This window comes from Clostridium moniliforme (assembly GCF_017873235.1).
Classification (GTDB): Bacteria; Bacillota; Clostridia; order Clostridiales; family Clostridiaceae; genus Clostridium; species Clostridium moniliforme.
In genome coordinates, this window is record NZ_JAGGJZ010000005.1 from 1 (window position 1) to 57,671 (window position 57,671).

Annotated in this window: 47 protein-coding genes and 3 tRNA genes (1 of these 50 running past the window's edge); 40 read left to right on the forward strand and 10 right to left on the reverse strand. The window is 26.7% G+C overall.

What is annotated here, in order from left to right; translation table 11 throughout:
• The first annotated feature begins 218 nt into the window (after positions 1-218).
• The 5 genes from J2Z53_RS08520 to J2Z53_RS08540 all read left to right on the forward strand — a co-directional run bounded on the left by J2Z53_RS08520 (position 219) and on the right by J2Z53_RS08540 (position 8,212).
• Positions 219-309 (forward strand) — tRNA-Ser (locus J2Z53_RS08520).
• Positions 310-336: 27 nt separating this feature from the next.
• Positions 337-427, forward strand: a tRNA-Ser gene (locus J2Z53_RS08525).
• Positions 428-543: 116 nt separating this feature from the next.
• Positions 544-3,996 (forward strand): helicase-exonuclease AddAB subunit AddB, encoded by a 3,453-nt coding sequence (addB, locus tag J2Z53_RS08530; protein ID WP_209797072.1) that lies wholly within the window; start codon positions 544-546, stop codon positions 3,994-3,996.
• Positions 3,996-7,712, forward strand: coding sequence for a helicase-exonuclease AddAB subunit AddA (gene addA / locus J2Z53_RS08535; protein WP_209797073.1), 3,717 nt, complete (start codon positions 3,996-3,998; stop codon positions 7,710-7,712). Before addB ends, addA begins: the two co-directional genes overlap by 1 nt.
• 83 nt (positions 7,713-7,795) lie before the next feature.
• Positions 7,796-8,212, forward strand: a complete 417-nt coding sequence (locus tag J2Z53_RS08540) for a GtrA family protein (protein ID WP_209797074.1) — start codon at positions 7,796-7,798, stop codon at positions 8,210-8,212.
• Between the two features lie 2 nt (positions 8,213-8,214).
• Here J2Z53_RS08540 and J2Z53_RS08545 read toward each other — a convergent pair whose 3' ends face one another.
• Together J2Z53_RS08545 and J2Z53_RS08550 are read right to left on the reverse strand one after the other, a co-directional pair.
• A complete protein-coding gene (locus J2Z53_RS08545; protein WP_209797075.1) occupies positions 8,215-9,558 on the reverse strand; it encodes a CCA tRNA nucleotidyltransferase in 1,344 nt (447 codons plus the stop codon).
• 74 nt (positions 9,559-9,632) lie between these two features.
• Positions 9,633-10,817 (reverse strand): L,D-transpeptidase, encoded by a 1,185-nt coding sequence (locus tag J2Z53_RS08550; protein WP_209797076.1) that lies wholly within the window; start codon positions 10,815-10,817, stop codon positions 9,633-9,635.
• A 153-nt stretch (positions 10,818-10,970) separates the two neighbouring features.
• Here J2Z53_RS08550 and J2Z53_RS08555 point away from each other — a divergent pair, with 153 nt between their 5' ends.
• From J2Z53_RS08555 to J2Z53_RS08565, 3 genes are all read left to right on the forward strand, one after another.
• Positions 10,971-11,777, forward strand: coding sequence for a DUF1189 domain-containing protein (locus J2Z53_RS08555; protein ID WP_209797077.1), 807 nt, complete (start codon positions 10,971-10,973; stop codon positions 11,775-11,777).
• 132 nt (positions 11,778-11,909) lie between these two features.
• Complete coding sequence (locus J2Z53_RS08560) at positions 11,910-13,109, forward strand: exonuclease SbcCD subunit D (protein WP_209797078.1); 1,200 nt, start codon at positions 11,910-11,912, stop codon at positions 13,107-13,109.
• A gap of 3 nt (positions 13,110-13,112) precedes the next feature.
• Positions 13,113-16,235, forward strand: a complete 3,123-nt coding sequence (locus J2Z53_RS08565; RefSeq protein WP_209797079.1) for an AAA family ATPase — start codon at positions 13,113-13,115, stop codon at positions 16,233-16,235.
• A gap of 48 nt (positions 16,236-16,283) precedes the next feature.
• Here the strand turns inward: J2Z53_RS08565 and rbr are convergent, their stop codons facing one another.
• Positions 16,284-16,901, reverse strand: coding sequence for a rubrerythrin (gene rbr, locus J2Z53_RS08570; protein ID WP_209797080.1), 618 nt, complete (start codon positions 16,899-16,901; stop codon positions 16,284-16,286).
• A 63-nt stretch (positions 16,902-16,964) separates the two neighbouring features.
• The gene (locus J2Z53_RS08575; protein ID WP_209797081.1) at positions 16,965-17,840 is read right to left on the reverse strand and encodes a DegV family protein; all 876 of its coding nucleotides are present in this window, start codon (positions 17,838-17,840) and stop codon (positions 16,965-16,967) included.
• A gap of 226 nt (positions 17,841-18,066) precedes the next feature.
• Between J2Z53_RS08575 and J2Z53_RS08580 the strand changes: the two genes are divergently transcribed.
• The 22 genes from J2Z53_RS08580 (at position 18,067) to J2Z53_RS08685 (ending at position 38,734) form a co-directional block, all read left to right on the forward strand.
• Entirely contained in the window at positions 18,067-18,921 is an 855-nt protein-coding gene (locus tag J2Z53_RS08580; RefSeq protein WP_234925816.1) for a sensor histidine kinase, read from the forward strand.
• A gap of 99 nt (positions 18,922-19,020) precedes the next feature.
• Positions 19,021-19,095, forward strand: a tRNA-Arg gene (locus tag J2Z53_RS08585).
• A gap of 204 nt (positions 19,096-19,299) precedes the next feature.
• Positions 19,300-20,115, forward strand: coding sequence for an ABC transporter permease (locus tag J2Z53_RS08590; RefSeq protein ID WP_209797083.1), 816 nt, complete (start codon positions 19,300-19,302; stop codon positions 20,113-20,115).
• 13 nt (positions 20,116-20,128) lie between these two features.
• On the forward strand, positions 20,129-21,334 hold the full coding sequence (locus J2Z53_RS08595) for an ABC transporter ATP-binding protein (RefSeq protein ID WP_209797084.1): 1,206 nt from the start codon (positions 20,129-20,131) through the stop codon (positions 21,332-21,334).
• Positions 21,327-23,471, forward strand: coding sequence for a CDP-glycerol glycerophosphotransferase family protein (locus tag J2Z53_RS08600; RefSeq protein WP_209797085.1), 2,145 nt, complete (start codon positions 21,327-21,329; stop codon positions 23,469-23,471). The genes J2Z53_RS08595 and J2Z53_RS08600 overlap by 8 nt, the downstream gene beginning before the upstream one ends.
• A gap of 2 nt (positions 23,472-23,473) precedes the next feature.
• Positions 23,474-24,196: an IspD/TarI family cytidylyltransferase gene (locus J2Z53_RS08605; RefSeq protein WP_209797086.1), complete on the forward strand. Its 723-nt coding sequence runs from the start codon at positions 23,474-23,476 to the stop codon at positions 24,194-24,196.
• Positions 24,186-25,205, forward strand: a complete 1,020-nt coding sequence (locus J2Z53_RS08610) for a ribitol-5-phosphate dehydrogenase (protein WP_209797087.1) — start codon at positions 24,186-24,188, stop codon at positions 25,203-25,205. The genes J2Z53_RS08605 and J2Z53_RS08610 overlap by 11 nt, the downstream gene beginning before the upstream one ends.
• A 66-nt stretch (positions 25,206-25,271) precedes the next feature.
• Entirely contained in the window at positions 25,272-26,423 is a 1,152-nt protein-coding gene (locus J2Z53_RS08615) for a CDP-glycerol glycerophosphotransferase family protein (protein ID WP_209797088.1), read from the forward strand.
• 8 nt (positions 26,424-26,431) lie between these two features.
• Positions 26,432-26,902 (forward strand): PssD/Cps14F family polysaccharide biosynthesis glycosyltransferase, encoded by a 471-nt coding sequence (pssD, locus tag J2Z53_RS08620; protein WP_209797089.1) that lies wholly within the window; start codon positions 26,432-26,434, stop codon positions 26,900-26,902.
• On the forward strand, positions 26,902-27,372 hold the full coding sequence (pssE, locus tag J2Z53_RS08625; protein ID WP_209797090.1) for a PssE/Cps14G family polysaccharide biosynthesis glycosyltransferase: 471 nt from the start codon (positions 26,902-26,904) through the stop codon (positions 27,370-27,372). The genes pssD and pssE overlap by 1 nt, the downstream gene beginning before the upstream one ends.
• 112 nt (positions 27,373-27,484) lie before the next feature.
• Entirely contained in the window at positions 27,485-28,735 is a 1,251-nt protein-coding gene (locus J2Z53_RS08630; RefSeq protein WP_209797091.1) for a CDP-glycerol glycerophosphotransferase family protein, read from the forward strand.
• A 35-nt stretch (positions 28,736-28,770) separates the two neighbouring features.
• Positions 28,771-29,895, forward strand: coding sequence for a Card1-like endonuclease domain-containing protein (locus J2Z53_RS08635; RefSeq protein WP_209797092.1), 1,125 nt, complete (start codon positions 28,771-28,773; stop codon positions 29,893-29,895).
• 196 nt (positions 29,896-30,091) lie between these two features.
• Positions 30,092-31,138, forward strand: a complete 1,047-nt coding sequence (locus J2Z53_RS08640; RefSeq protein ID WP_209797093.1) for an FAD:protein FMN transferase — start codon at positions 30,092-30,094, stop codon at positions 31,136-31,138.
• Positions 31,122-31,502 carry a NusG domain II-containing protein gene (locus J2Z53_RS08645; RefSeq protein WP_209797094.1) on the forward strand — a complete coding sequence of 127 codons (381 nt, stop codon included), beginning with the start codon at positions 31,122-31,124 and terminating at the stop codon, positions 31,500-31,502. Before J2Z53_RS08640 ends, J2Z53_RS08645 begins: the two co-directional genes overlap by 17 nt.
• An 18-nt stretch (positions 31,503-31,520) precedes the next feature.
• Positions 31,521-32,030 carry a Gx transporter family protein gene (locus J2Z53_RS08650; protein WP_209797095.1) on the forward strand — a complete coding sequence of 170 codons (510 nt, stop codon included), beginning with the start codon at positions 31,521-31,523 and terminating at the stop codon, positions 32,028-32,030.
• 30 nt (positions 32,031-32,060) lie between these two features.
• The gene (gene rsxC, locus J2Z53_RS08655) at positions 32,061-33,386 is read left to right on the forward strand and encodes an electron transport complex subunit RsxC (RefSeq protein ID WP_209797096.1); all 1,326 of its coding nucleotides are present in this window, start codon (positions 32,061-32,063) and stop codon (positions 33,384-33,386) included.
• A gap of 24 nt (positions 33,387-33,410) precedes the next feature.
• A complete protein-coding gene (locus J2Z53_RS08660) occupies positions 33,411-34,385 on the forward strand; it encodes an RnfABCDGE type electron transport complex subunit D (RefSeq protein ID WP_209797097.1) in 975 nt (324 codons plus the stop codon).
• Between the two features lies 1 nt (position 34,386).
• Complete coding sequence (locus J2Z53_RS08665; protein WP_209797098.1) at positions 34,387-34,971, forward strand: RnfABCDGE type electron transport complex subunit G; 585 nt, start codon at positions 34,387-34,389, stop codon at positions 34,969-34,971.
• Positions 34,971-35,630, forward strand: coding sequence for an electron transport complex subunit RsxE (gene rsxE, locus J2Z53_RS08670; protein WP_209797099.1), 660 nt, complete (start codon positions 34,971-34,973; stop codon positions 35,628-35,630). The genes J2Z53_RS08665 and rsxE overlap by 1 nt, the downstream gene beginning before the upstream one ends.
• 27 nt (positions 35,631-35,657) lie before the next feature.
• The gene (locus J2Z53_RS08675; RefSeq protein WP_209797100.1) at positions 35,658-36,236 is read left to right on the forward strand and encodes an electron transport complex protein RnfA; all 579 of its coding nucleotides are present in this window, start codon (positions 35,658-35,660) and stop codon (positions 36,234-36,236) included.
• A 17-nt stretch (positions 36,237-36,253) separates the two neighbouring features.
• A complete protein-coding gene (rnfB, locus tag J2Z53_RS08680) occupies positions 36,254-37,066 on the forward strand; it encodes an RnfABCDGE type electron transport complex subunit B (RefSeq protein ID WP_209797101.1) in 813 nt (270 codons plus the stop codon).
• A gap of 162 nt (positions 37,067-37,228) precedes the next feature.
• The gene (locus J2Z53_RS08685) at positions 37,229-38,734 is read left to right on the forward strand and encodes a 4Fe-4S dicluster domain-containing protein (protein WP_209797102.1); all 1,506 of its coding nucleotides are present in this window, start codon (positions 37,229-37,231) and stop codon (positions 38,732-38,734) included.
• Between the two features lie 30 nt (positions 38,735-38,764).
• On the opposite strand, the gene J2Z53_RS08690 is transcribed toward J2Z53_RS08685, so the two are convergent.
• Positions 38,765-39,652 (reverse strand): phosphatidylserine decarboxylase, encoded by an 888-nt coding sequence (locus tag J2Z53_RS08690; protein ID WP_209797103.1) that lies wholly within the window; start codon positions 39,650-39,652, stop codon positions 38,765-38,767.
• Positions 39,653-39,840: 188 nt separating this feature from the next.
• Here J2Z53_RS08690 and J2Z53_RS08695 point away from each other — a divergent pair, with 188 nt between their 5' ends.
• Entirely contained in the window at positions 39,841-40,632 is a 792-nt protein-coding gene (locus J2Z53_RS08695; RefSeq protein ID WP_209797104.1) for a Cof-type HAD-IIB family hydrolase, read from the forward strand.
• Between the two features lie 56 nt (positions 40,633-40,688).
• Here the strand turns inward: J2Z53_RS08695 and J2Z53_RS08700 are convergent, their stop codons facing one another.
• A complete protein-coding gene (locus J2Z53_RS08700; RefSeq protein WP_209797105.1) occupies positions 40,689-42,278 on the reverse strand; it encodes an ABC-F family ATP-binding cassette domain-containing protein in 1,590 nt (529 codons plus the stop codon).
• Between the two features lie 551 nt (positions 42,279-42,829).
• Here J2Z53_RS08700 and J2Z53_RS08705 point away from each other — a divergent pair.
• A complete protein-coding gene (locus tag J2Z53_RS08705) occupies positions 42,830-44,140 on the forward strand; it encodes a sodium-dependent transporter (RefSeq protein WP_209797106.1) in 1,311 nt (436 codons plus the stop codon).
• Between the two features lie 267 nt (positions 44,141-44,407).
• Entirely contained in the window at positions 44,408-45,013 is a 606-nt protein-coding gene (locus tag J2Z53_RS08710; RefSeq protein ID WP_209797107.1) for an ECF transporter S component, read from the forward strand.
• A gap of 180 nt (positions 45,014-45,193) precedes the next feature.
• Here J2Z53_RS08710 and J2Z53_RS08715 read toward each other — a convergent pair whose 3' ends face one another.
• Positions 45,194-45,733 (reverse strand): hypothetical protein, encoded by a 540-nt coding sequence (locus J2Z53_RS08715; RefSeq protein ID WP_209797108.1) that lies wholly within the window; start codon positions 45,731-45,733, stop codon positions 45,194-45,196.
• Between the two features lie 205 nt (positions 45,734-45,938).
• Between J2Z53_RS08715 and ybaK the strand changes: the two genes are divergently transcribed.
• The 3 genes from ybaK to J2Z53_RS08730 all read left to right on the forward strand — a co-directional run bounded on the left by ybaK (position 45,939) and on the right by J2Z53_RS08730 (position 49,128).
• Entirely contained in the window at positions 45,939-46,409 is a 471-nt protein-coding gene (gene ybaK / locus J2Z53_RS08720) for a Cys-tRNA(Pro) deacylase (RefSeq protein ID WP_209797109.1), read from the forward strand.
• Positions 46,410-46,470: 61 nt separating this feature from the next.
• Positions 46,471-47,550 carry an AI-2E family transporter gene (locus J2Z53_RS08725; RefSeq protein ID WP_209797110.1) on the forward strand — a complete coding sequence of 360 codons (1,080 nt, stop codon included), beginning with the start codon at positions 46,471-46,473 and terminating at the stop codon, positions 47,548-47,550.
• A 141-nt stretch (positions 47,551-47,691) separates the two neighbouring features.
• On the forward strand, positions 47,692-49,128 hold the full coding sequence (locus J2Z53_RS08730; RefSeq protein ID WP_209797111.1) for an NAD(P)/FAD-dependent oxidoreductase: 1,437 nt from the start codon (positions 47,692-47,694) through the stop codon (positions 49,126-49,128).
• Positions 49,129-49,245: 117 nt separating this feature from the next.
• Here the strand turns inward: J2Z53_RS08730 and trhA are convergent, their stop codons facing one another.
• On the reverse strand, positions 49,246-49,893 hold the full coding sequence (gene trhA, locus J2Z53_RS08735; RefSeq protein ID WP_209797112.1) for a PAQR family membrane homeostasis protein TrhA: 648 nt from the start codon (positions 49,891-49,893) through the stop codon (positions 49,246-49,248).
• Between the two features lie 217 nt (positions 49,894-50,110).
• Here trhA and J2Z53_RS08740 point away from each other — a divergent pair, with 217 nt between their 5' ends.
• The 4 genes from J2Z53_RS08740 to J2Z53_RS08755 all read left to right on the forward strand — a co-directional run bounded on the left by J2Z53_RS08740 (position 50,111) and on the right by J2Z53_RS08755 (position 55,622).
• Entirely contained in the window at positions 50,111-50,698 is a 588-nt protein-coding gene (locus tag J2Z53_RS08740) for a DUF1836 domain-containing protein (protein ID WP_209797113.1), read from the forward strand.
• A 1-nt stretch (position 50,699) separates the two neighbouring features.
• On the forward strand, positions 50,700-52,403 hold the full coding sequence (locus J2Z53_RS08745; RefSeq protein WP_209797226.1) for an ABC-ATPase domain-containing protein: 1,704 nt from the start codon (positions 50,700-50,702) through the stop codon (positions 52,401-52,403).
• Between the two features lie 73 nt (positions 52,404-52,476).
• Positions 52,477-54,468, forward strand: a complete 1,992-nt coding sequence (locus tag J2Z53_RS08750; RefSeq protein WP_209797114.1) for a molybdopterin-dependent oxidoreductase — start codon at positions 52,477-52,479, stop codon at positions 54,466-54,468.
• Positions 54,469-54,704: 236 nt separating this feature from the next.
• A complete protein-coding gene (locus tag J2Z53_RS08755) occupies positions 54,705-55,622 on the forward strand; it encodes a DUF2935 domain-containing protein (protein ID WP_209797115.1) in 918 nt (305 codons plus the stop codon).
• A gap of 97 nt (positions 55,623-55,719) precedes the next feature.
• Here the strand turns inward: J2Z53_RS08755 and J2Z53_RS08760 are convergent, their stop codons facing one another.
• Both J2Z53_RS08760 and glpK read right to left on the reverse strand, forming a co-directional pair.
• A complete protein-coding gene (locus J2Z53_RS08760) occupies positions 55,720-57,075 on the reverse strand; it encodes a YjiH family protein (protein ID WP_209797116.1) in 1,356 nt (451 codons plus the stop codon).
• A 475-nt stretch (positions 57,076-57,550) separates the two neighbouring features.
• Positions 57,551-57,671: the 3' portion of a glycerol kinase GlpK gene (gene glpK / locus J2Z53_RS08765; RefSeq protein WP_209797117.1), read on the reverse strand. The gene runs 1,379 nt beyond the window's last position; 121 of the gene's 1,500 nt are visible here — the last part of the coding sequence; its start codon lies beyond the right edge, outside the window; the stop codon is at positions 57,551-57,553.

Sequence of the window (57,671 nt, forward strand, 5' to 3'; positions counted from 1 at the left end):
GAGAGATGGTCGAGTTGGTTTAAGGCACCGGTCTTGAAAACCGGCGTACCTTTGCGGGTACCCAGGGTTCGAATCCCTGTCTCTCCGCCATATATTAAACCTGTTCTTATGAACAGGTTTTTTAATATTTATTTATAAATTTATAATAACTAAAAAAATTTAAAAAAGGTGTTGACAGCAAAATATGTTGTTGTTATAATAATAAATGTCTTTGATACGGAGAGATGGTCGAGTTGGTTTAAGGCACCGGTCTTGAAAACCGGCGTACCTTTGCGGGTACCCAGGGTTCGAATCCCTGTCTCTCCGCCATATATATTTTAAATATAGAGGGCACATGGAGAATTACTCAAGTGGCTGAAGAGGCGCCCCTGCTAAGGGCGTAGGTCGGGCAACTGGCGCCCGGGTTCAAATCCCGGATTCTCCGCCATAAGCATCTAACATTAGTTAGGTGCTTTTTTGTTATTTAAAAAAGTATAAGTGTTATAAAAACAATAGTATTTAGGATATAATTAAAATATATAATTTAAAAATTAGGAGTTAGTTATGGGAATTAGATTTATTTATGGGAGAGCAGGAAGTGGAAAAAGCAGATTTTGTTTGGAACAAATTAAAAAGAAATTAGATGATAAAAAACAAAATAAATTAATACTTATAGTTCCAGAACAATATACATTTCAAACAGAAAAAAAGCTTTTAGATATAGTAGGAGAAAAAGCATTACTAAGAACTGAAGTTTTAAGTTTTAAAACAATGGCTCATAGAGTTTTTGAAGAGTGTGGAGGTAGAGTTCACCAAAGTATGAAGGATGAAGGTAAGAGTATGCTTATTTATAAATTACTTCAAGAAAAAGGTGATACTTTAGAATATTTTAATAAAATTTCAAGAGAGCAAGGTTTTATTGAAATAGTATCTAAAACTCTAACTGAATTTAAAAAGTATAAAGTTTCTAAAGAGGAATTATTAGATGCTTTAGAAAAAATAGAAGATGAAGAATTAAAGGAAAAGCTTAATGATTTAGCAGATATTTATAGTGAATATAACAAAAGAATTGAAAGCAATGTTATAGATAGTGATGATGAACTTACAATACTCGCTAAAAAACTTAAAAACTGCTGTATTTATGATGATGCAGAAATTTGGATTGATGAATTTACAACCTTTACTCCTCAACAACTTGATGTAATTTGTGAATTAGCTTTTCATGCAAGTAAAATTAATATAACTCTTTGTATGGATGAATTAGGGCATGGAAAGGAATCAGAAGTTACAGATATTTTTAATGCACTAAAGAATACTGAATATAGAATAGTTAAACTTATGGAAGAAAATAATATTTCTTATTTAGAGCCTATAAATTTAAATAAGGAGTATCCATATAGATTTAAAGACAGTGAGGAACTAAAGCATATTGAGAAACATTTCTTTACTTATCCTTTTAAAATATATAAAGGACCTAATAAAGATGTAAGACTTTATAAGGCTAATAATAGTTATGATGAAATAGATATGATAGCTAAAGATATAGTAAGACTAGTTAGAGATAAAGGTTATAGGTATAAAGATATAGCAGTGGTTTGTAGAGATATAGATTCTTATGAAAAAATAACTTCTGTTATATTCAAGCAATATGATATTCCATATTTTTTAGATAAGAAAATAGAAGTTTTAAGTAATCCATTAGTAATATTAATAATGTCAGCTTTTGAAATACTTATACAAAATTGGTCTTATGAGAGTGTTTTTAAGTATTTAAAAAGTGGACTTGTAAAAATTGAAAGAGAATATGTTGATATTTTAGAAAATTATATATTAGCTAATGGATTAAAGGGATATAGATGGACAACAGAGGAAGTTAATGATGGATATTTTGAAAGTGAGGATGTTTATAGTAATGCTGATGAACTTATAATAAAGGAAATAATGGAGGATGTAAGAGCTCCAATTATGAGGTTCCACAAAAAGATAAAAGGAAATAAGTCAGTTAGAATTATATGCTCAGCTATATATGAATTATTAATTGATTTAGATGTATTTAATAGAATAGATGAATGGATTGAAGGCTTTAAAGAAGAAGGATTAGAGGATAAAGTTAAGGAATATGAGCAAGTTCCATCAATGGTTATGGAAATATTAGATCAGGCTGTTGATGTAATTGGAAATGATAAATTAGCTCCTAAGGAATTTTATAAAGTTTTAAATGCTGGATTTGAAATTAAAGAAATAGGAGTTATTCCAGTTGCTTTAGATCAGGTTAATATAGGAGATATTGCAAGGGTTAAAGGAAGAGAAGTTAAAGCTTTATATATTGTTGGAGTTAATGATGGAGTATTACCATCAGTAACTAAAGAAGAGGGGATATTATCAGATGCAGATAGGGATATATTAAAGGAAAGAGGAATAGAACTTGCTGCAACAACAAGGACTAGAGCCTTTGAGGAACAATATATGGTTTATACAGCCTTAACTATTCCAAGTAAATATTTAATGATTACTTACCCTATGGCAGATTTTGAAGGGAAATCCCTTAGACCATCAATTATAATACCTAGAATTAAAAGAGTTTTAAGTAACTTAAAAGAAGAAAGTGACATATTTAATTATCCACAAAAGTATGATAGCTTTAATAAAGTTACAACTCCTATACCAACCTTTAATGAACTTATATTAGCCCTTAGAAAACAGGCTGATAGGGAAGATATTGATGATTATTGGAGAGAAGTATTTAGTTGGTATATGAAGCATAAAGATTTTGAAGATAAAACTAATATAATTTTTAAGGGAATTAATTATTCAAATATTGGAGAAGAAATTTCTAGAGAAAAGATTAAAGAGCTTTATCAGAATGAAAATGGTAATTTAAGATTTAATGTTTCAAGGCTTGAAAAATATGCAGCTTGTCCATTTTCTTATTTTATTCAGTATGGACTTAAAGCTAAGGATAGAAAAATATATGAGTTTTCAGCACCGGATTTAGGTTCATTTATGCATGATATATTAGATAAGTTTACTAATAAAGTTAAAGATGAAAAAATATCATGGTCAGAACTTACAGGTGAAAAATGCAGGAATATTGTTTCAAATCTTATTGATGTAAAACTTAAAGAGGAAACTAATTCAATATTAAATAGCACAAAAAAATATAAATATTTTACTGATAGATTTAAAAGGGTAATTTCAAAATCTGTTTCTGTTATTTCAGAGCAAATGAAAAGAGGAGATTTTGAAGTATTTAGAAATGAGTTTGAGTTTGGGAATATGGATGGTGGAGAGCCTATAAAGCTTGATTTACCTACTGGAGAAAGAGTTTATTTAACAGGTAGAATTGATAGAATAGATACTCTTAATATGGATGGAAACACTTATCTTAGAGTTATTGATTACAAATCAGGTGCTAAGAAATTTGATTTAACAGAAGCTTATTATGGTATACAAATTCAGCTTTTAGTTTATTTAGATGCCTTTCTTAGAAATTCAGAGTACATTTTAAATACAGGGGCAGTACCTGGTGCAATTTTATATTTTAGAATAGATGATCCAATAATAAAGAGTACTAAAGAATTAGATGATGAAGAAATTCAAAAGCAAATACTAGATAAACTTAAAATGAATGGACTTCTTTTAAAGGATGCTAAAGTTGTTAGGGCTATGGACAATACTATGGAAACATATTCTCTTATAATTCCAGCAAGCTTTAAGAAAGATGGAGATTTTTCATCTAGAAGTTCAGTTGCAACAGAAGAGCAGTTTGAAATTTTAAGGGAATATGTAAATATGAAGATGGTAGAAATTTGTACTGATATGTTAAGTGGAAAAATTAAAATTGAACCTACTAAAAATAATCAAAGGGCATACTGCGAGTATTGCGATTATTCAGCTATATGTCAGTTTGATACTAGTATAAAGGATAATAGATATAAATTAGTAATTAAAAAAAGTGATGATGATATATGGAATAAGATTGAAAATAAAGTTAAAGGAGAGGAGGAAGAAAAGTAATGGGAGAAACTAAATGGACGAAGGAACAACTTGAAGCAATTAATACTAGAAATAGTAATCTTTTAGTGGCAGCAGCTGCTGGTTCAGGTAAAACAGCAGTTTTAGTTGAAAGAATAATAAAAATTGTAACTAATACAGAAAATCCAGTTGATATAGATAAACTTTTAGTTGTAACTTTTACAAGTGCAGCAGCGGCTGAGATGAGAGAGAGAATAGCAGCTGCAATTACAAAAGAACTTGAAAAAAATCCGAATTCTAAGGTACTTCAAAAACAATTAACACTTTTAAGTAGGGCAAATATAACAACAATGCACTCCTTTTGTTTGGATGTTATAAAAAATAATTTTCATACAATAGATTTGGACCCAGCCTTTAGAATTGGTGATGAAACTGAAGGAACTTTACTAAAAAGTGAGATTATAGATGAGCTTTTTGAAGATTTATATGAAAAGGATGATAAAGAATTTTTTGATTTAGTTGAAGCTTATTCTGGAAGTAGAGATGATGAAAAATTAAAAGATATTATATTAAGTCTTTATAGATTTTCAATGAGCGGACCTTGGCCAGAAAAATGGCTTAAAGAAAAGGCTGAAGAATTTAATATTAATTCATTAGATGAACTTAATAAAACAGTTTGGGTTAAGGTTTTAAAAGATGATATAAGTATGGAAGTAGATAGCTTTATTAATATGTATCATAAGGCTATAGATGTAATACAAGAAATAGAAGGAATTGAATCTTATTTAGATGTTTTTAATGATGAATTGTCTAGTCTTATTAATTTAAGGGAAGGATTAGATGAAGGCTTAGAAGAAATTTATGAAGGACTTTCAAAAATAAGTTTTGGAAGACTTAAATCTATAAGAAAAAACAATGTAAGTGATCCAGATTCACAAGATTTAGTTAAGGGAATAAGGGATCAGGTTAAAAAGAAAATAGTAAAGCTTAAAGATGATGTATTTGCGATGACACCAGAAGAATCATTAGATGGAATAAGAGGGGCATATCCTTTTATGAAAAAACTTTCTGAAATTACATTAGAGTTTTATAAAAGGTTTAGTGATAGAAAAAAAGAAAAGAATATGCTAGATTTTAATGATTTAGAGCATTTTTGTTTAAAAATTCTTATAAGTGAAGATGAAAATGGTGAGATAGTTCCATCAAAGGTAACAGAAAAGTTTAGAGAATTTTTTGATGAAGTATTAGTTGATGAATATCAGGATTCTAATAATGTTCAAGAGGCTATTATAAACCTTGTTTCTAGAAAGGATACAGAAAACCCTAATGTATTTATGGTTGGAGATGTTAAGCAAAGTATTTATAGATTTAGACAGGCAAAACCTGAATTATTTTTAGAAAAGTATAATACCTATTCAAAGGAAGAGGGAAAACCTAATAGAGTTATACAGCTTTATAAAAATTTTAGAAGTAGAGAAGAAGTTATAAATGGTGTTAATTTTATATTTAAGGAAGTTATGTCAAACAGTGTTGGAGAACTTGAATATACAGAGGATGAAGCTTTAAACTTAGGAGCAAATTTTAAAGAGTTAGATGAAGAAGGCTGTTATAAGGGTGGAAAAGTAGAACTTCATATATTAGATAAAAATGATTTAAAAGTAGATGAAGATTTAGAAGATGATGAGGATATAGATTCAATAAATTTAGAGGCAAGGGTTGTGGCAAAGAGAATAGTAACTCTTATGTCACAGGCAAATGAAAAGAATTTTAGAGTTTTAGATAAGGAAACAGGCGAGTATAGATCTCTTAAATATAAAGATATAGTAATACTTTTAAGGGCAACTAAAAATTGGTCAGAAATATTTTTAGATGAACTTGGTTTAGAGGGTATTCCTGTTTATGCAGATACAGGTTCTGGTTATTTTGAATCAATAGAAATAAGAACTATTATGTCTTTATTAAAAATAATAGATAATCCACTTCAAGATGTGCCTATGATAGCTGTATTAAGATCACCTTTTATGGGATTTACATCAGAGGAACTTGGAGATATTAGGATAGTAAATAAAGATAAATATTTTTATGAAAATATTATTTCAATTACTAAGGGTGAAACAAATGTTTCAGATAAACTTAAAAATAAATGTGAAAGAGTAGTTAGTAGTATTAACAAATGGAGAGATAAGTCAGTATATATGCCAATAGATGAATTTATTTGGTATTTATATATGGATACAGCTTACTATGGTTATGTTGGAGCTATGCCAAATGGAGTTTTAAGACAGGCAAATTTAAAAATACTTTTCCAAAGAGCAAGACAATATGAAAAAACAAGTTTTAAAGGACTATTTAATTTTATAAATTTTATAAATAAACTTAGAAAGTCATCAGGGGATATGGGAAGTGCAAAGATACTTGGAGAAAATGAAGATGTTGTTAGAATTATGAGTATCCATAAAAGTAAGGGATTAGAGTTCCCAGTTGTATTTTTAGCTGGAGCTGGAAAGCAATTTAATTTAATGGATTTAAATAATCAAATTCTTTATCATGATGATTTAGGATTTGGACCTGATTATGTAAATTTAAATAAGAGAATTAGTTATAGTACTTTACCTAAGGAAGCTATTAAGAAAAAGATAAGATTAGAAACTCTTTCAGAAGAAATGAGAATATTATATGTTGCCTTTACTAGAGCTAAAGAAAAACTTATTATTACAGGTTCTGTTCGAGATATAGATAAAACTGTGGAAAAGTGGGCTCAATCTGCAAGTATTGAAAAAGAAAAAATATCACCATCAGAAGTTTTAAAGGGAAAATCTTATTTAGATTGGATTGGAATGGCTTTATGTCAGCATAAAGACGGGGAAGTTTTAAGAAATAGAATAGGTGTTAATAATAATATTGCAAAAGAGAACTTATCCACATGGAATATAAATTTATGGGATAGAAATGATTTAATTGTGGAAAAAAATTTAGAGGCTGTGGATGAAATTTTAGATAATGAAGAATTGTTTATAAATTCTAAAGTAGAAACTGTGGATAAAGAAATTGAAAGAAGACTTGGATATAAATATAAATTTAAGGAATCTACAACTCTTAAAAGTAACTTTTCAGTATCTGATTTAAAGAAAGCTAATTATAATGAGGAAGAAGATTATAATGGTGAAAGTTTATTTAAAGAGGATATAGTAATTAAACCAAGATTCCTTCAAGAAGAAAAAGGATTATCAGGAGCAGAAAGAGGAACGGCAGTTCACTTTGTTATGCAAAAGATTGATTACGATAGAGTAAATTCTTTAAATGAAATAAAAGAACAACTTGAAGAAATGGTTCAAAATGAACTTTTAACTTCAGAAGAATTTAAGGCTGTTAATCCATTTAAGATATTTAATTTCTTTAAGAGTGATTTAGGAAAGAGAATACTTAAGGTATATAATGATGGTGGTATGGTTAGAAGAGAATTACCATTTTACACTAATATAAGTGCGAAGGAAGTAAATAAGGATTTAGACAATAGTTCAGTTAATGAAGAGGTTAGACTTCAAGGAGTAATAGACCTTTTCTTTGAAGAAAATGGCGAGATTATTCTTGTTGATTATAAAACAGATTATGTTGTAGATAATATAGAAGAAGAGATGAAGAAGAAATATAAGATACAACTTGATTATTATGAAGATGCATTAAAGAAAATTACAAATAAAAAGGTAGCTAGTAGATATTTATACTTATTTTATCCTGAAATTGAAATGAAAATTTAATATAATGATTTATAAAATACTGTTAAAAGTATGATATTATAAAAAGTATATGAAGGTTATGAAAGTTTTCAGGAGGAAAAGTAGTGAATAAAATATTTGAATTATATGATAAGTTTAAAGAACAAATATTATATATAGTTTTTGGTGTATTGACAACAGCAATAAATATTGTAAGCTTTTTTATTTGCACTAGAGCCTTTGGATTAGGAGTTATGACAAGTAATATAATAGCCTGGATTACATCCGTGCTATTTGCTTTTGTAACTAATAAAATATATGTTTTTAATAGTAGAAATTATAGTATTAAGTTTGTACTTAAAGAATTATTTGATTTTACTGTTTCAAGGGGAGCTACTGGTGCTTTAGATATGGGGCTTATGTACTTATTTATATCAGTAATTCATATGGAAGATATGATTAGTAAAATAATAATAAACATAATTGTTATTATTTTAAATTATGTATTAAGTAAATTGTATGTATTTAGAAAGAGAGATTAGTTTTAATCTCTCTTTTTTATATATTCTTTAGCTTCCATTAGTAAATATTCTTTATTATTTAACTTAGGATTTTCTAAGACTAACTTAAAAAGATGGTTTAAGGTATCACCTATAATTTTTCCGGGTTTTATTGATAAATTATTTATTAAATCACTTCCATCTATTGAAAGATCTTTAACTGATAGAGGCTCCTTTGAATTTATAATTTTATTTGCCTTATCTTTCATAATATTAAGCTTATTTAAAGGATCGATAGAATCCTTTAAAGATTTAATATCAGCCTCTTGAAGAGAAAGTAATAAATTAATATTTTCTAGGGAAACCCTGTTTATAAGTCTTTTAATTGCAGCATCACTTGGATTATCTAAAACATTCATATGTTCTTTAATAAGTAAAGAAACATTTTTTATAGTTTTATTATCAAAACGCAATCTTTTAAGTATTTTTTTTGTTATATCAGAGCTAACATTATTGTGACCAAAGAATCTTCCATTACCTTTTTCATCAAGGAAGAAACATTCTGGTTTTCCTATATCGTGAAATAACGCTGCTAACCTTAATGTTAAATCTTTAGGTGTATTTTCTAATACTGATAAACTATGATTAAATACGTCTTCGTGATGATATTTGTTTCTTTGATTAAAATCTATTGAAGGAGTAAGTTCAGGAATTATTATATCTAAAATTCCACATTCTTTTAATAAAAGAAAGCCCTTCTTAGGGTTATCTGATAATAATATTTTTGATAATTCATCTCTTATACGTTCTAAACTTATATTTTTAATTAGAGATTTATTTCTTATTATTGCATTTAGGGTTTTTTCCTCAATAGAAAAACCTAATTGTGAAGAAAATCTAATTGCACGTAACATTCTAAGGGCATCTTCATTAAATCTTTTATTACTATCTCCTACAGTTCTTATAATTTTATTTTTAAGATCCTCTATTCCATTAAAATAATCCTTAAGTCCTTTTTTGTCATTATAAGCAAAAGCATTTATAGTGAAATCCCTTCTTGAAAGATCATCTTTAATATCTTTAACAAAGGAAACTTCTTCTGGATGCCTATTATCTTTATAGGTTCCTTCTGTTCTATAAGTTGTAACCTCAAAAGGTTCATTATTTATAAGAACAGTTATAGTTCCATGTTTAATACCAGTTGGTATTGTTTTTTCAAATAAGGATTCAGTTATTGATGGAGGAGCAGATGTTGCAATATCGTAATCTTTAGGTTTTTTTGAAAGTAAAGAATCACGTATACATCCACCAACCATGTAGGCTTCATATCCATTATTATAAAATGTTTCTATTATAAATTTAACTGGAACTGGTATATTTATTTTCATAGAATACTCCTTGTAAAATTAAAATATCTTATCTACTATTTTAATAGATAAGATATTTTAAATAAACATTATAATTATTTTATTATAATTTTAGAACCTTTAGGTAATGTATCATAAAGCCATTTTGAATCTTCTAATGATAACCTAATACAACCATGAGATGCAGGAGTTCCTAAAGTTGTATCTAAAACAGTTTTTTGATCTTTATCATAGGGAACTGAATGGAATAAATAATCTCCATCAAATTGTACCCAATACTTTCCACCTTGTTTAAACTTCTCTGAAAAAAACCATGTATCTCTGTTTTGAACAGTATAAACTCCTGATGGAGTTTCTTTATCTTTAACTCCAGTTGAGCATTTCATAGATTTCTTTAGTGCCCATTTATTTTTAGATCCAGTATATACATTAGTATTTTGAGATGCTGTATCTACGTATACTAAATAGTCAGTTAAACTTTCAATATCTAGTGTATTTATGTTTGAAACATTTATAGCACTTACAATTTGAGAAGATGTAGCTACTGAAGAATTTTTATTATTTGCTAAATATGTATCTTTAGCTGATTTTAATTCTTCAATTTTTTGAAGGAGTTCTTTATCGTTAGATAATATATTAAGTTTATTTTCTATTAAGTTGATTGCAGCTGTAAAATATTCTTTTTCTTTATATTCATTTACTTGTTTTAATAGGTCTTCCTTAATTTTTGTTTTACACTTAGATATATAATCTAATGATATTTTATAATCAGAATCTGTGTTTTCTATTTTATTTAATATGTTTATTGCATCTTCAAATTTACCTTCATTAAATAATGATACTCCTTTTGATAAATTTGAATCACTATTTGTATTAACAGGTGCTACATTATCTTTAGTTAAAACATCATATTTTTTTATTTCATTAATGATAGTAATAGCATCATTTGAGCTTATTTCATTTAAACTATTTAACTTACTTTCAAAGTACTTTGATAAATCATTTTTCAGCATAAATGTTTTAAATATGTTAGAGTTTTCATTAAAAATGATATGATTATTTGCTGTTATATACTCATTTGAATTAAAGTAATCCTTAAAAGTATTAATAAAAGAGTTATACATAAAGGCTTGATATGCTAAAATACTCCCTATAATTAAAGTTATAAATGAGAAAATAAGTCCTAATTTTTTAAAATTGATTTTATCTTTAAGTTTAAAATTACTTTTTAATTTGTTAGATTCACTAGAGTTTTTATCTTTATTTTTTATATTTAACAATATAATTCCTCCTAAAATAATAGTATATTTTAATATTGACCATATTTTGGAATAATAAACACAAAATATTTAATAATATAGATTAGTATGTTACTATAATTAAAGAGGATTTAGGAGAGAATAAATACATAAGGATTTTAAAGGAGTAAAAAAGTGAAGAAAAATAAGCAAGATAATTTTTTTATTAAACTAAAAAATAATATATATAATATAAAGACATTTTCTGAATATGTGAAAGATGGAATTGGGAAAGCTATATTATATGCATTTATACTAAGTCTTATAATTGGAGGAATACAAGGTATTTCTATGGGATTTAGAGCAAAGAATTCTATAGAGAAAAATATAAGCGAATTTAATAATCCAAAATATGATTTTACAATAAAAGATGGAGTATTAAATATGAAAAATAGTCCTATAAAGATTAATGAAAATAATGGTGTTTTTTATTTGGATAGTAAAAAGGACTTAAAAGACTCTGAATCTCTAAAGGATATATATGTTCATGAAAATATGTATGTTTTATTTCTTAAGGATGGGATTAAGATTGGACAGGGAGCTAATCTAAATAAACAAGTATCTTATAATGATTTATTTTCTGGAACAATTGATAATAAAACTATAATTAATGACATGAAGTATTTAGCAATTATAATAGTTCCAGTTCTAATAATAGTTACAATAATACAATATTTTATTTCATTTTTACTAAATTGCTTACTTGTAACTGCATTCTCAATTATAATTGGAATGATAATGGGATTAAGAATTAAATCTAAAGCTTTATATTCTTTATCAATTTATGCAGCAACACTTCCAAGTATATTATTATTACCTTTTTCAATAATAAGACCAAGTGTATATTTTGATAATGCATTTATAGCTGGAGCAACTATATATGTTATTTTCATATTAAGATATATAAAGAAGGATCTTTTAGATAACATAAAAAGAATATAATATTAATTTAAAAAATATATATAAAAGCAAAGGAATAAACTATTTATAATGATTATTCTTTTGCTTTTTTTATATTTTAAAATATCACTTTTGATATAATAAAGTTATATTTAATGTGGTAGGAGGGGTAATATGAAAATTATTCACACAAGTGACTGGCATATTGGAAAGATAGTAAATGAATATTCTATGATAGAGGATCAGAAATATATATTAAATAAATTAATGGATTTAATTGATGAAGAAAAACCTGATGCACTTATAATTGCAGGAGATATGTATGATAGATCAATTCCACCTGTTGAAGGGGTAGAATTACTTAATGAAGTTTTAAGTAAATTTATTACAGAAAAGGGCATAAAGGTACTAGCTATATCAGGTAATCATGATAGTGGTGAAAGGGTATCTTTTGGAGAAGAAATATTAGAAAAACAAGGGTTATATATTTCAGGAAGAGATTTAGAATTGTATAAGAAGGTAGTTATTAAAGATGGAGATAGTAATGTTAATTTTTATTTAGTGCCATATAAAGATCCTTCTGTAGTTAAGAAAATTTTAGATAATAAAGAGATAAGAAATCATAATGACGCAATGAAAAGTATAATAAATCTTATAAAAGAAAAAATGAATAAGAAAGAGAGAAATATATTAATTGCCCATGGATATGTAACAATGTATAGAGATGAAGCAAAGGAAAATGAAACTAATAAATATGAAGCAGCACATCTTCAAACAAGTGAATCAGAAAGACCACTTTCTATTGGTGGGACAGACCTTATAGATTGTAATATATTTAATGATTTTGATTATGTAGCTTTAGGACATTTACATGGTAGGCAGAAAATAGGAAGAGAAGAAGTTAGATATTCAGGTTCTTTACTTAAATATTCTTTTTCAGAAATAAATCAAAAGAAAGGTGTTACAATTTTTGAAATAGATGAAAATAAGAATGTAAAAATTAATTTAAAAGAAATTAAGCCTTTAAGGGATTTAAGAATTATAAAAGGAAAAATTGATGATTTAATAGAAGAAGGAAGAAATTTAAAAGAAGGAAAAGATGATTATATACAAGCAGTATTATTAGATGAAGGTGAGCTTCTAAATCCAATTGAAAAGTTAAGGGCAGTATATAAAAATGTTATGCTTATAACTAGAGAAAATAAAAGAAGTTATGATGAAAACAATACTTCAGCTAAAAAAGGATATAAGAGTAAAACGGAAAAAGAACTATTTAAAGAATTTTATGAAGCTTTAGGAAATGGTGAATTTACTGAAGCTAAAGATGAAGTTATAAATAAAATTATAAATGAAGTATTAAAAAAGGAGGTATAACTTATGAGACCTATTAAATTGACAATATCAGCATTTGGTCCTTATGCAGAGAAGCAAATATTAGATTTTAGAGAATTAAATGGAAGAAATATATTTGTTATAACAGGGGCAACAGGTTCTGGAAAAACAACAATATTTGATGCAATAAGTTATGCTTTATATGGAGAGGCAAGTGGAGAGTTTAGAGATAATGATTCTTTAAGAAGTCATTTTGCAGATGATGATACTGAAACTTATGTAGAATTAGAGTTTGAACTTAGAGGAGAAGTTTATAAAATTCTAAGAAGCCCAAAGCAGATGAGAAAGAAAACTAGGGGAGAAGGATATACAGAAAAGGAAGCAGAAGCTGAACTTATACTTCCAAATGGAAAGGTAATTACAAAGGTTAATAATGTTACTAAGAAAATAACTGAAGTTTTAGGAATTACAAAGGAGCAGTTTAAGCAGATAGTAATGCTTCCTCAAGGAGAGTTTAAAAAATTGCTTCTTGCAAGTTCAGTTGAACGTGAAAGTATATTTAGAAAAATATTTAACACATATAATTTTGAAAGAATTCAATTAGAGCTTAAAGATAAGGCTGTTAAATTAAGTAAGGAAAGAAATTTATGCAAAGATAAGATGAAAACTTACTTAGAAAATATAAAAGGTAATCACAATATTTCAATTGGAGATTATATAGATTTTGATGCTGTTATAGAAGGGCTTAAAGAATTAATAAATGAGGAAAAAATAGAATATAAAAATAGTGAAAAAGAGTTATCTAGTATACAGGAATTACTTCAAAATAAGAATAAAGAGAAGTTAATTGGAGAGCAAAATAACAAATTAATAGAAGAAAAAAGGATAGCAAAAAAATCTTTAGAGGAATTATTACTTAAAAGAGATATTTTTATAGAAAATAAAAAAATTGTTGATAAAGGTAAGAAGGCAAAAGAAGTTAATTATATTGAAGAGGGCTATATTCAAAGTAAAGATAGACTAGAAAAAAGAGAGAAATATAATGAAGTAGCAACTAAAAATATTGAAAAGATAGAAAAAGAATTAAAAAAGTTAGAAGTTTTAGTAAAGTCAGAAGAAGATAATGAGGGTTATAGAACTAAACTAACAGAAGAAATAGGAATTTTAAAGGGATTGGAACCTAAAATTAAAGATTTTGAAAATAATAAAAAGTTACTAATATCTTTAGATAGTAGTATTAAATGTATAAAAGTTAAGATAGATAATAATGATAAAAAAATTAAAGAATTAAAAAAGGATAAGGAAGTTAATGAGAAAGTTCTAAAGGATATTAATGACCTTTCAATAAAGAGTATTAATTTAAAAACAGAAATAGAAAAGAAAAATACATTAATTGAAGACATAAGAAAAGTTTTTAAATGTATTGATAAATATGAAAAAGTATTAAAAGAGCATAGTTCTTTAGAAAAGAAATATGGTGAATTTGAAAAAATTTATAAAGGTGTAAAATCAGAATATGAAAATATGGAGGAGATATATAGAAAGGAACAGGCTGGTATATTAGCAAAAACATTAAAAAAAGGAAGTCCATGTCCTGTTTGTGGATCATTAGATCATCCTAATCCTGCCATAAATAATAATTTAAAAGTTCCAACAGAAGAAGAACTTAAAATTAAAAGAGAAGAATTTAAAAAGTTAGATTTAGAAAATAATGAAAAGATTATAGAACTTACTAAGGTAAATTCAAATAAGAATAATTATATTTTAAATGTAAATGATGCTTTAAGTAAAATATCAAAGATTATAGATATTGAAGATAAATATAATAAAGATAGTTATGAAATAGTAAAAGAAAAAGGAATATCATTAAAAGATGATATAGACAACTTAAATAAAGAACTTAAAAGCATAAATAATAAAATTAATAAAAAAGAAATTATAGAAAAAACATTGCAAAATATAGAAAATGAAATAAAGGATACTGAAAAATTAATAGAAGAATTAAATAAAGAAGACAAAGAAATATTTGCTAAGTTAGAAAGTGCTAATACTTCAATAAGAAACTTAAAAAAAGAAATTCCAGAAGAAGTAGAAACAATAGAAGTATTAACTAAGTTAATAAAATTAAAAGAATTAAATTTAGAGGAAAGTAAAAAGAAATTAGCAATTGCCATTAATAATAGAGATAATTGCATAAAGGTCTTTGAGGGAGAAAAGTCAACAATTAAAGAAATTTCTAAAAATATTGAAGAAATAAAAGAAGAGATAAAGTTAAATAAAGAAAAATTCCATAATACTTTAAGAAATGAAGGTTTTATATCTTTAGAAGAATATATTTCTTGTAAAAAATATATTGTAGATTTAGAGAAATTAAGCAATGAAATAGAAGAATATAAAAAGCAAGTGGAACTTTTAAATGAAAAGGTAAAAGACTTAACAGAGAAATGTAAGGATATTAAAATATTAGAAATAGAAAAAATAAATGAGGTTATAAAAAATTTAACAGTAGATAAAACTGAAAAAGAAAGTAAAGTTCGTGAGGAATACTCAATCCTTCAAAATAATATGAATGTTTTAAAGAAGGTTAAGGAATTAAATATTAAGTTTAGAGAAAAGGAAGAGGAATATAAGGTAATAGGAGAACTTTCAGAACTTGCTAATGGTAAAAAGGGCCCTTATATATCCTTTGAAAGATATGTTTTAGCTTCTTATTTCCAAGATATAATAGATGCGGCAAATTTAAGACTTGAAAAGATGACTGGAGATAGGTTTATATTAAAGAGAAAAACAAGTAAAAGTAAAGGTGCAGGTCAAAAGGGACTTGAACTTGAAATTTTTGATAACTACACAGCAAGTTCAAGAGATGTTAGTTCATTATCTGGAGGAGAAAGTTTTAAGGCTTCTTTATCCCTTGCACTTGGACTTTCAGATGTAGTGCAATCAAGTAGTGGTGGGGTATCCTTAGAAACAATGTTTGTTGATGAAGGCTTTGGAACGTTAGATCCCCAATCTCTTGATAGTGCAATAGATAGCCTTCTTGATTTACAAAGAGGTGGCAGATTAGTTGGGATAATATCTCATGTTGAGGAACTTAAAGAAAGATTAGATGCAAAGCTTGAAGTTAGTGCCACTCAAAATGGAAGTCGTGCAAAGTTTAATGTTCTATAAAGAATATATTATAAAAATCCTCTACTTTTTTGTAGAGGATTTTTTATGTTATTTTGATTGTTTTTTACTTTCACCATAAGCTTCAAGGTCATATAAAACTTCAAAAAATCCTTGAGGATGTTGACAAGCTGGACAAATTTTAGGAGCTTCATTTCCTTCATAAATATAGCCACAGTTTCTACATTTCCAGTATTCTGTAGTATTACGCTTAAATAAAAGATCATCCTTTAAGTTCGCATAGAAATCTAAATAACGTTGTTCATGGTGTTTTTCTATTTCAAGTATTTTCTTGAAGGCGTGACTAACTTCAGGATATCCTTCTTCTTCTGCAACTTTTGCAAATTCAGGATAAGCTGTGCCCCATTCTTCTCTCTCTCCTTCAGCTCCGTACATTAGATTATCAAGTGTTGTGCCAAATCCTATAGGATAGTCTGTATCAACATGAATTTGAGCACTATCTCCTAAGCCTTTAATTAATAAATCATAAAAGACTTTTGCATGAGCTCTTTCGTTATCTGCAGTTTCTAAAAATATAGATTCAATTTGTTTATATCCTTCTTTAGCTGCAACCTTTGCAAAAAATGTATATCTATTTCTAGCTTGAGATTCTCCTGCAAAAGCTTTCGCTAAATTATGTGATGTTTTACTTCCTTTCAAACTTTTCATAATATAAAAACTCCTTTCCAATAGCTATATATATTATTAACCATTTGAAAGGAATTTATGTTTCTATTTAATATTTCTATCATTACCTTTAAAGAAAAGTGATAGTGTATTTGGGCCTGAATGACTTCCTATTGCAAGACCTATATAATTTATAATTATTTCAGTATTATATTTTTCTTTTATCATCTCTGCTAATTTGTTAGCATCATCTAAACAATCTCCATGAGATATGAATATAGTTTGATTATTTGGATCTAATACTTTTTCTTCAAACTTATTAAATAAAGCTTTAATTGATTTTTTTCTTCCTTTTACTTTATCAAAGTTTTGAAGGGTTCCATTATCAGGTACATAAAGAATTGGTTTAACTTGAAATAGAGTACCAATAGTAGCAACTGTAGGAGAAATCCTACCCCCACGTTTTAAATGGTTTAAATCATCAACTGTAAATAAATGATTTACTTTAAGTTTTGTATCTTCTAAATATTTAACAATTTCTTCCTTAGAAGCTCCTGATTCTTTAAGTTTACAAGCATCATAAACTAAAAGTCCAACTCCAAGAGATGCTGATTTAGTATCTATTATTGAAATATCAGCATTAGGATAATCTTCTAATATTTCTTCTTTAGCAATTAATGAACTATTATAGGTACCACTTAGTGCAGAAGAAAATGAGATATATATTATAGGAATATTTTCTTTTGCATATTTTTCAAAGGCCTTATAAAATCTAAAGCTGTTTATTTGTGATGTTGTCGGCATAGTACCTTTTCTTAAATCATCATAAAATTCAGAATAACTTAAAGATTTACCACAATCTTCAATATAGTCTTTATTATTAAAATTACAGATAAGTCCAATATAGTCTATAGAAAATTGTTTAATGATATTTTCTGGTAAATCACAACTAGAATCTGTCATTATAACAAAGTTATTCATATTTAACCCTCCTTTATAATAGGTTGATTTTTTATATATAATTATAAATATAAGCTATTAAATTATACCAATAAATTATAAATTTAATAACCTATATACAATAATTTTATTTTAAATAAATAAATAACTCAAATTAAATACAGAATACAAAAAAAATAGTTGTTAAATTTGGAAGATAATGTTAAAATTTAATTGTGTTATTTTGTGGGTTAAGGTAGGTAAGGGTATGATTGAAAGTCAAATTAAAAATAATGTAAACGAGTTATCTAAAGAGGATATGATTTTACTTATAGAACAATTAAAAAATAGACAAGAAATGCAAGAGAAGTTTATATTAGATATATATCATGATCTTAGGTCGCCATTAAATGTTATTATGAGTATTAATCAAATGTTAGAATTAATTAAAAATAATAATGATTTTTATAATAAAAAAGAAATAGAATATCTAAAAATGCTTAAAAGAAATAGTTATAAGATGTTAAAATTAATAGATAATTTAATGGATGTTACAAAATTAGAAAAAAATTATTTTGAAATAAATAAGAAAAATATAGAAATTGTTAGATTTGTTGAGGGGGTTATAGAATCTATTGATAAATATGCTAAGCAAAAAAATTTAACACTTATCTTTGATACAAATAAGGAAGAATGTGTAATAGCAATAGATCCTCAAGCGCTTGATAGAATTTGTATAAATTTAATTTCAAATGCTATAAAATTTTCAAATAATGAAAGCCACATATATGTGACGCTTATGATAGATAAAAATGTAGTTAAAATAAGCTTTATGGATAATGGAATTGGAATAAGTAAGGAAGACCAAAGAAATATATTTAATAGGTTTAATCAAGTTAATACAAATAGTGAATATAAAGGAAGTGGAATAGGATTAGATTTAGTTAAATCATTGGTTGAATTACATGGAGGAAGTATAAAGGTTGAAAGTGAGTTAGGACATGGATGTAATTTTACCGTTACATTACCTAATGAAAGAATTGAAATTGAAGAAGTTAGATTTGAAGAAGAAAGAAATAAAATTCAATTATTAGAAATAGAATTTTCGGATATATATTTATAAAATTTGATATACTAATAAAAGAAATATATTTTATTAGTATATCAATTTAGAATAGGTTTGCACTACATAAATTTTTGTGATAAAATGTATCTGTTATATGGGGCGTTAGTTAAATGGATATAACATACCGCTACGGACGGTACATTATGGGTTCGATTCCTATACGCCCTACCACAGGAAGGATATTTATTATAAATATCCTTCTTTTTTTTGAGTAAGTGTTACTTTAAGAAAAAAGTTATAAATTACATTATAAAAATGGTTTAAAATATAGAATGTAAGTAAATAATTTTATATTGACAGCTAATTAACATATTTTGTATGCATATAAAAATGTGATATAATGTAGGCGTTATAATATAAGTAAGGAGAATGAACATGAAGTTTACAGAAAGCATTAAGGTTTTGGCAAATGAACATATAAAGAATCCTTTACAAATATTAAATATGGCCAAAAAGGATTTAAAAAAACAATTTTCAGGAACTGCTCTAGGAGTTTTATGGCCATTAATAAAAAATATGATATATGTTTTTGCATATTGGTTTACTATACAAATAGGACTTAAAGGAACTACTAAATCAATAGATCAACCTTATATAATTTGGTTAGCTGTAGGATTAGTTCCATGGTTTTTTATAAGAGATACTATAGTTCCAGCTGCTAGCTCTATAAGAAGTAATAGATATTTAGTTACAAAAACAGTTTTTCCAACATCAATAATACCTACTTTTAAAGTTCTATCAGGATTTATTAGTAGTTTTATGTTTATAGGAATAGTAATTTTAATGTGCATTGGTAGTGGAATATATCCAGATATATATTGGTTACAAACTATATACTATGCTTTTGCTGCCTTTATCTTATTAGTAGCAATATCATTAACAACATCTGCATTAGTTGTAGTAAGTAGGGATGTTGAGTTTTTATTGAAATCAATAATAGTTTTAATATTTTGGGTTAGTCCTATTCTATGGCCTATTTCAAATATTAAAAATCAGTTATTGAGTATAATTGTAAAACTTAATCCATTCTTTTACATAATAGAAGGGTTTAGAAATTCTATTTTGTATCATAAATGGTTCTGGGAAAGTCCAGCATTAACACTATATTTCTGGGGCATAGTCTTAATTTTACTAGCTGTGGGAATATTTATACATGGTAAATTAAGAGATTATTTTGCAGACATACTATAGGAGTGATTAAAAAATGTATGCTATAAAAATAAATAATATAAGTAAAACATATAGAATATATAAAAAGCCTTTTCAAAGAGTTATAGATCTAATGTTCAATAAGAGAAATTATACTGAATATAATGCATTGAAAAATATTAATTTAGAAATAGAAAAAGGTGAAGCTGTAGGTGTTTTAGGTAAGAATGGAGCTGGTAAATCAACATTACTTAAAATAATTACTGGTGTTGTTAAACCAACAGGTGGAAGTATTGATATTAATGGAAAGATATCTGCTATATTAGAATTAAATTCTGGGTTTGACCAAGAACTTACAGGATATGAAAATATATATGTAAAGGGAGCTATACTTGGATATAAAAAAGAGGAAATGGATGGGAAAGTTGATGAAATAATTAAGTTTGCGGATATTGGAAAATATATTAATCAACCAGTAAGAACTTATTCAAGTGGTATGAAATCTAGATTAGGGTTTGCAATTGCTGTAAATGTAGATCCTGATATTTTGATTGTAGATGAAGCGTTATCTGTTGGAGATGATATTTTCAAAACTAAATGTTTAGCTAAGATGACAGATTTTATTAAAAAAGGTAAGACAATTTTCTTTGTAAGTCATTCATTATTTACAGTAAAATCATTTTGTACTAAATGTGCATGGATTAAGGATGGAGAACTAATCACCTATGGAAAAACTGGTGAAGTAGTATCTATGTATGAGACTTATCTTAAGGAAGAAAAGGCAAAGCAAAAAGCCGAAATAAAAAAAGTAAGTTCAGATGAGGCGTTAGAAAGAAAAGATTATATTGGAATAGAGAAGTTTAAATTTAAAAATCCTAAAGCTATATTTAGTTTTAATGAGGATATAAATTATGAATTTATATATAATGTAAAAAAAAGAATGGATGGTCTTAGATGGTCATTTACTATTTGGGATGCAGAAAAAAAAGAATTATATTCGTCTGATAAGATGGGGGATTCATACATGGTTGAAAACTCCTTAGGGAAGCATAAGTTAAAGATAATATTGAAGGATGTTGAACTTTTACCAGGCAAATATTATTTATCAGGAGAAATAAGAGATATTTCAGGAGTTCTTTATGTTGGGTATGCTAATAAAAAGGAATTTACTATTAAGAGTGATAAATACTATGGTTCAGGAACGGTATATTTTAAACATGAATCAGTAAACTATAGAGTAGAGGGAATGGAAAATGGGTAAAATTACGTATATTATTACAATTACTGAGAACATTCATAATACAGAACAATGTATAAAAAGTATTGAAGAACAAAATATTAAAGAAAAGCAAGTAATTTTAATTAGTAATGTATTTAATGAATCACAAATTAAAGATTCATTAAATACTGAAAATAAAGAAATTCAATATACATATATATATGATAGCAACTTAAAAACATTAGGAGAATTAAGAAATAGAGCTTTAGATGAAGTTCGAGGTGATTTCGTTTGCTTTACTAATAATAATGATTTTTATGAAAAAAATGAAATGGAAAAAATTTTTTTACAAATGCTAGATAAAAATGTTAATGTTGCTATAGGTAGAGTATTTCATTTTAATGAAAGAGATATAAGTTATGCTTTTGAAAAGGCAAATAAAACTTTGATTTGTAAAAATATTTTAAATCCTAAGAATCATATTGACGTATTTGAAAGCACAAATATTTATAATAAAATATTTAATGTAGAGTTTATAAAGAAAAATAATATTAAGTTTGCGGAAACAAAATATTATGATTATATTCCTTTTGTTATGGATTCTTTATCACTTACAAATAAGGTATTGATAAATCCTAAGGCTCATTATGTGAAGAGAATTAAATTGGGTCTGGATAAAATTAATAACCCGGATCTAGAAGAAAAAATTGATTTTAAACAATTAGATAATTTTATTGAAATATTAGAGGAAACTTTAGCTTCTAAAAGAACAGAATTTCAAAAGAATATTATTATAAATGAGTATATTAAATTTTTATTAGATAGAGGTTTAAAATATATTAACATTACAAATGATAAAAAATATATTCTAAATAAAATATATAAATCTATAAAGAATATAAAACTTGAAGATTTTTATTTGGAAGAAAAAGATAAGTGTATTTTAGAATTAATTCAAAATATGAAGTTTGATGAATACTTTAGGTATCTAGAAGAAAATAGGATTTCAGTTTTAAAAAATACAAAACCTTTAGTATATTTGAAACAAGTTATATTTAAAAATATGTATAATATTTTTTCTAAGTTACCAATTAGAAAAAATTCAGTATTATTTTTATCACATTCACCAGGAATGGATGGTAATTTTAAATATATAGATGCTGCGATTAAAGAATATAATTCTCATGCAAAAATAAATAGAAAGTTTAGGACATCATTTGCTTCAACAAAATGTAGTTTAATGGGAAAAGCAATGATACCTCTTAGATTAGCCACAGCAGAGTTTGTTATATTAAGTGAGAGTATTCCATTTTTTCAACATATTGATGTAAGGAAAGGTACAAGCGTTATACAATCATGGCATGCTGCAGGTGCATTCAAGAAGTTTGGGTATAGTACTAATTATTTAAAAGGTGGTCCAAATCCATTTAAGAATAGAAAAATGAATATACACAAAGGATATGATTATGCAACTGTTAGTGCTCAAGAAGTAGCAAAACATTATGCTGAAGGATTTAATATGGATATAAATAAGATAATTCCTGTAGGTGTACCTAGAACAGATTTCTTTTTTGATAAGGATAAAGTTAATTCTACAAGAAATAAAATATATGAGTTATATCCAGATCTAAAAGATAAAAAGGTTATTTTGTACGCGCCTACATTTAGAGGGGTTGGTAAAAAGAGAAAAAGTTTTAAGATGAAATTTGATTTTAATAGAATAGCCGAGGAGATTTCTAATGAATATGTAATAGTTTTAAAGCTACATCCTTCTATTGAAAGTAGCGATATTAAAATTAAAGAGTCTCTTAAACATAAGGTAATTAATGCTTCTTCTTATAAAGATGCTAATGATATATTAACTGTAACAGATTTATTAATTACAGATTATTCATCTATAATATTTGATTACTCATTATTAAGCAAACCTATGATATTTTTTGCTTATGACTTAGAGGAATATTTGTTTGATAGGGATTTTTATTATAAGTATGAAGAATTTGTTCCGGGCCCAATTGTTAGAACAAATAAAGAAATAATTAAATTAATAAAACAAAATAAGTTTGATTTAAACAAAATAGACGAATTCTGTAATAAGTTTTTTATTGCAAGAGATGGAAATAGTTCGAAGAGATTTGTAGAGAATGTTCTACTAAAAATAAAAAATAAGGAGATATAAATATGATTTATGCAGAAATATTAGCAGGTGGTAAGGGTACTCGTATGGGTAACACTGAGATGCCAAAACAATTCTTAAAGATTGGAGATAAGCCAATAATAATTCATACAGTAGAAACTTTTTTATTAAACGTAAGATTTAATAAAATAATAATTACAACACCAAAGCAATGGATACAACATACTAATGATTTAATGAACAAGTATATACCAGAAAGTTTAAGAGGAAAAATTGCAGTATGTGCAGGTGGATCAGATAGAAATGAATCAATAATGAGCGGTATAAGATATATTGAAGAAGAATTTGGAATAAATGAAGAAGATATAATAGTAACTCATGATGCAGTAAGACCATTTTTAACTCATAGAATAATAAATGATAATATTGATGCTGCTTTAGAAATTGGTGCTTGTGATACTGTTGTTCCTGCCTTTGATACAATAGTTGAATCTGTAAATGGAAAGGTAATAAGTGATATTCCAAGACGTGACTTTATGTATCAAGGTCAAACACCACAAAGTTTCAATATAAAACAATTAATTAAATTATATAATTCATTATCAGATGATGAAAAGAAAATACTAACTGATGCTGCAAAGATATTTGTTGTTAAAGGAAAAGAAGTTAAATTGGTTCAAGGAGAAGTTTTCAATATGAAAATAACTACTCCATATGATTTAAAACTTGCAAATGCTTTAGTGAGGGATGATATAAATGATAAATAAGGTATATAGATTAATAGCACCTAAGCAAATTACTGTAGAATTTGAGGAAAGAAGCTTAGATGGAGAAGGAATAATTGTAAGACCTACAAGATTATCAATATGTGCAGCAGACCAAAGATATTATACTGGAACAAGAGGTAAAGAAGCTATGAGAAAGAAGCTTCCAATGGCTCTTATTCATGAAGGTGTTGGAGAAGTTATATACGATCCAAAGGGAGAATTTAATCCTGGAGATACAGTTGTAATGATACCTAATACACCAACTGAAGATGATAATATAATTGCAGAAAACTATTTAAGATCAAGTAAGTTTAGAGCTAGTGGATATGATGGCTTTTTACAACAATATGTATTTATGGGAAGAGATCGTATAATAAAATACGATAAAATAAATCATGATGTTGCATCATTTTTAGAACTTATAAGTGTTTCAGCACATTCAATAGATAGATTTGATAAAAAGGCTCATGCAAGAAGAAATACAATAGGGATTTGGGGAGATGGTAATGTAGGATTTATAACAGCATTAATCCTTAAAAAGAAGTTCCCAAATTCAAAGATAATAGTTTTTGGTAAGAATGAAGAGAAACTGAACTTCTTCTCATTTGTTGATGAAACTTACCAAATAGATAATATTCCAGATGATTTAAGAGTAGATCACGCATTTGAAGCAGTTGGTGGAAAGGGAAGCCAATATGCAATAGATCAAATTATAGATTACATAAATCCAGAAGGAGTAATTGCAATACTTGGAGTTTCAGAAAATCCAGTTCCTATAAATACTAGAATGGTATTAGAAAAGGGATTAACTATAGTAGGCAGCAGTAGAAGTGGAAGAGTTGATTTTAAGGCAGCTGTAGATTTCCTAGAAGAACATGAAGATGCTCAAAATCAATTACAAAAGTTAATATCAGCTGTAATTGATGTAAGAGGAATAGAAGATATAGTAAAAGGATTTGAACATGACTTAACAACTCCATTTAAAACTGTTTTAGATTGGAGAGTTTAATATTAATAAATAAAGACCCTTTAAAAAAGGGTCTTTAAATCTATCTTAAGGTGAGGATTTCAATAAATGAAGACGTTAGAGAGAGTAATATTAAAATATCTATTAAGGATTGTATACTATTTTTCATATATATTTAGAGTTAAGAAAAGAATAGTTTTTGCAACCTATAGAAATGATACTATGAATGGAAATTTTAAATACATATATGATGAAATAAAATCAAGAGATTTAGATTATGAATGTGTTTTTCTATATGAAAAGTTTAATAGAGGAATAAAGGGAATAATAAAGTATTTTGGTCATATGATGAAAGCAACATATTATATGGCAACATCAGAGTATTTTTTAATAGATGATTTTTACTTTCCAGTTTATACAGTAAATAAGCTTAGAAAAAATACTGAAGTAGTCCAAGTTTGGCATGCTTGTGGAGCTTTTAAAAAGTTTGGATTTAGTATATTAGACAAAAGTTTTGGTGCCGATAACAATTATGTTAAGTATATTCCAATTCATACAAATTACTCACATGTTTTAGTTAGTTCAAAGGAAGTAGCTAAATATTATGCAGAAGCATTTAATATGAGTGAGGATAATATAGATCCAATAGGAATACCAAGAACAGATATATTTTTTAATGAAAGTATGAAAAAGAAGGCAAGAGATAATGTTTATAGTAAATATCCATCTCTTAAAGGTAAAAATATAGTATTGTATGCGCCAACCTTCAGGGGAAATAGTCAATCAGATGCTAAAATGGATATAAGTTTTGATGTTGAAAAAGTAGTTAATGAATTACCAGAGGATTATGTATTAGCACTTAAGATGCATCCTTTTGTAAAGGATAGTATTAATATAAAAAATGATAGAATTATTGATTTATCAGATTATCCAGCAATAAATGATATTTTAATAATGACAGATTTACTTATTACAGATTATTCATCAATAGTATTTGAGTATTCATTATTAGAAAGACCTATGATTTTTTATGCAGATGATTTAGATTCCTATGAACATGAAAGAGATTTCTATTATCCATATGAAAGTTTTGTACCAGGACCAATAGTAAAAAATACAGAAGAACTTATAGATGTATTAAATAATAATAGTTGTGATTATGATAAGATAAGAGATTTTAAAAATAAATTTTTTGACTATCCAGATGGATTAGCATCAAAAAGATTTGTAGATAGAATAATTTTAAAGAAGGACATTTAGGTGAATTTATGAAAAAGGTTATATTTATATCATCAACTGGTGGACATTTATCTGAATTAATGCAATTACAAAGTATATTTAATAAATATGATTATCATATAATAACTGAAAAAAATGATACTAACTTAAAATTAAAAGATAAATATGGAGATAGAATAAGTTACCTAGTATATGGAGCAAGAAATTATATGCTAAGCTATATGTTTAAGTTTCCATATAATATAATAAAGTCATTTTTCCTATATTTAAAAATAAGACCAGATGTAATTGTAACAACTGGTGCACACACAGCAGTACCAATGTGTTATATTGCTAAATTATTTAAAAAGAAGGTTATTTTTATTGAAACATTTGCAAGGGTTGAATCTAAAAGTATGTCAGGAAAGATGATAAATAAAATTGCAGATGTATTTTTAGTACAACATGAGGAAATGCTTAAAGTTTATGATAATGCGGTATATGAAGGAGAACTTTATTGATGATATTTGTTATTTTAGGAACTCATGAATTAGAATTTAAAAGGTTACTTGAATATTTAGAAAAAATGAATATTAATGAAGAAGTAGTTATACAATCAGGTAATACTCATTTTAATTCAAATAAATATAAGATAATACCATTTTTAGATCCTAATGAATTTAAAGATTATATAGAAAAAAGCGACCTAGTTATAACACATGGTGGTGTTGGATCAATACTTACAGGTCTTAGATATAAGAAAAAGGTAATAACAATGCCAAGGCTTTCAAAGTACAAAGAGCATAATGATGATCATCAGTTAGAAATATGCAATAAGCTTTCAAAAGATGGTTATACAATTAATTGCACTGACTATGAATCGTTAGAAAAAGCAATTAAAAACTATAAGAATATAGAATTAAAACCATATAAATTTGATAATAGCAAACTTATAAATTTTATAAGTAAAACAATAGATAATATTATATAAGAAAACTCCTTAGGGGGTTTTTTTATTTATAATAATTTGAATTTAATATGTATATTTTGTCAAGAATAAAAATAAATTATTTAAATAATTTATTTTTATTGATGTTAAGAAGGTGATATTTATTAAAAGCTTAGAAGAGTTTAAAGATAATGCTGAATTAAAAAGTATACAAAAAACTAAAAGAGATAAAAACTTTATAGAATATGTAATTTTAAAGTTTTATAGAGTAAAAAGAATTTTTGGAAATTTAATTTTAAAAACTATATATGTATTTTTAAAGTTTCAAAAAACAAAGCCTAATAAAGTAGTATTTTTATCGGATAGCAGAACTGATCTTTCTGGGAATTTCGAGTTTGTTTATAATGAATTACAATCAAGAGGTGGATATGATATAAAATATATGTTAAAACCTAGTATTGATGCAAAAAGGTCTTTAAAGGAAATGTTAATGTTTATTCAATATATTGCAACTAGTAAGTACATCTTATTAGATGACTATTATCCTCAGATATATAAATATAAAATAAAAAAGGATATAGAAGTAATACAATTATGGCATGCATCAGGAGCGTTTAAGACTTTTGGATTTAGTAGATTAGGAAAAAAAGGTGGGCCTAGTATAAATTCACGAAATCATAAAAATTATACAAAAGCTATAGTAAGTTCTGAAAATATTAGAATAAATTATGCAGAGGCGTTTGGAATCTCAAAAGATAAAATAATTTCAACTGGAATTCCTAGAACAGATATATTTTTTGATAAAGAATATAAGAATAAAAAGTTAAATGAAATATATAATAAATATCCTATGTTAAAAGAAAAGAAGGTAATAATGTTTGCACCTACATTTAGAGGAAGTGGACAAAAAACAGCAACATATGATTTTGATAAATTTAATATTAAAAAATTTGCTGAAGGAATTGGAGATGAATATATTGTAATTTGTAAGTTTCATCCATTTATTAAACAAAGGATTTATATTCCTAAAGAATATAATAATTTTATAATAGATTTATCTCATGAAAGAGAAATAAATGATTTGTTATTTGTTACAGATATATTAATAACAGATTATTCATCTGTATGCTTTGAATGCTCGTTACTGAATAAACCTATGATATTTTTTGCATATGATTTAGAAGAATATATTTTATCAAGAGATTTTTATTATCCTTATGAAACGTTTGTTCCTGGACCTATTGCTAAAAGTATTGAAGATATTATAGATATAATAAACGGGAAAAAGTTTGAGATGGAAAGATTAGAAATGTTTAGAAAAAAATTTTTTGATCATTTTGATGGCAAATCAACTAAAAGAGTAGTAGATTTGTTATTAAAATTGGATAAATCTATTAAGTGTTAAATTAAAATATATAATAGCTTTTAAGGAGATATGTTATGATAAAAGATACGTTAATAACATTAGTTAGAGATCATAATGAAAGTGGTCTAATTCTAGCAAAAAAATATAATATTAAAAATATAATATTGGTATCAAATAAAACAGAAGAAAATAAACTTAAGGACTTAGTAGAAATATATAAAGAAAATAATGAAAATATTATTGTTAATGTTATATATGATGATATAAATAATGTATTATTAAGTAGGAAAGATTTAGCTGATAATATAATTATAAATTTAACTTTAGAAAATACATTAGAAGGATTAAAACTTTTACATAAATGTAGAGAATTTAAAATAGATGGAATTTATGTTGATATTTCAAATAAGAGAGAATATTGGTTTAAGGATGATTTAAATTTAGTAGAAGAAGAACTTATAGATTTATATTTAGAAGATATGTTTAAGGCAAGTGGTAATAATATAATATCTCAAGAATCTAGATTAAATAAAGATGATAATATATTAGAATTTGCTAAATTAATATACAAAAATATTGATTTATGGAATAAGTATAAGCAGAGGCTTTACGATGTAGAAGTATTTTACCATGATTATTATAATACTAACTTAGTTATTATAGATGAAGAAAAATTAAGTGATGAAGAGAAAGATATATTAAATAAAGCATTAGATAAATTTAAATCATTGAATTTAATAAATATAAACAGAGATAAAAAATTAAAAGTTACCTTTTTAAATGATTATTTAAAAAGCTTTATATTTAAAAGTGGAACATGGCTCGAGGTATTAACAGAGAGCATAGTAAAAGGTATAAAATCTATAGATGAGGTTAAAAGTGGAGTTGTATTTTTGTGGAATAAGCCTCAAGGAAATATAAAAAATGAACTAGATGTAGTTGCAGTTAAAGATTCTGTTTTAGTATGTATATCATGTAAAGATAGTTCTAAATATGATGAAAGTACACTAAATGAATTACAGGTATATAGTAGTAGAATCGGAGGAGATAGAACAAAGAAAATTCTTATAGCTACAAAAAAACCTAAGAAGTCTTCCGTAATAGATAGGGCAAAAGAAATGGGTATACATTTAATTATATTAAATAAGGACATAAACAAATTTAAAGAAAAATTAGAAAGCGTAATAAATAGACCATAGAATTATAATTCTATGGTCTATTTATTTATCTTATATAAAAAATTTAATATTAAAATCTAATAATACTACGAATGAAAAGGTGTAATTTGATAAGTGTTAAATTTCGTCTAAATATGAAAAATAATTTCTAAATATGGTAAAATATAAATAATAAATATTATATTATTTATAATATTTTTAAGGAGATATAAAAAATATGAAAAAAAGTAAAAAATTTATTATAGCAATACCTTTGGCAGTTGTACTTATTTGCTTAGGTATTATTAAATTTAATGAAAACTCAAGAGAATGTTTTAAAAATATTTTTTTGATGGATACTATAATAGATTTGAAATATTATGGTAAAAATAGTGAAAAGGCTATGAATGAATCTATTAATAAGTTAAGAGAAATAGATAATAACATGTCTTTATCAAAGAGTGATAGTGAAATGGTGAAAATTAATAATAATGCAGGCAAAAGGTCAGTTAAAGTAAATGATGGTTTTTTAAATGTTATAAATAAAGCAATATATTATGGAAGATTAAGTGATGGGGCTTTTGATATTTCAATAAGACCTGTAGATAAGCTTTGGGGGATAGGTACAAAAAATGAGAGAATACCTAAAGAGAAGGAAATAAAGGAAAATTTAAAGTTTGTAAATTATAAAAATATAGAAACTGACAACTTTAATAAAACTGTATTTTTAAGAAATAAAAATATGGCGATAGATTTAGGTGGAATAGCAAAAGGGTATGCAGCAGATGAATTAGTTAAAATTTTAAAAGAAAATAATATAAAAAGTGGACTAATTAATTTAGGTGGAAATATTTATGCATATAAAAAAGATAAAAATGATAAGCCTTTTAATATAGGTATACAGGATCCGAAAGAAGAAAATGGACAAATATTTGCAATAATCAAGGTAAAAAATAAGTCTGTAGTCACATCAGGAAATTATGAAAGATATTTCATAAAAAATGGGAAACGTTATCATCATATAATGGACCCAAGGACGGGAGCACCATCAGAAAGTGGAATAATAAGTTCAACAATAATATCTGATAAATCAATAGATGGAGATGCTTTATCTACAGCAACCTTTATATTAGGAGTAAAAAAAGGAATGGAACTTATTAATAGCTTAAGTGGAGTTGAAGCAATTTTTGTTACAAATGACAATAAGGTTTATACTTCATTAGGTTTAAATAATGATAATTTTAAAATAACTAATGAGAGGTATCATTATGAAAAGGGGAGATAAATTTGTTTTAATATGGACAATTATAATACTTTTAATAAGCATAGTTTCTGTTTCAATTTACTTTATAAATTTAAATAAGGATTCAGCAGAGGCTGAAATATATGTTAATGGAAAGTGTATAAAAAAGGTTAATTTAAATAAAGTTAAAGAACCACAAAAAATTAAAATTGGAAATGATGAATACAATGTAATTATTATTGAAAAAGGAAAAATTAGATTTAAAGATGCAAATTGCAAAGATAAAACTTGTGTTAAAACAGGTTGGATGTCAAAGCCTGGTGAAATAGCAGCATGTATTCCTCATAAAATTTATATAAAAATAGTTGAAAATAAAGATAGTGATTTAAATGCAACGGCTTATTAAAGTTAGGAGACATTTTGGATGAAGAAATTAAATAAATTATTATACTTAAGTATGCTTTTATGTTTAGCATTAGTAGTTTATGTAATAGAATCACAAATACCAGTTATATTTCCAGGTATTAAATTAGGTCTTGCAAACTCAATAGCACTATTTGTATTACTAACATTTGGGTGGGAAGACATGCTTTTAATAACAGTCCTTAGAAGTTTTATAGGATCTATATTTGGAGGAAATTTATTTGGGTTTTTATTTAGTATATTTGGTGGAATCTTAAGTAATGTAGTTATGATTCTACTTTATAAATATTTTAAAAAAGATATAAGCATTCAATGGTTAAGCATTGCAGGAGCTATATTTCATAATCTTGGACAATTATTAGTTGCTGCATTTGTGATAAAAAGTTTTAGGATATTTGTTTACTCACCAATTCTTATAGGAGTTGGAATAATAACTGGTTATTTTACTGGATTAGTTTGTTTTTATGTATATAGGAGAGATTTACTAAAATATTTTAAAACTTATAAATAAATACAAAAATTTAAGAAAGGAAGTAATGACATGGAATTGTTAACCTTTAAAAAAGGGATTAATCCACCAGAAGGTAAATATTTAACTGAAAAAAAGAAAATAGAAGATTATATCCCTAAAAATGACATGGTTTTTCCTCTATCACAGCATATTGGTGCACCATGCAATCCTATAGTTAAAAAAGGAGATAGGGTGCTTGTTGGACAAAAAATAGGAGAAGCTACAGGTTTTGTATCATCTCCAATATTTAGTAGTGTTTCAGGAACAGTAAAAAATATAGAGCCAAGAATTACTGCTATGGGAACAAAAGTTATGTCAATTATTATTACAAATGATAATTTGTATGAGAAAGAGGAAAAAGAAGTACATAAAGACTATGATAATCTTTCAAATGAAGAGATAATCAACTTAGTAAAAGAAGGTGGAATAGTTGGTATGGGAGGTGCAACATTCCCAACACATGTAAAGCTATCACCACCTAAGGATTGCAAAATAGACTCAATTATAGTTAATGCCTCAGAATGTGAACCTTATTTAACTTGTGACCATAGGCTTATGCTTGAAAATGGTAAGGAAATAGTTGAAGGATTAAAAATAATATTAAAATTATTTCCAGAGGCTAAAGGATATATTGGAATAGAAAATAATAAAATGGATGCTATAAAATTAATGTCAGACCTTGTTTCAGATGAAAAAAATATAGAAATTAAAAAGCTTAAAACTAAGTATCCTCAAGGTGCTGAAAAACAATTAATATATGCAATTAAAAAGAGAGAAGTACCTTCAGGAAAGTTACCAGCAGATGTTGGATGTATAGTTCAAAATGTTGGTACAGTATATCAAATATATAGAACAATTGTTTTTGGAGAACCTACAATTGAAAGAATTGTTACTGTAACAGGAGAAGCTATAAAGGAACCTAAAAATTTAAAAGTTAAAATAGGAACTTCTGTAAAAGAATTAATTGAAATAGCTTGTGGAGGATTTAAAGAACCACCAGTTAAGGTTATATCTGGAGGTCCTATGATGGGAATGACATTAAGCACATTAGATATTCCAGTAACAAAGGGAACATCAGGAATACTAGCACTTACAAAGGATATGGCAGTTTCTCCAGAGGAATCAAGTTGTATAAGGTGTGGTAAATGCATAAATGTATGTCCTATGAATTTATTACCAACAAAACTTCAAAGCTTTGCTAGAAGAAATGATCTTGAAAGTTTTGAAGAATATCATGGATTAGATTGTATAGAATGTGGATGTTGTACATTTGCTTGTCCTTCTAAAAAGAATATACTTCAAGCTGTTAGAACAGCTAAAAGAAGAATTATAGCAAATAAGAGAAAGAAAAGATAATTTATTTAAGGAGGCTTTTAAAATATGAGTGAAGTAACATCAAATGATATTAATAAACATAATACTGAAGAAGTTCTAAACTTAACACTGTCTTCATCACCACATATAAGGGCAAATAATTCAGTTAGAACAATAATGAGAGATGTTATAATATCACTAATACCAGCAACTGTAGCAGGTGTATACTTTTTTAAAACAAAAGCTTTACTTGTTATAATAACATCAATAGTTTCAGCAGTATTAACTGAATACTTATATGAAAAATTAACACATAAAAAGATAACAATAGGTGATTTAAGTGCAGTAGTAACTGGGTTGTTATTGGCATTTAATATACCACCAACAATGCCACTTTGGATGGTAGTTTTGGGAAACGTTTTCTCAGTTTTGGTTGTAAAACAATTTTTTGGTGGTATTGGACATAATATAGTAAATCCAGCATTAGCAGGTAGAGCAGTTTTATTAGCATGTTGGCCAGTCCAAATGACAACATGGACTCTTGACGGAGTTACAACAGCAACTCCTCTTGCACTTTTAAAGAATGGAAATGGAGATTTACCAAGTTTATTTAATGCATTCATTGGAAATGTTGGAGGTTGTATTGGCGAAACTTCAGCTCTAGCACTTATAATAGGATTTATTTATTTACTTTATAGAAAAGTTATATTATGGGAAATACCAGTTTTTTATGTTGGAACAGTTGCTATTTTAACAACAGTTATTGGTAGAGATGGATTTATGACAGGAAATGGTATTTATGAAATATTTGTTGGTGGATTAATGTTAGGTGCTATATTTATGGCAACAGATTACACTACTTCTCCTATGACTAGAAAAGGACAAATTGTATTTGCTATAGGATGTGGAGTTATAGCTACAATAATTCGTATAATTGGGGGATATCCAGAAGGTGTTTCTTATTCAATATTAATAATGAATTTATTCGTTCCTTTAATAGATAAATATATGGTTCCAAAACCATTTGGGGAGGCGAAATAATATGGCGAATAAGGAGAAAAAAAATAAAAGTGTTTTGCAATTAGGAATAATACTTCTTATAATTACAGCAGTTGCAGGATTTATTATAGGAGCAGTATATAATATAACAAAAGAGCCTATTAGAATTGAGGAAAAGAAGGCAAATGATAAGGCAATGAAAGAGCTACTAAGTGATGCAGATAAATTTGTTAAAAAGGATATGAAATTATCTAATGGGGTATTAGAAGTTAATGAAGGAATAAAAAGTGGTAAAGTAGTTGGATATGATATAAAGGTTGCATCTAAAGGCTATGGTGGAAAAATAAATATTATGGTTGGGATAAAAAATAATGGTGAAGTATCAGGAATAAAAATATTATCACAATCAGAAACAGCTGGTCTTGGAGCAAACTGTGAACAACCTGAGTTCTATAAGCAATATAGTGGAAAGCCTACAAAAAACTTAAAGGTTGTAAAAACAAGTGATGTTAAAAAAGATGAAATAAAAGCTATAACAGGAGCTACAATAACTTCAAAGGCTGTAACTAAAGGAGTAAATGAAGCAATAGATTTTTATAATAATAACTTAAAGGGAGGTAATAAGTAATGTATACTCCAAGAGAACGTTTAAAGAATGGTATATTTACAGAAAATGTAACATTTGTGCAAGTACTTGCAATGTGTCCAACCCTTGCTGTTACAACAAGTGCAGTTAATGGATTAGGAATGGGACTTGCATCTACAGTTGTATTAATAGGATCTAACTTTGTTATTTCTTTACTTAGAAAATTTATACCAGATGAAATTCGTATTCCATCATTTATTGTTGTAATAGCAGGTTTCGTAACAATGATACAGTTCTTAATGGAAGGTTATGTACCAGCTTTATATAAGGCTTTGGGACTATTTATTCCTCTTATTGTTGTTAACTGTGTAATTTTAGGAAGAGCTGAAGCTTTTGCATCAAAAAATGGACCAGTACTTTCTATATTTGATGGTTTAGGACAAGGCTTAGGATTTACTTTATCTCTTACTGTAATTGGTATAATAAGAGAATTATTTGGAGCTGGAAAAATATTTGGATTTAAAGTATTTTCACATCCAGCAACAATTATGGTTTTAGCACCAGGTGCATTTTTAACACTTGCTATATTAATGGCTTTACTAAATTATAGAAATGAAAAGAAGAATAAAGAAAATAAGAGAATTACAGAATTTAAAGGATGTAGCGGACATTGTGAAAGCTGTAAGAACTTTAGAAAATAAATATAAGAAAAAAGGGGTGTTAAATAGATGAACTTATTTATTATATTTATAAGTTGCTTACTTGTAAATAATGTTGTTTTAGCAAAGTTTTTAGGTATATGCTCATTTTTAGGTGTATCTAAAAAAATAAAAACTGCAACAGGAATGGGGGCTGCTGTTACATTTGTTATGGTAATTGCCTCAATTGCATCTTTTGTAGTTTATAAATTTGTATTAGTACCTTTTAATATAACATATATGTACACATTAGCATTTATATTAGTTATAGCTGCTTTAGTACAGTTAGTTGAAATGATAATTAAAAAATATAGTCCAGCTTTATATAAAGCTCTAGGAATATTTTTACCATTAATAACAACAAACTGTGCAATATTAGGTGCAGTTATAATCAATATGAATGAAAATTATTCACTAATTGAATCAGTAGTAGCTGCTTTAAGTACAGGTCTTGGATATATGTTAGCTATAGTTTTATTAGCTGGATTAAGAGAGAGAATGGAAGACAATGAAAATGTTCCTAAATGCATGCAAGGGTTACCAATTACTTTATTAACAGCTTGCTTAATGTCAATTGCTTTTTTAGGATTTCAAGGTCTAATTCGTTAAGGGAGATGTAATAAGATATGGATTTTAGTGAAATATTATACCCTGTCTTAAGTTTAGGAGGGTTAGGCGTATTATTGGGTTTAGGTCTAGGATATGCTTCTAAAAAGTTTAAAGTTGAAGTAGATGAGAGAATTCCTTTAATAAAAGATTGTTTGCCTGGAGCAAATTGTGGTGGCTGCGGATATGCAGGATGTGAAGCATTAGCACAAGCAATAGTAGATGATAATGCTCCAGTAAATGCATGTGCTGTTGGAGGAGAAGATGCTGCAAACAATATAGCTAAAATAATGGGTGTTACAGCAGAAAAGAAGGAACCTAAAAAGGCGTTTGTAAAATGTGCAGGAAGCTGTAATGTAGCTAAAAAATCTGCAAATTACTATGGAATAAAAGGTTGTAAGGAAGCTGCTATAATTCCAGGAGGAGGAAATAAGGCTTGCTCATATGGATGTTTAGGTTTTGGATCATGTGTTGAGGCATGTCAATTTGATGCAATTAATGTAATTAATGGGGTGGCTGTTGTAGATCCAGAAAAATGTACAGGTTGTGGAGCTTGTGTTAAAGAATGTCCTAAAAACATAATTGAACTTAAACCTATATCAGAAAAGATAAGAGTTCAATGTTCATCAAAGGATAAGCTAAAAGAGGTTAAACTTGTATGTGATACAGGATGTATTGGATGTGGAATATGCCAAAGAAATTGTCCAAGTGAAGCAATACAATTAAAGGATAATTTACCTGTAATAGACAAGGATAAGTGTACTCTATGTATGACTTGTGTAGAGAAATGTCCAGTGAAAATAATAAAGTATTTTGAATTGAAAGAAAATTAGGAAAAGTGCCAATTTAGGCACTTTTTTTAATTTATGAAAACCTATAAATTTTTTTATTTTTTTATGCAAAAAACTATAAGTTTTGGTTATGTTAGTTATTTGACATAGCCTATATGGAGTGTTAACATAATAAAGGAAAAAATAAAATAATTAGGAGGCAGTATGTTTCAATTCGAGACCCAATTAAATAAATTAAAACATGAAGTCCTAACAGAAGTTGCCATACTTGCTAAAGAGGATAAATTAACAAAAGAAAATATTGAAAAAATCCCATATAAAGTAATAAAGGGAAGTAAAGCTATTTACAGATGTTGTGTGTATAAAGAAAGAGCTATAGTTCAAGAAAGAGCTAAATTAGCTGCAGGATTCCTTTCAAATGGAGATGTAGAAGATGCAGAATTAATAGACATAAGACCTGACGAGCAAATAATCTATGTTATAGAAGCTGCTTGTGACAGATGTCCTATTAACAAGTATACAGTAACAGACTCTTGTAGAAATTGTTTAGCACATAAATGTCAAGAAGCTTGTAATTTTGGTGCTATTACATATGTTGGGGGAAGAGCTTACATAAACCAAGAAATATGTAAAGAGTGTGGAATGTGTAAAAAGGCATGTCCTTATGACGCTATATCAGAAGTTATGAGACCATGTAAAAAAGCATGTCCAACAGGAGCTATAACTATAGACGATGAAGATAGAAGAGCAGTAATAAAGGAAGATGATTGTGTAAACTGTGGAGCATGTATGTCAGCATGTCCTTTTGGTGCTATATCAGATAAGAGTCTTATAGTTCCAGTTTCAAAGAGACTTGCTAGAAAAAGAAAAATGTATGCAGTAGTTGCTCCGGCAATAACTGGACAATTTGGAAATAATATTACATATGGACAAATAAAGAATGCAATAAAGAAACTTGGCTTTGTAGATATGGTTGAAGCTGCATGTGGAGCAGATATGGTAACCGTTCATGAATGCGGAGAATTTAAGGAAAGAATGGACAAGGGTGACAAGTATATGACAAATTCATGTTGTCCAGCATTCTTAAGATACATAGAAAAATTCTATGGAAGTGAAGCTAATAAAATTTCAAATACAGTATCACCAATGGTTGCAACAGGAAGATTAATAAAGAAAATGGATCCAGATGCAAAGGTTGTATTTATAGGACCATGTACAGCTAAAAAAAGTGAGTCAGTTAGAGAAGAAGTTAAAGATGCAATAGATTATGTATTAACATTTGAAGAATTAACTGCAATGTTTGAAGCTTTTGAAGTTAACCCATGGGAATGTGAAGATGAAAAGGTAGAAGATGCATCAATATTTGGAAGAGGATTTGGTGCACAAGGTGGACTAACAGCAGCAATTCAAGATCTTATTAAAGAAGAAAACATTGATGTTGATTTCAAACCAGTAAAAGTTTCTGGTGGAGTTGAAATCAAAAAGACAATGACTATGGCTAAAATAGGAAGACTTGCTGGAAACTTTATTGAAGGAATGATGTGTGAAGGCGGTTGTATAAATGGAGCTGGAACTATTGTACCATCAATGAAAGCTAAAGGTACTTTCAATAAGATAAATAAGGTTGAAGGTAAAGAAACAATACTAGGAAATGAAAGACTTAAGGAATTTGAAGGTGTAAACTTAGAAAGAGTTCCTGAGGAAGAATAGATATAAAAATAGATGTTGATTAATCAACATCTATTTTTTTATACCTATATGTTCACCCATATATACTTTTGTTTCGTAGCCTAAATTTGTTTGTTTTATTATATCATTATCAATTTTTATAGTTCCTTTTTTTAGAAATAATACAACTGTTGAACCACCAAATTTAAAGTAGCCTTTTTCTTCTCCACGTCTAACCTTTTTACCAGCTGTATAGGATTGAATTATGCTACCAACGCAGGTAGCACCAACTTCAACATATAATACATCATCAAAGTTATCAGATTTAAAAACAGACCATTCACGTTTGTTTTGACAAAATAGCTTTGGAATTCTATCAATAGCTACAGGATTTACTGAGTAATAATTTCCTTTTATAAAGTGATTTGCACCTGGTATACCAGAATCTATAAAGTGAAATCTATGATAATCAGTAGGACAAAGTCTAAAAATAAGACAAGTGCCATAATTATATTCATTAGCCATTTTTGAATCTCCTAAAAGTTCGCTTAAACTATATGTAATTCCTTTAACTTGAACAATTTTATTCATATCTATATTTTCGTAAGCTAAAAGTCTTCCATCTACAGGAGACATTAATATATTATTATCACTTGGTATGGATCTTGCATCTGTTCGTAATTTTCTTGCGAAGAAATCATTAAAGTTTTTAAAATCAGATACATCTTTAGAGTATATATTCATATTAATGTTAAAATCGTGAATAAATTTAGGGATTTTTTTAGTGCTTAATTTAGAATCACAGTACATTCCGTAGATTTTAGAACAGAGTTTCTTTTTTATTATAAGTTCTGTTATTCTTTTTCCAGCAGGTGATTCATAACACCAATCTAAATATTTTTTACCAGCAACTTTTTCTTCATCATATGATTTTGTAGCTCTATTATATACAAGTATCATAAGTTACTCCTTTACATTTTTTTAGAAATCAATCAAAATCTCTTTAAACATAATAAAAGTATAGTTGAAAGATCTGTTTAATGCAAGGGATAGAAATTTGAATGTAATGTAATAAAAATAAATAATATCTATAATAAAAATATATCTCATGCTATAGTAAGTATGAAATATATTTTTTAGGAGGGAATATGAGAATTTTAGCAAGTGATTTTGATGGAACTTTATTGGTTAATAATGAAATAGATAAAAGAGACATCGATTCAATAAAAAGATTAAGAAAAGAAGGACATAAATTTATTATATCAACAGGAAGAAATCTCTTAGGTGTTAAGGAGGTTTTAGAAAAATATAACTTACAGTTTGATTACTTAGTTTTATGTAATGGAGCTTTAATAGTAGATAATGAGTTTAATGTTATAAAAAACAATATAGTAAGTTATGAAGATGCTAAAGAGATTATAAATGAATTTTCTGATAAAGAAAATATAATGATTCATTTTGATAATGGAAATGGTATGACACTTATAGAAAACAAAAATGCTAATATGGAAAAACTTCAGTTTTTTGAAGAATTAAATGTTGAGTTTTATCCAAAAGAAGAAATATTGAATTTAAAGAGTGGAGCTTCTATTATGAGTATATTTTCTACTGATAGTTCAGTTGAAATAGCAGAAAATATAAAAGAAAAACTTCTAGAAATGTTTGGAGATGAACTTGGAATTTTTAGAAATCAATTTTTTGTAGATATAGTTGCAAAGGGTGCTTCAAAAGGAAATGGATTAAAAGAGATACTAAAGATAGAAAATAAGGATTTTGATGATATATATACAGTTGGTGATTCGTTTAATGACATATCAATGTTTGATATAACAAAAAATAGTTATACATTTAATAGGGCAGAAACTGGTGTAAAAGAACATGCAAAAAATCATATAGACTTTGTTTATGAAATTGTAGATGAAATTATAGAAAGTATTTAAGATATATTAAAAGCAGCCTTTTAAATGAATGTCATATTAAAAAAGGCTGCTTTTTTCTATTTCATTGTATCTAAGTATTCATCATAGCTCATAGTTCTATCGATTAAAGTACCATCATCTTTAATGTCAAAGACTCTATTTGCAATAGTTTGAATGAATTCGTGGTCATGAGATGCAAATAATATAACACTCTTATAATCTTTAAGTCCATTATTTACAGCAGTTATTGATTCAAGATCTAAATGGTTTGTAGGTTGATCTAGCATTAATACATTTGCATTTGAAAGCATCATTCTAGATAACATACATCTAACCTTTTCTCCTCCTGAAAGTACTGAAGCTTCTTTTAAGGCTTCTTCTCCTGAGAATAACATTCTTCCAAGGAAACCTCTTATGTAGCTTTCAGATTTTTCTTCTGAGAATTGTCTAAGCCAATCAACTAATGAAAGATGACAATCATTAAAGAATTCTGAGTTATCTTTAGGGAAGTATGCAGTTGAAATAGTTATACCCCATTTATATGAACCGCTATCTGGCTCCATTTCACCATTTATTATTTTAAATAGTGTTGTAATTGCTATTTCGTTAGCTCCAACTAAAGCAATCTTATCATCTTTGTTAACTCTAAAGCTTACATTGTCTAAAACTTTAACTCCATCAATAGTTTTTGATAAGCCTTCAACTATTAATATATCATTACCAACTTCTCTTTCAGGTTTAAATCCAACAAAAGGATATCTTCTAGTAGAAGGTTGAATATCATCTAAAGTAATTTTATCTAATAACTTCTTTCTTGAAGTTGCTTGCTTAGATTTTGATGCATTAGCACTAAATCTAGCAATAAAGTCTTGAAGTTCTTTAATTTTGTCTTCTTTTTTCTTGTTTTGTTCTTTAGCCATTTGAAGAGCTAATTGACTTGATTGGTACCAAAAATCATAGTTACCAGTAAATATTTTAATTTTACCAAAGTCAACATCAGCTATATTAGTACAAACTTTATTTAAGAAATGTCTATCATGGGATACGACAATAACAGTTCCATCAAAGTTTATTAAGAATTCTTCAAGCCAGTTAATTGATTTTATGTCTAAGTGGTTTGTAGGCTCATCTAGAATAAGTATTCCAGGATTGCCAAATAAGGCTTGAGCTAAAAGAACTTTAACCTTTTCTCCACCAGTTAATTCTGAAACTTTTTTATAGTGCATATCAGTTCCTATGCCAAGTCCTTGAAGTAATGATGAAGCTTCAGCTTCAGCTTCCCAACCATTAAGCTCTGCAAATTCACCTTCAAGTTCTGATGCTTTTATTCCATCTTCATCAGTAAAATCAGGCTTTGCATATAAAGCATCTTTTTCTTTCATTATTTGGTATAATCTTTCATTACCCATTATTACTGTTTCTAAAACTTCAAACTCATCATATTTGTAATGGTCTTGTTTTAAAACAGACATTCTTGTATTAGGAGCAATTGATACATCACCTGTATTTGGTTCAACTTCTCCAGAAAGAATTTTTAAGAAGGTACTTTTTCCAGCACCATTAGCTCCAATTACACCATAACAATTTCCAGCAGTAAACTTTAAATTAACATCTTCAAAAAGTTTACGGCCACCATATCTTAAACTAACATTTGATACAGTTATCAATCTTATTCTACCTCATTTCATAAATATATTTATTTGCCTATTATAACATACAATTTAAAATAAATACTATAATAAAATAAACATTAATATTATACTTTGAGTTAAGTAAAATTAACAATTTAAATGGGGATTTTTGAGGATTAAATTTTGTTGACAAGTTTTGTATAATGATGGTAAACTTATTTTATATAAAAAAGTAGGTTGGGAGAACGGTCATGAAAAATTGCATTAACTTAGATTCAATTAAAAAAGTTAATATAGCATATTACTTTAACTATTATAGATAAAGTTTGTATTTATAAAAATTATAGATACAAACTTTGGTTAAAACTTTAGTTTGTATCTATGATGGTTAGGGTTTAATGACTTGCTTAGTTTTAATAAATTAGCCACATAGGATGCGAAATACTATGTGGTGTTTTTAATTTTACGGAAGACAAAGGTCGCATAGTAGTAACGCTATGTGACCTTTTATTATATATTAAATGATAATTTTAAAATTAAAATTATAAATTAAAAGTAGGATAGTAGTACAGAAGGAGGAAAATTAAATGAAAAGGGAAATTTTTAGTAGTAAGGTAGGCTTTGTCCTGTCATGTATAGGGGCAGCAATAGGTCTTGGAAACATATGGATGTTTCCATATAGGTTAGGACAATATGGAGGTGCAGCATTTTTAATACCATATTTCATATTTGTTTTTGGACTTGGAACAATTGGACTTATGACAGAATTTTCATTTGGAAGAAGATTTAAAGGGGGATCAGCCACAGGAATTAGTGTAATACTTAGAGAAAAAGGAGCTAAATTCGGTAAGATACTTGCTATAATACCAGCTATAGGACTTATGGGGGTATTTATGTTTTATAATGTTGTAGTTGGTTGGATAATTAAATACTTTGGTATGAGTATAACAGGAGAAATATCAAAGGTTAATATAGCAACTTACTTTGATTCTTTTGCTGGAAGTGGCAACTCAATATTTTTTAATTTTATAGCAATTGCAATAACTCTTATAATTGTTTACCTTGGAGTTACAAAAGGAATTGAAAATATCAATAAAATAATTATGCCAGGACTTTTTATAATATTTATATTACTTGCAATTAGGTCATTAACTCTTCCAAATGCAATGGAAGGTGTAAAATACCTATTAACACCAGATTTTTCATACCTTTTAAAACCAGAAACTTGGGTTATGGCACTTGGACAGGCATTCTTTACAGTATCACTTAATGGATGTGGTATGGTTGTTTACGGAAGCTACATTGATAAAGATTTTGATATTCCAAAGTCAGCATTTAGCACAGCTATATTAGATACATTAGCAGCACTTTTGGTATCATTTGTAATAATGCCAGCAGTATTTTCTTTTGGATTAGACCCACAAGCTGGACCACCATTATTATTTATAACAATGCCAACAATATTTAAATCAATGCCAGGTGGGCATATATTAAGTGTAATATTCTTTTTAAGTATACTTTTTGCAGCTATAAGCTCATCAATAAATATGCTTGAAGGACCTGTTGAAGCACTTATGGGAAGAACTAATTTATCAAGAAAGGCTGCATCAATTTTAGTTGCTTTAACTGGATTTGTATTATCAATTCCATTAAATTTAAGTATGGATAGTTTCTCTAACTTTACTAACTTGATGACTATAATAGTATCACCAGTTGCAGCTTTATTAGTAGCTATAGTGTTTTACTTTATATATGATTCAGGTAAGGTTCTTGAGGAGATTAACATAGGAGCTAATAGAAAACTTGGTAATGGATTTATATTAATGGGTAAGTATGTATTTCCTATAACAACAGTAGGTGTAATAATCTTAGGAGTTGTTTATGGAGGAATAGGATAAAGTTAAATTATTAAGGCTAGAATATATTCTAGCCTTTTTTTTAATTGTATATGATTAAAGATATATTAGTAAAAATTGAATTAATAAAGTTCAATATTTATTTTGTTTCTTACTAATTTAAAATCTAATTAAAAATGTGGTAAAATTCTATTGTAAAATATTTTGTTGAAACTGAACTTATATAAGTCGGTATTCTTAATTAATATTTTATATAAAAATAAAAAGACTTACATCCATTAATTTGGAGCAAGATCGGAGGTAATATTAATGTCAACAAAAAGTAGTGTTGAAGAAAAGAAAGGTGCTGCAAAAACAAAATTCAGCACAAGACAAATTGCAGTAGTTGGAATGCTATTTGCAATTACAATCGTGTTAGGAGCAACAGGGCTTGGTTTTATACCAATACCACCACTAAAACTAACAATAATGCATATTCCTGTAATTATAGCTTCATTAATTGAAGGTCCTATAATAGGTGGATTGAATGGATTACTATTTGGATTTTTTAGTATGTTTCAATCTGCTACAAATCCAACTCCTCTATCATTTATATTTTTAAATCCTATTGTTGCAGTAATTCCAAGAGTATTAATTGGGATAGTCCCTTATTATGTTTATAAACTAGTAAGAACAAGAAGTGATAAATTTAATTTAAGCATTTCTATACTATTAGGTTCATTTACTAATACAATTGGAGTAATGGGACTTATTTATATAATATATTTAAAGGAATATGCAAAGGTGCTTGGCATATCTATAAGTGTTGCTAAAAAAATTATTTTAGGTTATATATTAAATGGGTTTGTTTCAGGAAGTTTTGCAATATTAATATCCTTGCCAGTCATACTTGCAGTTAGGAAAATTAGAAAATAAACTGGGATTAATTTAAATTTGAGATTGTTGTCGCACTAAATAATTAGTGCGACAATTTTTATATTTAGAATAACATGAGTTATATATGGGGTCAAAAGAACTTATAGTTTTGGTACATAATAAAAAACCTCTTTTTATATTAATGGTTGTCTTGCAATTTCATTAATATAGGAAAAAGTATTAATTTTTATTAATTAATTTTATATTATGTTCTTTAAAATAATTATTTGCATTAGTTTCTGTTTTGGAAATTAGATTAGAAAGTTCTATTGAGTTTAGTTTAGGTAACATTTTTTTTGGAAATAAATTAGTAGCTTCTTTAGATTCAATAGGAAAATTATGTTTTGTGACTTTAAAATGATTATTAATTTTTTTTACGTATATAATTCCTGTAAATTCTCCGCCAGAACTTTCATAAGCTTTATCATTTTCTATTTTATATGAATTTGCAAAAGCTTTTATATAACATATAACAGTATTATCCTTAAATTCAGTACCTATTAGTTCATGACTTTCAAACACTTTAGAATTATTATCTATAGATAAACCAATATCATTTTTAAGGCAACTTGATATTAATGTATTAAGTTCTTTTTTACTTATTATATTTTCAGTAGTTATAAAATTTTCAGTGTTTGGTGTTTTTGATACAATAGGACTATTACAGCCAATTAAAGAAAGTATTAAAATCCCTGAAAAAAATAGCATAATCTTTTTCATAATTAAGCCTCCTATAAATTTCTCAATATATAATAAGATATAAATAATTGATTAATATATTTTTAAAGTTTTATCTAAAATCAATACTAGAGTAATTATATATTAAAATATATCAGTAAAATTTTGGTAACAATGTCATTACAATTAAATATATAATTAAGATGATATAATATAAATAAATAATTTAAAAAGGAGAGTACATATTATGCAAAAAACTAATGCTATGAGAATACTAGATAAAAATAAAATAGAATATAATTCATTAACATATGATGCTTCAGATGGACATATAGATGGTGCAGCTGTTGCAGAAAAAACAGGTCAAGATCCTAAAACTGTATATAAAACATTAGTTACAATGGGAAATTCAAAAAATCTTTATGTATTTGTTTTACCTGTTTTAGAGGAACTTGATTTAAAAAAAGGTGCTAAGGTTTCAGGTGAGAAAAAAATAGAAATGATTCATGTTAAAGATATAAATAAGTTAACTGGCTACATAAGAGGAGGTTGTTCTCCTATAGGAATGAAGAAACAATATAAAACTTTCATTCAAAAGGATGCATTAAATTTAGAAAAAATAGTTTTTAGTGGTGGTAAAATTGGACTTCAAATTGAGATGAATCCTAAAGACATAGAAAAAGCTATAAGAGTAGAATTTGAAGATATTATAAAATAAAGGTATTAGAAGAAATAACTTGGATAAACTAACCTTAAATATAGAAGGAGATTTTTGGTTTATGAAAAGTAAAAAGGTTATTTCTTATTTAATAATAGCTAATTTAATAGTTATTTTCTTATATATGTTAGGAAAACTTAAAGTAGTAAGTGAATTTTTAGATGTTTTTTTATTTGTAATTTTTACTCCAATTGTATTTGGTGTGTTTTTGTTTTACATATTAAAGCCATTAAATGAAGTGTTTATGGCAAAAGGTCTAAAATCAGGAATGGCGTCTACTTTAACGTTGGTTATATTTATATTTATACTATCAGGTGTTATAAAATATTTTGGTGATTATTTTATAAAGCAGATAGTTCAATTAAAAGAGATTATAATGTCAATTATAAAAGAAAATAATATAAAAGATTTTGCTTATAAAAGTATGGCTAAGGAAGAATTTAAATTTTTTATAGAGGGTTTTTCAAATAGAATTTTAAATTCTATAAATATGATATTTTATAATACAAAGGGAATATTTAATAAAGGAATGATGGTGTTTTCTAATTTCATATTAATTATATTAATTACATTTTTCTTATTAAAAGATGGATTTAAGTTTAAACCATTCATAATGAAACTTTGTCCACAAAAGTATAAGAGTGTTATTAGTGATATTTTATTTGAAGGAGACAATGTATTATCAACCTATATAATTGGTCAAGGAACAGTTGCACTATCACTTGCAACTATGGTTTTTATAGGTTATAAAATTATAAATATTCCAGGTGCATTATTTTTATCAACTTCAACATTTATATTAGCATTTATACCTTTTGTAGGATTTTTTATATCTATGATTATTCCTTATATTATTGCTATATCAATGGGATTTAATATGGTTTTAAAGCTAACATTACTTTTTGTAATAGCTCAAACATTAAAGGGAAGGGTTGTAGTACCTTTTATAATGGGAAGAGCTATGAAAATACATCCTATAACTGATATATTTTTAGTTGTAGGGTCATCAGCTATAGGTGGACCAATTGCTGCCTTTTGTATAATTCCAATATATTCATTATTAAAAGTAATACTTAGAAACTTTAAAAAAAGAGGATATATTTCTTATGAAAAATTCATAGAAAAAAGGTTTAAAGTGTAATTAAATTTTTAATACATTAAACTATCTAATATTAAAGTGTGAATTTAATGTTAGATAGTTTTTTTATTGTGTAAATGTTTAATTTTGGTGATATAATGGAATAAATTACAAGGCGATATAGCTTAAAATAGGAGGGTTAGTATGTATGATGTTGTAATAATTGGTGGTGGAGTAATAGGTGGTAATATTGCTAGAGAGCTTTCAAAGTACAAGCTTAAAGTTTGTATGCTAGAGAAGGAAGATGATGTTAGTTGTGGATGTTCTAAAGCAAATAGTGGGATAGTTCATGGTGGTTATGCTGATAAACCAGGAACATTAAAGGCTAAGCTTTGTGTTAAAGGAAATAGAATGTTTGAACAGTTGGAAAAGGAATTAAACTTTGGTTATAGAAAAACTGGTTCTTTAGTTTTAGCCTTTTCTGATGAAGAAAAGGAAAGTTTAGAAAAACTTTATGAGTATGGTATAGAAAATAATGTAGAAGGATTAAAAATAATAAATGGTGAAGAAATATTAAAGATGGAACCTCACTTAAATAAGGATGTAAAGTGGGCATTGTATTGTGAAAATGCTGGTGTATGTTCACCTTATGAATTTACAATTGCACTTATAGAAAATGCTATAAAAAATGGAATGGAACTAAGATTAAATGAAGAAGTTATAGGAATAGAAAAGGTTGGAGACGTATTTAAAGTTAAAACAAATAAAGATACTATAGAAGCTAGATATGTAATAAATGCAGCTGGAGTTTATAGTGATAAAATTTCAAATATGGTTGGAGAAGATTATTTTCATATTATACCTAGAAAAGGTGAGTATATAATATTTAATAAAGACCAAGCATATTTAGTTGATAAGGTAATATTCCAAGTGCCAACTAAAAAGGGTAAAGGAATACTTGTAACTACAACATACCATGGAAATCTTTTAATAGGGCCAGATGCAGAGCAAGTAGCAAGTAAAGATGATGTATCAACTACTGAAGAATCCCTTAGAAAAATTGCAGAAGCTGCTAGACATTCAGTAAGTGATTTTGATATGAAAAAAGCAATTACTTCATTTGCTGGGGTTAGACCAACTAGTTCAACTAAAGATTTTATAGTTGAAGAAACAAAAGTAAAGGGATTTTTAAATGTAACTGGAGATTCTCCAGGACTTACATCTTCACCTGCAATAGCAAAAATGGTTATAGATATATTAAAGGATTCAGGGCTTGAGTTAGATAAAAATGAAAATTTTGAACCTTATAGAAAACCGATTGTAATTAAGAAGGGAAAGGATTTTAAAGGTGATATTAATGCTTTAGATCCAGAAAAACATATAATATGTAGATGCGAAACAGTAACAGAAGCTGAAATTGTAGATGCACTAACTAGAGAAATAAAAATTAGTTCAATAGATGCTATAAAAAGGCGTACAAGAGCTGGAATGGGAATGTGCCAAGGTGCATTTTGTGGACCAAGAGTAAGAAAATTAATAGCTGAAACTTTAGATATAAAGGAAGAAGATGTTAAAGGAAGAGGACCTAAATCATCAGATATTGCATCTAGAGTAAGTAGAATGGATATTATGAAACTTTAACAAAAAAAGCTTATAGTGCAGTGATAAGCACTATAAGCTTTTTATTTTTGATAGATTTTTAATCTTGGATATATATTTAAAAATATATTTAAAATTAAAACTAGTCTAAAATATATCTTAAATTAAATAAAAGAAAACAGCAATAAAGTGACAAAGGGTTCCAAGCATTATAAATACATGAAAAATCTCATGAGTTCCAAAGGCACCTATTTTAAATCTATCATTTCTAAAGGCATATATTACACCACCTATTGTGTACATAACTCCACCTAAAATTAATAATATAAGAGCTGGTGTTTTAAGTAATTTAGATAAAGGATATATTGCAAATATTGCAAACCAACCTATTGCAATATACATTACACTTGAAATCCACTTAGGACACCCTACCCAAAACATTTTAAATATAATTCCTAATATACCTGAAATTAAAACTGCACTAAATAATATCCATCCAACTTTATCGTTAAGTGCTATTAAACAAAATGGTGCATAAGAACCTGCAATAAGGACAAAAATCATTGAATGGTCTAATTTTTTTAATCTATATATAATCTTATCTGTAGAAATAACTGAATGATAACTTGCGGAAGCTGAATAAAGTAAAATCATACTTACTCCAAAAATAGCAACTGAAATAGTAGCAACTATTCCTCTATGAGTTATTATTGATTTTGATACTAAGGCAATTAAACCTATAACTGAAAGTATTGCACCAATTAAGTGAGTTAACCCATTTATTGGTTCTCTAAAATATTTATCCATAGTAACCTCCAAAAAATTCCACGTAGTTTTAAAAACTACTTACTGTAATATTATTATATTCTTTTAAATTAAAAAAGGTCAAAGTTATTATTAGCTTAAATTTTAATAATAATCCCAAAAATACTTTGAAAATGTTGAATTATCTTGTCAATACTATTATTATTAAATATGAATATAACTATAAGTAGTTTTTAAAACTAGATTAGGAAGTGGAATGATGGAAAGAGAAGAAATAATAAAATTAATTGAAGAATTAGCTTTAGAAAAAAATATTAGTTTAGAAGAGATACCTGAAATAGATTTATATATGGATCAAGTTATTCAACTCTTTGAAAATAAATATAATGATTGTAAAAGAAATACAGAAGATAAAATTTTAACTAAGACAATGATAAATAATTATGCTAAAGGAAAACTTCTTATTCCAATAAAGAGTAAAAAATATTCTAAAGAACATTTAATATTAATGAGCTTAATATATAATTTAAAGGGTGGTTTATCTTTAGGTGATATAAAAACTTGCTTAAATCCTATTATTAATCAATATGAAAATGGAGAAGAAATTAATTTAAGGGAAATATACAAAGTTTATTTAGAGCAAAGTAAAGATGATACAGAAAGCTTTAAAAAGGATGTTTTAAATAGAGAATTATCAGTTAAAGACAAAGTTAAAGATGTTAAGAATAAAGAATTTGAAGAAAAGTTTTTATTGTTATGTTCAATGATAAATATGAGCAATATGTATAGAAAAATGGGTGAAAAGCTTATTGATGAATTTTTTGAAAGAGAGGGTAAAGATAAATAAAATGAAAAATTCTAATGATTTAAAAAAACAAATTGATAGTATAGACGGACGTGGATATAAATCATATAAAACTTTAGAAGGAGATTATGATTTTGGAGAATATATTCTTCATATAGACCATGTTCAAGGCGATCCCTTTGCATCACCTTCTAGAATAAGAGTTAGTATGAAGGGAAATGTAAATAAGATACCTTATGATTTATTTAATGAAAGTTATAAAAGGATTGCAGTTCAAGATTTTATTGCTAGAGTTTTTTATCAAAATATAAATAAATTTTGCGAAAGAGTTATGGGTTCTGGAAAAAGTGGCTTGATTAGTATAAGTAGATGTCCACAGGAAATATTAGATAGAACAGGAATAGTTATAAATAAAGAAAAAGTAGAGGCAAGATTTGAAGTTGGATTTCCAGCAAGGGGAAGAAGTGTGTTAGGAAGGGAACTTCAAAAGATACTTTATGATTTTTTACCTAAAATAATAGATAATAGTTTAAAATATGAAAATTTAAATAAAGATAAACTTATAAATAGGGTTAAATTAGTTTGTAATGAAGAATTTATAAGAAAGGAACTTAAAAGGTTAGGATTAGTTGCTTTTGTAGCAAATGGTTCAATTCTTCCAAGAGAAAGTGGAGTGTCAACAAAACCATTAAAAGATGGGAAAAAGTTTATATCACCAAAGGAATTAGAAGTTTCAATTAATTTACCAAATAAGGGATTAATTAAAGGAATGGGAATTAAAAAGGGAATAACTTTAATAGTTGGTGGAGGATACCATGGAAAGTCAACTCTTTTAAATGCTTTAGAACTTGGTGTTTATAATCATATTGAAGGTGATGGAAGAGAATATGTTATAACTGATGAAAGTGCAATGAAAGTTAGAGCTGAAGATGGAAGAAGTATAATTAAAGATGATATATCATTATTTATAAATAATCTTCCAAATGGGAAAGATACAGTAAAATTTACAAGTGAAAATGCAAGTGGAAGCACATCACAGGCAGCAAATATAGTTGAGGCAATTGAATCTAAATCTAACCTTTTACTTATAGATGAGGATACATCAGCAACGAATTTTATGATTAGAGATGATGTTATGCAAAGCTTAGTTTCAAAGGAAGATGAGCCAATAACTCCGTTTATAGAATTAGTTAAAGGTATATATGAAGAAAAAGATATATCAACAATTATAGTTGTAGGAAGTTCAGGAGATTATTTTGATATTGCAGATACTGTTATTCAAATGGATGCCTATGAGCCAAAAGATGTAACAGAAAAAGCAAAGGAATTATCAAAGGGTTTAATTCTTAATAGAATAAAAAATAGAGATATAAAAATTAATATAAATTTTGATAGAAAATTATTAAAGGGTTCAATTCAAAAAGGACCAAAGGGAGTAAAGATTAAAACTCTTGGTATTGATGGACTTAGCATAAATAAGGAAGACATAAATTTAAGAGGAATAGAACAAATAGTTGATAGAGAGCAAGTAACTTCAATAGGAAGTATAATGAAATGGGCAGAAGACAATATAATTAATAATAGTCTTACATTATGTGAAGTTGCAGATAAGGTAGTTGATGAAATAAAGGATAAAGGATTATTATCTATTAGTGGAACTAAAGGTGGAGCAGGTAATTTAGCTATGCCAAGAAAGCAAGAGATAATGGCTTCTTTTAATAGATATAGAAAACTTAGAGTAAAGTAAAAATAAATAAAGCCTTATAATCATAAATGTGCAGATTATAGGGCTTTATATATTATAAAAGGGAGGGAAACTTATGAAAAAGTTAAGTCAAGGATGTACTTTAGATTGCTTTGACTGTTGTAAGTTTAATGTTTTTGTTGAAGATAATAAGGTAATTAAAATAGAGGGAGATAAAAATCATCCCTTTACTAAAGGGTTTATATGTAAAAAAGGGTTAGCACATATTGATAGATTAAATCATAAGAATAGAATTTATAATCCTATGATTAAGGTAAAGGGTAAGTGGATAGAAATTTCTTTTGACGAAGCAATTAATATAATGGCAGAGAAACTTAATTTTTATAAGGAGAAATATTCTTCTAAATCAATACTTTATTATGAGCAATACGGAAATGGTTCAGTTTTAAAAAGTATTGGAGATATATTCTTTAATTTCTTTGGAGGAGTAAGCAAACAAAAGGGTGGACCTTGTTGGAGTGCTGGAATAAAAGCTCAAAAGTATGATTTTGGTGATGTAAGAAGTCATTCACTAGAGGATATGTTAAATAGTAAAAATATTTTTGTGTGGGGAAAAAATCCTGTATTTACAAGTATTCATACTATGCAAATGATAAAAAAGGCTAAGGAGAATGGGAGCAAAATAATAGTTATAGATCCAATTTATACTCAAACAGCTAAATTCTCTGATTTATATATAAGAATAAATCCAGATGGAGATAGTGCATTAGCTTTAGCTATGGGTAAACTAATTATAGAAAATAATTTATGTGATTATGACTATATAAATAATTATGTAGTAGGCTTTGAGGATTATAAAAGATATGTAAAATCACTAAATTTAGATACCCTTATTAAAAAGGCTGGTATATCTAAAGAAGAATTAAAAACATTAGTTAATTTATATACAGAAAAATACTCAACTATTTTATTAGGTTATGGAATGCAAAAATATAAAAATGGTGGAAATACTATTAGAGCAATAGATACTTTAGGTGCCATAACAGGGCAGATTGGATTTAGTGGTGGTGGAGTAAATTATGCAAATAAGGTTTATCCAAGTGTTTTAAATTGTGATCCGTATAATAGTGAAATTTATGGAGACAATAGATTATTTTATGTTAGTGATATAAGCAATTTTATTAATGACTCAATTAATGGAATTACTTATTATAATGATGAAATTTATACTAGAAATAATACTAAAGGAAAAAGTTTAGATATTCCTATAAAAATGGCTGTTATATGTAAAAGTAATTTATTAAATCAACTTCCAAACTTAAATAAACTTGAAGAATACTTTTCAAAAATTGAATTTAAAGTATGCTTTGATATGTTTATGACAGACACAGCAAATAAGTGTGATTTATTTATACCAACTACAAGCACATTAGAAAGTGAAGATTTATTATTTAGTTCAATGACTAATCCTTATATTATTTATAATGAAAAAGCAGTAGAGCCTAAAAATAAATATATGGATGAATATTACTTCTTTAGAGAACTAGCAAAAATAATGAATATAGAAAATTATCCTATAGTTTCAAAGAGGGAGTATTTAGAAAAGATTATAGAACCTCTTAAAGACTACTTTGGAAATATCTCACTAAATAAAATAAAGGAAGAATACTTAACCATCCATAAGCCAGTTCCTTGGGAAGATAAAAAATTTTTAACACCTTCAGGAAAGTTTGAAATATCAATATATGAAGAAGATTTTATTGATTTAAAAGAAAATAAATTTAGGCTATTAACAAATCACAGTAGAGATACTTTGTTTAGTCAGCATATGATGGATAAAGAAGGACTTTCAAAGGCTTATATAAATGAATCTATGGCAAAGGGGTTAGGACTAAGTAATTTAGATATAGTTAAATTAAAATCTAAAAATGGAACAATTAAAGTAGAGCTAAATATAGATAATTCTATTGGAGATAATATTGTAATGATGTATGTTGGCTGGTGGAAAAAGCATGGAAATCCTAATTTTATTACAATATCAGATATTTCAGATATTGGTGGACAAGTAGTTTACAATGAAACTTTTGTAGATATTATTTCAAATTAGGTGACACTTTTCATAATTATTTAATAGTATAGTTAACATTATATAAGATATATAATAACCATGAAAAACAATGCTTTAAAAGGAATATTAATGAAGAGTTAATCATTTTATAATAATGAAATTAAGGTGAGAAACAAAGAAAAAAATCTTTTACTATTGGAGATGGAATAAAAATAATAAGAACTTAAATTATCTTTTAAGAATAGAATATAATAAAAATTTTTTCGGGGGAAATAATGTTAAGTCATCAAAAGTATGTTGTATTATCACTTGAACTTCATTTGTTTTTTGCAAGAATTATGAAAGAGCACTTAATATTTATGAAAGCAGGATTTACACCAAAGAATTCTAAACTTTCAAGAGAAGCAGATGATTATAAATTACATTTTGAGAAACTTTTATTAGATACAGTAAAATTAAGTGATGGAAGGATTAGAAAAGGGTTAGTAAGGTCTGGAGAACTTTTTACTGAATATACTTTAAGCACAGAACGAAAAACACAATATTTTACAGGGATAAAAATAAATGAAAATATAACTAAAATGGAAATGAAATTAGATTATGGGAATGAAGATTGTATTAAGTCAAAGTTAGTAAATACTATAAAACAGCTTAATAAAAGAGCTAAAAGATTAGTTGAAGGTTTGATAGATTTAAAGATTAGGGTTTTAAATGGGGTTTTATCTTGTGAACTTTTTACATCTAATTATCCGTTATTCCTTGAACACATAATAGATGAGGCAAAGTTATATAAATCTTGCATAATAGATTTAGAAAATGAAAGAAATATTGAGGAGAGAAATATTCGGGAATCAGAAATATTTTGGAATCATACTATGATGGAGCATTCATTATTTATAAGAGGAATGCTTGATCCTTCAGAAAATGATTTAATAAAAATTTCTGATAAATTTTCTAAAGAATATGCTAAACTTTTGCAAAAGGGAAATAGTGTGCCATACATTTCAATAGATAATATTACAAGGGAATCTTTAGATGAGACAATGAAACTTAAAAACTTTAAAAAGTCTGGAGTAGAAGGTATAGATAGTTGTAAAATAAGATCTGTTATGTTACCTCTTTTAGCTGATCATGTATTAAGAGAAGCTAATCATTACATTAGACTTCTAAAAAAATACGAATGTGAAGATTAAAATATTAAAAATAGGGCTTAATAAAAGCCCTATTTTTTTCTTTATATTAAATTTTTAAAGATTCAATTAAAAATAATGTTAATAAAGTTATTTAAATTTAAAAGAATATGTTTGCCATAATAACTATAACAGGCAATGTTACAAGAGTTCTTTCAAAGAATAATATTATTAAATCTTTAATGTTAACTGGTATTTTAGAACCAAGTAAAAGTCCTCCAACCTCTGACATATAAATAAGTTGAGTTACTGATAAACAAGCAACTATAAATCTAGTCATTTCATTAGTTATAGTAGTTGCAAGAACAGATGGTATAAACATGTCAGCAAATCCAACGATTAATGTTTGTGAAGCTGCAGCAGCCTCTGGAACTCCAAGTAATTTTAATAATGGAATAAATGGTGTTCCCATTATTTGAAATATTGTAGTGTATTCTGCAATCATAAGAGCGATTCCACCCATAGCCATAACTACAGCTAGTACACCTATCCACATATCTAAAACATTTTTAATTCCTGATATAAAGAATTCTTTTGGATGAGTATTTTTATCAGCTCTTTCAACAGCTTTTTCAACTCCCCAAGAAAATGGAGTATATCCTTCTGGAATTACCTCTAAATCCTTTGATGTTTGTCCATTATAGTACTCATCTTCTTTTCTTGAAAGTGGGGGTATTCTAGGAATTATCATTGCTGCAACTATTCCTGATAAAGTTACTGTTAGATAGAATGGTAAAAACATATGAGCTAGTCCAACTTGAGATATAACAACTAAGCAGAATGTTATTGAAACAGCAGAGAAGGTTGTACCAATTACAGCTGCTTCTCTTTTTGTATAAAAGCCTTGTTCATATTGTTTTGACGTAAGTAATATACCAATACTTCCATCTCCAAGCCATGAGGCAATACAGTCTATTGAAGATCTACCTGGTAAATTAAATATAGGTCTCATAACTTTTGTAAGTAATGATCCTACAAATTCTAATAAACCAAAGTCTAAAAGTAGAGGAAGTAAAAATCCTGCAAATAGGAAAACTGCTATTAGTATTGGTAGTAGGTCATTTAATACTAATCCACCAGTATTTTCTGACCAAATAAATTCAGGTCCTATATTAAAATAGGCACATATAACAAATATCATTCCTATAATTCTAGTAATAAACCATAGAGGTGTTACATTAAACAAATTATTTAAATATTTATTTTCAGTTAAAAATTTTGGTTTAATTGTTTTAATTATAACACTTCCTATAACAGATACAGATATTAGTATTAAAGCCATTAGTTTTAAGAGGTCTGTGTAATTTCCTTCAATGAATTTAGCTAAAAAAGCAATTGGGATAGTTATTTGTCCTTCAATTTTCATTGGAATCATAAATAATAATATTCCAATAAAAGATGGTAAGATAAATTTTAATAACGATTTCGTCTGATACTTATTTGATTTTTTATTCATAAGTAACTCTCCTTTATACAAATTTTATGCATAAAAATTTTATAAATATACAATATATATATATTATAATAACCTATATTATGAAAAAAAGATAGTGCTAAAATAAAAAAAATTAACAAAAAATACATAAAATATATGAGAAAAATCTAGGAATACGTGAGTTTTAAATAAAAAAATTTACAAATAAGTTTAATTTTAAATAGAGTGTATAAGAAATAGAGAAAAATGAGTATATATGCAAAAAATTAAAGATAATACAAGACAAAATGTTAACATCCATTTAAATGAATGAATATGAGTTAAATTGGATATAAATAGAAAATGAACAAAAATTAAAACAAAAGTATAATTTAAAAATATTTAACTTATTTATAAAAAATAATTAGAAATTAGCAGTTTTTATTAATAAGTATACAAAAAAGAACCACTAGATTTAGAAAATTTTCTAAATAGTAGTTCCTTTTATAATTAATTATTATTCAGCTTCCCATTCCATTGATCGTTTAACTGCTTTTTTCCAACCAGCATAGTACTTATCAATTTCTTCCTTAGGAGCCTTTGGTTCAAATCTTTCACTAATAAATTTCATAGCTTTA

Coding starts and splice junctions, on each gene's coding strand:
- addB (WP_209797072.1), top strand. CDS start 544: ATGGGAATTAGATTTATTTATGGGAGAGCAGGAAGTGGAAAAAGCAGA.
- addA (WP_209797073.1), top strand. CDS start 3,996: ATGGGAGAAACTAAATGGACGAAGGAACAACTTGAAGCAATTAATACT.
- J2Z53_RS08545 (WP_209797075.1), bottom strand. CDS start 9,558: ATGAAAATAAATATACCAGTTCCAGTTAAATTTATAATAGAAACATTT.
- J2Z53_RS08560 (WP_209797078.1), top strand. CDS start 11,910: ATGAAAATTATTCACACAAGTGACTGGCATATTGGAAAGATAGTAAAT.
- J2Z53_RS08565 (WP_209797079.1), top strand. CDS start 13,113: ATGAGACCTATTAAATTGACAATATCAGCATTTGGTCCTTATGCAGAG.
- rbr (WP_209797080.1), bottom strand. CDS start 16,901: ATGAAAAGTTTGAAAGGAAGTAAAACATCACATAATTTAGCGAAAGCT.
- J2Z53_RS08575 (WP_209797081.1), bottom strand. CDS start 17,840: ATGAATAACTTTGTTATAATGACAGATTCTAGTTGTGATTTACCAGAA.
- J2Z53_RS08580 (WP_234925816.1), top strand. CDS start 18,067: ATGATTGAAAGTCAAATTAAAAATAATGTAAACGAGTTATCTAAAGAG.
- J2Z53_RS08590 (WP_209797083.1), top strand. CDS start 19,300: ATGAAGTTTACAGAAAGCATTAAGGTTTTGGCAAATGAACATATAAAG.
- J2Z53_RS08595 (WP_209797084.1), top strand. CDS start 20,129: ATGTATGCTATAAAAATAAATAATATAAGTAAAACATATAGAATATAT.
- J2Z53_RS08600 (WP_209797085.1), top strand. CDS start 21,327: ATGGGTAAAATTACGTATATTATTACAATTACTGAGAACATTCATAAT.
- J2Z53_RS08605 (WP_209797086.1), top strand. CDS start 23,474: ATGATTTATGCAGAAATATTAGCAGGTGGTAAGGGTACTCGTATGGGT.
- J2Z53_RS08610 (WP_209797087.1), top strand. CDS start 24,186: ATGATAAATAAGGTATATAGATTAATAGCACCTAAGCAAATTACTGTA.
- J2Z53_RS08615 (WP_209797088.1), top strand. CDS start 25,272: ATGAAGACGTTAGAGAGAGTAATATTAAAATATCTATTAAGGATTGTA.
- pssD (WP_209797089.1), top strand. CDS start 26,432: ATGAAAAAGGTTATATTTATATCATCAACTGGTGGACATTTATCTGAA.
- pssE (WP_209797090.1), top strand. CDS start 26,902: ATGATATTTGTTATTTTAGGAACTCATGAATTAGAATTTAAAAGGTTA.
- J2Z53_RS08635 (WP_209797092.1), top strand. CDS start 28,771: ATGATAAAAGATACGTTAATAACATTAGTTAGAGATCATAATGAAAGT.
- J2Z53_RS08640 (WP_209797093.1), top strand. CDS start 30,092: ATGAAAAAAAGTAAAAAATTTATTATAGCAATACCTTTGGCAGTTGTA.
- J2Z53_RS08645 (WP_209797094.1), top strand. CDS start 31,122: ATGAAAAGGGGAGATAAATTTGTTTTAATATGGACAATTATAATACTT.
- J2Z53_RS08650 (WP_209797095.1), top strand. CDS start 31,521: ATGAAGAAATTAAATAAATTATTATACTTAAGTATGCTTTTATGTTTA.
- rsxC (WP_209797096.1), top strand. CDS start 32,061: ATGGAATTGTTAACCTTTAAAAAAGGGATTAATCCACCAGAAGGTAAA.
- J2Z53_RS08660 (WP_209797097.1), top strand. CDS start 33,411: ATGAGTGAAGTAACATCAAATGATATTAATAAACATAATACTGAAGAA.
- J2Z53_RS08665 (WP_209797098.1), top strand. CDS start 34,387: ATGGCGAATAAGGAGAAAAAAAATAAAAGTGTTTTGCAATTAGGAATA.
- rsxE (WP_209797099.1), top strand. CDS start 34,971: ATGTATACTCCAAGAGAACGTTTAAAGAATGGTATATTTACAGAAAAT.
- J2Z53_RS08675 (WP_209797100.1), top strand. CDS start 35,658: ATGAACTTATTTATTATATTTATAAGTTGCTTACTTGTAAATAATGTT.
- rnfB (WP_209797101.1), top strand. CDS start 36,254: ATGGATTTTAGTGAAATATTATACCCTGTCTTAAGTTTAGGAGGGTTA.
- J2Z53_RS08685 (WP_209797102.1), top strand. CDS start 37,229: ATGTTTCAATTCGAGACCCAATTAAATAAATTAAAACATGAAGTCCTA.
- J2Z53_RS08690 (WP_209797103.1), bottom strand. CDS start 39,652: ATGATACTTGTATATAATAGAGCTACAAAATCATATGATGAAGAAAAA.
- J2Z53_RS08695 (WP_209797104.1), top strand. CDS start 39,841: ATGAGAATTTTAGCAAGTGATTTTGATGGAACTTTATTGGTTAATAAT.
- J2Z53_RS08705 (WP_209797106.1), top strand. CDS start 42,830: ATGAAAAGGGAAATTTTTAGTAGTAAGGTAGGCTTTGTCCTGTCATGT.
- J2Z53_RS08710 (WP_209797107.1), top strand. CDS start 44,408: ATGTCAACAAAAAGTAGTGTTGAAGAAAAGAAAGGTGCTGCAAAAACA.
- J2Z53_RS08715 (WP_209797108.1), bottom strand. CDS start 45,733: ATGAAAAAGATTATGCTATTTTTTTCAGGGATTTTAATACTTTCTTTA.
- ybaK (WP_209797109.1), top strand. CDS start 45,939: ATGCAAAAAACTAATGCTATGAGAATACTAGATAAAAATAAAATAGAA.
- J2Z53_RS08725 (WP_209797110.1), top strand. CDS start 46,471: ATGAAAAGTAAAAAGGTTATTTCTTATTTAATAATAGCTAATTTAATA.
- J2Z53_RS08730 (WP_209797111.1), top strand. CDS start 47,692: ATGTATGATGTTGTAATAATTGGTGGTGGAGTAATAGGTGGTAATATT.
- trhA (WP_209797112.1), bottom strand. CDS start 49,893: ATGGATAAATATTTTAGAGAACCAATAAATGGGTTAACTCACTTAATT.
- J2Z53_RS08740 (WP_209797113.1), top strand. CDS start 50,111: ATGGAAAGAGAAGAAATAATAAAATTAATTGAAGAATTAGCTTTAGAA.
- J2Z53_RS08745 (WP_209797226.1), top strand. CDS start 50,700: ATGAAAAATTCTAATGATTTAAAAAAACAAATTGATAGTATAGACGGA.
- J2Z53_RS08750 (WP_209797114.1), top strand. CDS start 52,477: ATGAAAAAGTTAAGTCAAGGATGTACTTTAGATTGCTTTGACTGTTGT.
- J2Z53_RS08755 (WP_209797115.1), top strand. CDS start 54,705: ATGTTAAGTCATCAAAAGTATGTTGTATTATCACTTGAACTTCATTTG.
- J2Z53_RS08760 (WP_209797116.1), bottom strand. CDS start 57,075: ATGAATAAAAAATCAAATAAGTATCAGACGAAATCGTTATTAAAATTT.